We start from the raw sequence: 57,671 nt of genomic DNA, 5'->3' as shown, positions 1-57,671 counted from the left end.
GACGAGGTGCGGGCCCAGGCCGACTACGAGCTGGGCGTCATCACCTCCATGGGCTTCCCCGGCTACTTCCTGGTGGTGGCGGACTTCATCAACTGGGCCAAGAACAACGGGATCCGGGTAGGTCCCGGCCGTGGTTCCGGTGCCGGCTCGATGGTGGCCTACGCCATGCGCATCACCGACCTGGACCCGCTGCGCCACGGCCTGATCTTCGAGCGGTTCCTGAACCCTGACCGCGTCTCCATGCCTGACTTCGACGTCGACTTCGATGACCGGCGCCGCCCGGAAGTCATCGACTACGTGACCCGCAAGTATGGTGACGAGCGCGTTGCCATGATCGTCACCTACGGCACGATCAAAACAAAGCAGGCGCTGAAAGACTCCTCGCGCGTGCTGGGGTATCCGTTCAGCATGGGGGAGCAGCTGACCAAGGCGCTGCCCCCGGCCGTGATGGCCAAGGACATCCCACTGGCGGATATCCAGAACCCGGAGGCCAAACGCTACGGCGAAGCCGGCGACTTCCGGCAGCTGATCAGCACGGACCCGGAAGCCGCCAAGGTGTTCGAGACAGCGCTGGGCATTGAGGGGCTGAAGCGCCAGTGGGGCGTGCACGCCGCCGGCGTGATCATGTCCTCGGACCCGATCATCGACGTCATCCCCATCATGCGCCGGATCCAGGACGGCCAGGTGATCACGCAGTTCGATTACCCCACCTGTGAAGGCCTTGGCCTGATCAAGATGGACTTCCTGGGGCTGCGGAACCTCACAATCATTTCCGATGCCCTGGAAAACATCAAAATGAACCGCGGCATCGACCTGGACCTGGAGTCCCTGGAACTCGACGACGCCCCCTCCTACGAGCTGCTGGCCCGCGGTGACACGCTGGGAGTGTTCCAGCTCGACGGCGGACCGATGCGCTCCCTGCTCAAGTTGATGAAGCCTGACAACTTCGAAGACATCTCGGCTGTCCTCGCCCTGTACCGGCCGGGCCCCATGGGGGCGAACGCCCACACCGACTACGCACTGCGCAAGAACGGCATCCAGGAAGTCATCCCCATCCATCCCGAACTGGAGGAACCCCTCAAGGAAATCCTCGGCGGGACCTACGGCCTGATCGTGTACCAGGAGCAGGTGATGGCGGTGGCCCAGAAGCTGGCCGGCTACTCGCTGGGCCAGGCAGACATCCTCCGCCGCGCCATGGGTAAAAAGAAGAAATCCGAGCTGGACAAGCAGTTCGCGGGCTTCTCCCAGGGCATGCAGGACAACGGCTACTCCATGCAGGCCGTGAAGACCCTGTGGGACATCCTGCTGCCGTTCTCGGACTACGCGTTTAATAAGGCACACTCTGCCGCATACGGCGTCATCTCCTACTGGACCGCGTACCTCAAGGCCCATTACGCGCCGGAGTACATGGCCGCGCTGCTCACCTCGGTGGGTGACGATAAGGACAAGTCAGCCATCTACCTGAACGAGTGCCGTCGCATGGGCATCACCGTGCTGCCGCCGGACGTTAATGAGTCCGCGCTGAACTTCACTCCTGTGGGCAATGACATCCGCTTCGGCATGGGCGCCATCCGCAACGTGGGCGTCAACGTGGTGGAAGCCATGGTGGCAGCCCGCGAAAGCGAGGGTGCGTTTACGTCCTTCAAGGATTACCTGATGAAGGTGCCGGCAGTGGTTTGCAACAAGCGCACCATTGAGTCGCTCATCAAGTCCGGCGCATTCGACTCACTGGGCCATCACCGCCGTGCCCTGGCGATGATCCATGAGGAGGCCATCGATTCGGTTATCACGCTCAAGCGGAACGAGGCGATTGGCCAGTTCGACCTTTTCGCCGGCTTTGAGGAGGCCGAGTCCGAGTCGTCGCTGAGCATCGATATCCCTGACCTTCCGGAGTGGGAGAAGAAGGACAAACTCTCCTTCGAACGGGACATGCTGGGGCTGTATGTCTCGGACCACCCGCTGCAGGGCCTTGAAGGGGTGCTGAGCCAGCACGCCGAAATGACCATCACGTCCGTCCTCGGCGAGGATGGGCCGCAGGACGGCGCCATCATCACCATCGCCGGCATGATTACGTCGCTCAGCCGGCGGATCGCGAAGGCCAGCGGCAACGCCTACGCCAGGGCAGAGGTGGAGGACCTGGGCGGTTCGATGGAAGTGATGTTCTTTGGCCAGGTTTATGGACCCATTGCCTCGGTGCTTGCCGAAGACCTGATCGTGGTGGTCAAGGGGCGCCTGCAGAAGCGTGACGACGGCGCGATCACCCTCAACTGCATGGAACTGTCCGTTCCGGACCTGAGCGAAGGGCTGAACGGACCACTCGTGATCACCATGCCCACCCACAAGGCCACTGAGGCTGTGGTCACGGAGCTGGGCGATGTGCTCCGGACGCACCGCGGGAACTCGGAAGTCCGCCTGCATCTGCAGGGCGACACCAGGACCGAGATTATGGGACTGCCGGTACACCTCCGCGTGAACCCGAGCCCGTCGCTCTTTGGCGACCTGAAGGTACTGCTGGGCCCCGCCTGCCTGGACGCCTGAGGGCTCCGGGCCTGAGGGGCTCCGGGGAGGGCCAGCAAACAGCAGCCGACGGCGGGAGTGAATCCCGCCGTCGGCTGCTGTTTGGAGGTGAATTGTCAGATCTCGTAATCGAGCGGCACGGGCTGGCTGTAGCCGCCTCCGTGGTAGAGCAGCGGCGAGCCGTCCCCGCCCACCTGGCCGTCAACCACCTGGACCACCACAACCGCATTGTTCTCGAACGAGAGGCGCATCTGCACCTCGCCGATCAACCACCCAGCCACATCCTTGAGCACCGGCACCCCGTGCGGCCCGACATCCCAGTGGTCGCCTTCAAAGCGGTTGCCGGCCCCGGCAAACCGGTCAGCGAGTTGCTGGTTTTCCAGGCCGAGCATATGGACCCCGAGGTAGGTGGTGTTGGCCACGGCCGGCCATGACCTGGAACTGCGCGCCATGTTGAAGGTGAAACGCGGGGGCTGCGCTGACAGCGACGCGACGGACGTGGCGGTGAATCCAAACGGCTTGTCCTGGTAGTTGACCGTGATGATGGCAACGCCCGCGGCATGGCGCCGGAACATCTCCCTGAACGTCCGCTCGAACGGTACGTCATTTACGGTCACTGGTACTCCTGTGGTGGATGGCTGCGTTCTCCTTCAAGGGTATGGTCCCGTTGGCCAGGCAGGGAATCTCTTGAAGCCCCACGTCCGGCCGTTAAGCCGCTGGAACAACTGTTAAGGTTTGTTGCATGACGAAAACAACCCGCCGGGTACGTCCGCGGTTGCCCTGGGCCCTGCTCGCGGTCCCGGCAGCGTTGGGCGTGCCCGCTGGAATCCTCTGGTGGATCCTGGCGCCCGGCGGCCTCAACCTCATCACCAGGGACCCGGCCCTCGGCGCCGGCACCAACCCCCAGGTGTGGCTGCCAAGGGACCTCACGCTGGCCGGGCTGCTGGTGTTCGCGGGGTGCCTCCTGGCGGTGTTCCTGGCGGACAAAAAGCGCCGGGACCCGCAGGCAGACCTGTTGATGGGGTTGGCCGGCGCCTTATGCGGCGCAGTCCTCGCCTGGCAGGCAGGGTTGCTGTCCGCGCAGCTGTGGGGGCCTGACGTGGACGCCTCGGCCAACGCCAGCATTGCCTTTTCGTTGCGCGCCCTGCCCGTGCTGCTGCTGTGGCCCGCTGCCACTGCCGTATCCGTCTTCGTGCTGGAGCTGATGCACCTCCTGGGCAGGAAGGACGACGGCGGCGCGGACAGTTCGCGGTCCGTTGCAGTTGGGCCCGTAAAATAGTGCGGTGACCATTTCTTCGGAGTTTCCCGCCGCCCCCGCCGCTTCCGCCGTTAGCTTCCGGACCGTTGACCTTCGGGGCCGGAACCTGACCCTCGCTGGACTTCGCGCTGCGGTGCCGCGCGCCCAGGGCCAGACTGTGGCCGACGCGGAGGAAAAGGTCCTCGACATCATCGCGGCCGTCCGGGAACGGGGATTCGATGCCTTGGGCGAACTGGCCCTGCGCTTCGACGGGGTGGCGCAAAACCACCCGCTCGTCCCGCAGGAGGCCCTCTCGGCGGCGCTTCAAAAGCTGGATCCGGCCGTCCGGCGGGCGCTGGAGGAATCGATCAGCAGGGCACGCCGGTTCGCCGACGGCCAGCGTCCGCGCAACGTGGAGGTCCAACTCGGGGACGGCGCGGTGGTCAGCCAGAACTGGGTGCCGGTGGCGCGGGTGGGACTCTACGTCCCCGGCGGCCTGGCCGTGTACCCGTCTTCGGTGATCATGAACGTGGTTCCGGCCCTCGCAGCCGGAGTGGAGTCCATTGCCCTGGCATCCCCTCCGCAGAAGGAGTTTGGCGGGCTGCCGCATCCCACCATTCTGGCGGCCGCTGCACTGCTCGGCATCACTGAGGTGTACGCCATCGGCGGCGCCCAGGCCATCGCCGCATTCGCCTACGGGGTGCAGGCGACGGAGGCCGGTCCGGCTTTGGAACCGGTGGATGTGGTGACGGGGCCGGGCAACATTTTCGTGGCCACGGCCAAACGCCTGGTCAAGGGTGTGGTGGGGATCGATTCCGAGGCGGGCACCACCGAAATCGCCATCCTGGCGGACTCCACGGCCCAACCTGCCCTGGTTGCCGCCGACCTGATCAGCCAGGCCGAGCACGATCCCAAGGCAGCCTCGGTGCTGATTACGGATTCCGAGGACCTCGCGGCTGCCGTACGCAGGGAACTCGGCCGGCAGGCCGTGGCGACGAAGCACTCCGGCCGGGTCCGCGAAGCACTGTCGGGCCCGCAGTCCGGAGTGGTCCTGGTGGACGACCTGGAACAGGGTATCGCTGCCTGCGACGCGTACGCAGCAGAACACCTGGAAATCATGACCCGGGACGCAGCCGGCGTGGCCGCCAGGATCCGCAATGCCGGCGCCATCTTTGTTGGGGACTACAGCCCCGTCAGCCTGGGGGATTACTGTGCCGGCTCCAACCACGTACTGCCCACCAGCGGCACAGCTGCGTTCTCGTCCGGCTTGAATGTCACCACCTTCCTGCGTGCCATCCAGGTAGTGAACTACAGCCGTGACGCCCTGGCGGAAGTAAGCGGCCACATCGTCAGCCTGGCCGGCGCAGAAGACCTGCCCGCCCACGGCGAGGCGGTGACGGCCCGGTTCCCAAGGGGCCAGGACCTGCCGGGCTCCGCTATCTAGTAGGACGCACCACAACATGTAGTAGTTACAGGCTTGTGATTAGGCTGCGCCGGGACGTAAACTAAGAGGCAATATCGGGCTGCCTGTGCTTTGGCTCAGGGGCCATCAAGAAGCAAGCCACCAAGCGAAGATTATCCAGCGAAAGAAGGGACGCCATGTATTGTCCGTTCTGCCGCAACCCCGATTCCCGCGTGGTGGACAGCCGCATGGCGGACGACGGCTCGGCCATCCGCCGGCGCCGCCAGTGCCCCGAATGCGGGCGCAGGTTCACCACGGTGGAGACCACCAGTTTGTCCGTCATCAAGCGTTCCGGCGTGGGGGAGCCCTTCAGCCGCAGCAAGGTCATCAACGGCGTCCGCAAGGCCTGCCAGGGACGCCCCGTCAGCGAGGACGACCTTGCGCTGCTCGCCCAGGAAGTCGAGGAGCAGATCCGCTCATCCGGCGCCGCCGAAATCGACGCCCACGAGGTGGGACTCGTTATCCTCGGTCCGCTGCAGAAGCTGGACAAGGTGGCCTACCTCCGCTTTGCGAGCGTCTACCAGGCCTTCGAATCCCTTGAGGATTTCGAATCGGCTATAGCCCTGCTCCGCCAGGAAGCCGAAGAGGACGCAAAGGGTACTCCTGCCAAGGGCGCCAGAAGCTCCGAAAAGAGCGCACTGTAAGCTCCGGTGGTGGCAGTGGAGGGGAAGCCGCAGCCACCACCGGCACCACACTTGGCGCCCGCCAGGGGCCAGGCCGGCTACCTTCCCCCTGAAACGGGCAGCACGGCGCCGGTGATATAGCCCGCCTCCGCCGACATTAGCCACAGTACGGCGGCCGCCACCTCTTCGGGTTCAGCGCCCCTGCCGAGCGGAATGGTCGGGTTGAGCCGCTCAACGCGGTCCGGCATCCCGGCCGCGGCGTGCAGGCCGGTGTTGGTGCTCCCGGGCGCAACTGCGTTCACCCGGATGCCCTGCTTTGCCACTTCAGCCGCCAGGCCCGTGGTGAGCACATCCACCGCCCCCTTGGAAGCCGCGTAGTGCGCCCAGGTTCCGGGGGAACCTGCCTTTGTTGCCGTGGAGGAGATATTGATGATGGAACCGCCTGCGCCGCCCGCCCGATTGTCCAGGCGCCGCACCGCTTCCTGGCAGACGTAGATCAGCCCGGTGACGTTGACATCCATGACCCGCCGGATGTTCTCAGCGGGCATGTCCACGAGGTTCCCGATTAGGTTGCCGGTGATGCCCGCGTTGTTTACTACTGCAGTCAGCGGCCCAAGCCGCACGGCGGCGTCGAACAGGGAGCGGACTGCGGTGGGATCGCTGACGTCGGCCTCGGCACCTACTGCCGTGCCGCCGCCGTCCGTAATGTCCTTTACCACCGCCGCGGCACCGTCAGCATCGGCGGAGTAGTTCACCACCACGGCGTAACCGGTGCGGGCAGCCAAGCGGGCGGTGGCGGCACCGATGCCCCGGCTGGCACCGGTGACCACCATGACGCCGCGGGTGGCGGGGCCCGAAACGACGCTCACCGCTATTTTGCGAGCTTGTGCTTCAAAGCGATTTCGATGGCGGCGCCTACGATGCCGGCCTCGTTCCGCAGGACCGCAGGCACGATCGGCGTGCGGAGCTTGAGCTTCGGGAGGTACTCGTCTGCGCGCTTGGATATGCCTCCGCCCACGATGAACAGTTCGGGGGAGAACAGGAACTCGACATGGGAGAAGTAGCGCTGCAGCAGGACGCTGTATTCGTCCCAGGTGAGGCCGTCCCTTTCCCGGGCCACGGCGGAGGCCTTGGTTTCCGCGTCGTGGCCGTCGATTTCCAGGTGGCCCAGCTCGGCGTTCGGTACGAGTTTGCCGTCGAAGATAAAGGCCGAGCCGATTCCCGTGCCGAGGGTGATCACCAGAACCGTGCCGGCGACCCCTGCCCCGGCGCCATAGCGGGCCTCCGCGAGGCCGGCGGCGTCGGCGTCGTTGATGACCTCGACCGGACGGCCCAGGCGCGCCGTCAGGAGGCCGTCGATGTCGGTGTTGAGCCAGCTCTTGTCCACGTTCGCGGCGGAGTGGACCACGCCGTGCTGGATGATGCCAGGGAAGGTGACGCCAACGGGCGAGCCGGCAGCAGGCGCTTCAGGGCGTGCCGAGAGCTCGGAAACCACCAGTGCCACGGCCTCGGCAACCGACTCCGGGGTGGCCGGTTGAGGGGTGGGAACGCGGAACCGGTCACCCAGCAGTTTGCCCTTCTTCAGGTCGACGATGCCGCCCTTGATTCCCGTGCCTCCGATGTCGATGCCGATCAGCGGGGCGTTCTTGTGCGACTTCTCGTCCTTCTTGGCCAATGGGTTTTCCGTTCGTGGCAGGGGCGGGCAGGGAGGGGCGGCGCGAAGCCGGTCCCGGTAGTTGCGTGGTCAACAGCGCTGGCTGACCGGTTATAAGGTGTTGGGAAGCTTGGGACTGCTGCGGGTCAGGGGAGGGTCAGGATCTCCGCCCCGGACTCGGTGACCAGCAGCGTGTGCTCAAACTGGGCGGTGCGCTTGCGGTCCCGGGTCACCACGGTCCAGTCATCGGCCCACATGTCCCACTCCACGGTGCCCAGCGTCAGCATCGGTTCAATGGTGAACACCATGCCGGGCTCAATCACTGTGCTGTAGGCGGGGGCGGCGTCGTAGTGGGGGATGATAAGCCCGGTGTGGAAGGCCTCGCCGACACCGTGGCCGGTGAAGTCCCGGACCACCCCGTAGCCGAAGCGTTTGGCGTAGGACTCGATGGCGCGGCCGATCACGTTGATCTCGCGTCCCGGGGCAACGGCCTTGATTGCACGGTTCAGGGATTCCTGGGTCCGTTCCACGAGCAGGCGGGACTCCTCGTCAACATCCCCTACCAGGAAGGTGTAGTTGGTGTCGCCGTGGACGCCGTCGACGTAGGCCGTGATGTCGATGTTGAGGATGTCGCCGTCGTTGACCACGGTAGTGTCCGGGATCCCGTGGCAGATGACCTCGTTCAGTGACGAGCACAAGGACTTGGGGAATCCCCGGTATCCGAGGGTGGAGGGGTATGCGTGGTGGTCAAGGAGGAACTCGTGGCCCACCTTGTCCAGCTGGTCGGTAGTGACACCGGGCTCGATGTGCTTGCCCACTTCAACGATGGCTTGCGCGGCGATTTTTGCGGCCACGCGGATCTTCTCGACGGTTTCCGCGGATTTGACCTCGGAACCGGTGAACTTCGCGGGTGCCGGCCTGCCCACATACTCGGGGCGGGGGATGGACGCCGGGACGGGACGCTGCGGGCTGACGGTTCCCGGGGTAAGGGTGCCGATGGGTGCAGTCGAGGCAAGGGAAGGCATAGATTGATCATATAAGGCACCACAGAACGCCTAACAACCGGGAGCCGCGTCTGTCCCGCGTAAGGGTTTAAGTTACGCGCGTCACGCAGGTTCCTGCCTGCCGGAACGGGGAACAACGATGACTGAGTACTGGTACAACATCAAAACCCACGAGGTGGAGGAGGACCGGCTCTCGGACTGGAGCCAGCTGATCGGCCCCTACAAGACGAGGGCAGAAGCGGAGCACGCCCTGGAGAAGGTCCGCGCCCGCAATGAAGCCTGGGAAAAGGGCGACGACGACTGACGGGCACGCAGGGCAGGCCGGCCTGGCGCCGGCCTGCTTCCGGGGAACCTGCGCCTAGAAAGTGTGCTCAGGCCCTGGGAACTGGCCGGACCTGACATCCTCACCGTACGCCGCAGCCGCATCCAGGAGAGTGGTCCGCAGGTCCGCGTACTGCTTGACGAACTTGGCCATCCTGCCGCCCCGGAGTCCGGCCATGTCCTGCCAGACCAGCACCTGGCCGGTGGTCTCCTTGCCGGCGCCGATGCCAACGGTGGGAACGGTGACGGCCTTATCCACTGCCGCCGCCGTCTCCGCGGGGACCATCTCCATCAGCACGCTGAAGGCGCCGGCATCCGCCAACGCCACGGCGTCGTCAATCAGGCGTTGAGCGTCGCTGCCGCGGCCCTGGACACGGTAACCGCCCAGCGCGTGCTCACTCTGCGGCGTAAAGCCGATGTGGGCCATCACCGGAATCCCTGCCTGCACCATGGCCCGGACCGTCGGCGCATAGTATTTGCCGCCTTCGATTTTGACGGCATGCGCCAGGCCTTCCTTCAGGAACCGCACGCCCGCGGCGACGGCCTGCTCGGGGGAAACCTCGTAGCTGCCGAACGGCAGGTCGGCCACAACGAGGGCCCGCTTGGCGGAACGTGCCACTGCGCGGCACAGGGGGAGCAGTTCATCCACGGTTACCGGCAGGCTGGTTTCATTGCCGAAGACATTGTTGGACGCTGAGTCACCCACGAGGAGCACCTCGATGCCCGCAGCGTCGAAGATTTCTGCCGTGTACTGCTCGTAGGCAGTCAGCATCGCGAACCTGGTTCCGTCGTTCTTGGCCTGCTGAAGATGGTGGACGCGCACCTTGGCAGGCTTCCGCTCTGAGGGCGGCGGCGCGCCCTGGCCAGGCCCGCTGCCGTAGGGGGCGGGGACGTCGGCGGACGTGCTTGAGTCAGGACTGTTGCTTGAGGCCATGGCATGAGCGTAATGCGGCACCGGCGGTCCTAGCTACAGGCGGTGTCTCCAGCATGGGTGATTCGCGTCATAAGGGAGGCGTCGGCCGCGGCCCGGGCAGGGGCTGCTGTTGGCGGGATTTCGCTGGCCGCCGTGTTAACGCTGTGTTACGCGGCCTGCAGGCTCCAGCATCGGCGTCAATTGCTTAGTACAGTGTTTGTGAACTGCTGCCGGCATTCTGCGGACCGGGGCATGGACGTTGACCGGAGAAGAGGCCATCATGGACCGCCAGCAAGAGTTTGTCCTGCGCACAATCGAAGAGCGCGACGTACGTTTCGTGCGCCTGTGGTTCACCGACGTCGTGGGTTCACTCAAGTCCGTGGCGCTGGCGCCGGCGGAAGTGGAGGGTGCATTCGAAGAGGGCCTCGGTTTCGACGGTTCAGCTATTGAAGGGCTGGCGCGTGTGTTCGAGTCCGACATGCTCGCGCAGCCGGACCCGTCCACCTTCCAGATCCTCCCGTGGCGCGGCGAAACGGAGCAGACGTCCCGCATGTTCTGTGACATCCTGACGCCTGACGGTGAGCCTTCCACCGCAGACCCGCGCAACGTCCTCAAGCGCACGCTCGCCAAGGCCGCGGACATGGGGTTCACCTGCTACACCCACCCTGAGATCGAGTTCTACCTCCTCAAGTCGCAGGAGCCAGGCCCGGACGGCGCACCGGTGCCGGTTGACGAGGGTGGCTACTTTGACCACGTCCCGGGCGGAGTGGCCCAGGATTTCCGCCGCACGGCGGTGACGATGCTGGAATCCGTAGGCATTTCGGTGGAGTTCAGCCACCATGAAGCGGGCCCGGGGCAGAACGAGATCGATTTGCGCTACGCGGATGCCCTCCAGACGGCGGACAACATCATGACGTTCCGGACAATCATCAAGGAAGTGGCGCTCCAGCAGGGGACCTACGCCACCTTTATGCCCAAGCCCTTCACCGCGCACCCCGGCTCCGGCATGCACACCCACTTTTCCCTGTTCGAGGGGGACACCAACGCTTTCTATGAGGCCGGCGCCGAATTCCAGCTGTCCAAGACAGCGCGCCAGTTCATTGCCGGCATCCTCAAGCACGCCCCCGAGTTCACTGCGGTGACAAACCAGTTCGTGAACTCCTACAAGCGGCTGTGGGGCGGCGGGGAGGCCCCGAGCTACCTGAGCTGGGGACATAACAACCGCTCGGCCCTGGTCCGCGTCCCGTTGTACAAGCCGGGCAAGGGCCAGTCGGCGCGGATCGAGTACCGCGGCATCGATTCCGCAGCAAACCCCTACCTTGCCTACGCCGTCCTGCTGGGCGCCGGGCTGAAGGGCATCGAGGAAGGCTACGACCTGCCGGCTGCCGCCGAGGACGATGTCTGGTCACTGAGTTCGGCGGAGCGCCGCGCGATGGGGCACGATCCCCTTCCGGCCAGCCTGCATGAGGCCATCCGCTCGATGGAGGACTCTGAACTGATGCCGCAGATCCTGGGCGAGCAGGTTTACGAACACTTCCTGCGGAACAAGCGTGCCGAGTGGCAGGACTACCGGCTCCAGGTGACGCCGTACGAGCTGCAGCGCAACCTGGGAATTCTCTAGGCACCGGTTGTGAGCCTCGCACGGCGCCTGATTTCGGCCGGCTTCAGTGACCTGGAGAAGGGCGAGCGGTTTCTGGCTGCCCGCGAGCTTGAAGGACTGGACGAAGAGCGGCTCTTTGCGGGGCTGCAGATGGCAGCCAGTCCGGACACAGCCCTTCAGTCCCTGGTGCGGCTGATCGAAAAGCATCCCGCCCTTCGGGAGTTGGCGGGCGCCGACCCCGAAACGAGTGAACCGCTGTACCGGGTGCTGGGGGCTTCGGAGGCGCTGGGGGAGTTCCTCATCCGCCACCCCGAACACCTTGACGCCTTTAATGTGCGTCCCAGCCCCGAGCCCCTGCAGGCGGATGCTTCGGCGCTGCGCGCTGTCCTCCTCCAATCGGTGGGTGCCGATCCGCGGGCAGCCCGGCCCGTCGCCGGCGTCACCGGAACGGAGGCGTACGCCGCCCTGCGGACGGCCTACCGCCGGGGGGTGGTGGATCTTGCCGTCAAGGACCTGTGCGCGGCGGATCCACTGGATTTCCTGCCCCTGGCCGGCGGGGAGCTCGCAGACCTCGCCGGGGCAGCCATCGAGGCGGCCCTCGCTGTTTCGCGCGCCGAGGCAGCGGGCCAGTTCAGCGCCTCGGACGTGGCCGACGTCGGCCTTGCCGTCATCGGGATGGGCAAGTGCGGAGCGCGGGAGCTTAACTACATTTCCGACGTCGACGTCATTTACGTGGTCGAGACGGGCGGCCTGGAGGAGGCACAGGGCAGTACGATTGGCACTGCCCTGGCCAGCGGGATATCCCGTGCGATTTCATCAGTCGCCAGGGAACCCGGGCTGTGGGAAGTGGATGCCAACCTCCGGCCGGAAGGGAAATCCGGTCCGCTGGTGCGCACCCTTGCCTCCCACGAGACCTACTACGCTCGGTGGGCGGAGAGCTGGGAGTTCCAGGCCCTGCTGAAAGCGCGCACCATCGCCGGTGATGTTGCCCTTGGCCGGCAGTACGAGGACGCCATCGCGCCGCTGATCTGGAGTTCGGCCAGCCGGGACGGGTTTGTTGAATCGGTGCAGGCCATGCGGCGCCGGGTTACGGAACACATCCCGCAGGCAGAGGAACAGCGCCAGATCAAGCTGGGCCGCGGAGGACTCCGCGACGTTGAGTTTACGGTGCAGCTGCTCCAGCTGGTCCACGGCAAATCCGACGAAACTCTGCGCCGGCGGGATACGACCTCCGCGATCGCCGCCCTGTCAGCAGGCGGCTACATCGGACGGGCTGACGCCGCGGCGTTCGACAATGCGTACCGGTACCTGCGCCTGCTGGAGCACCGCATCCAGCTCTTCCAGCTCCGCAGGACGCACCTGATGCCGGTCGGCGAGCCGGCCCTCCGGGCGCTGGCCAAAGCGGTTCTGGGGCCGTTTTCCAACGAGCGTCCGCATCCGGACGCTCTGCTGACCGCCTGGCAGAAAACAAAGCGCTCGGTGCGTGAGCTGCATGAGCGAATCTTCTACCGGCCCCTGCTCAACACCGCAGCTAAACTCAGCAGCGAGGACGCCAGGCTGACGCCCGAAGCCGCCCAGGGCCGTCTCGCTGCCCTCGGCTACCGGGACCCGAAGGGCGCCATGCGCCACATCGAAGCCCTCACCGCCGGGGTGAGCCGCAGGGCGGCCCTGCAACGGCAACTACTGCCCATCCTGCTTGACTGGCTGGCCGAAGGCGTGGATCCCGACGCCGGCCTCCTCGCCTTCCGCCGGGTAAGCGAAGCCCTGGGCACCACCCACTGGTACCTGGGAATGCTCCGGGACTCCAACGCTGCCGCCGAGCGCCTGTGCCACATGCTGTCCAATTCGCGCCTGATCGCCGATCTGCTGGAAGTGTCCCCTGAATCGGTGGCGTGGCTCGGCCAGGATAAGGACCTCGTCCCGGTGACGTTCGAGGCGCAGTGGCAGGAGATAACCTCCAAGATGTCCCGCCATGCTGATCCGGAAAGTGCCATGCGGCTGATCCGGCTGATCAGGCGGCGCGAGACGCTGAGGATCGCCATTGCGGACTCCTCCGGACTGCTGGACCAGGACCGTGTGGGGGCCGCCCTGGCAGACACCGACAGGGCCGCGGTGCTGGGCGCACTCCGCGTGGCCGAAGGAATCGTCTCCGCCAAGGGGCCACTGAAAACCGCTGTCCTGGTGGTGGCCATGGGCCGTCAGGGCGGCCGCGAAATCGGCTACGGGTCCGACGCCGATGTGATGTACGTCCACAGGGCACTGCCTGGGTTTTCGCAGGAGGAGGCACAGGAGCAGGCATCGCGGATAGTGGCGAAGGTTTCCAGCCTCCTGACCCAGCCGCTGAAGCCGGCCATTATGGCCGAACGGGTGCTGCAGGTTGACGCTGACCTGCGGCCGGAAGGCAAGAGCGGCGCGATGGTCCGCTCCCTGGACTCCTTCGCCGAGTACTATCGGCGCTGGTCGCTCATCTGGGAGGCGCAGGCGTTGCTGCGTGCACGGCCGATGGCGGGCGATGACGCCCTGGCCGCGGACTTCCTCGACCTCATCGATCCCATCAGGTATCCGGAATCCATATCGGAGCAGGATGTCCGCGAAATCCGGCGCGTCAAGGCAAGGGTTGAATCAGAACGCCTGCCCCGCGGGGCTGATCCAGCCAGGCACCTCAAGCTGGGCCGGGGCGGGCTCAGTGACGTCGAGTGGCTGGTCCAGCTTTTGCAGCTTCAGCATGCGGGCAAACTCGAGGAGCTGCGGACCACGTCCACCATCGGGGCGCTCGAAGCCGCAACCCGGGCCGGGCTGCTGGACAGGGACGACGCGGACTTGCTGGCGGCTGCCTGGCGTCTTGCCAGCCGGATCAGGTCTGCAAACGTCATCTGGAGCGGCAAGGCCTCGGACCTGCTGCCGTCCTCACGGCGTGACCTGGAAGCCGTGGCGCGGTGGTGCGGTTACGAACCCGGCCAGGCGGCGGTTTTGGAAGAGGATTACCTGCGCGTCAGCCGCCGGGCCAGGGCAGTCTTTGAGCGGGTTTTCTACGGCCACTGACCGGGCTGCTGCGCCATTGCTCGTCGGGAGTGGCTGACACTTGTCCGGGGCCGGTGCTAATTTGAGCCCATGGCTACCCAAATCTTTTTCAACCTGCCCGTCAGAGACCTGAATCGTTCCGTGGAGTTCTTCGCTGCCCTCGGCTTCTCCTTCAACCCGGACTATACGGATGAGAATGCCACGTGCATGATCATCAACGAGAATGCATATGTCATGCTCCTGGTGGATACCTTCTTCAAGACGTTCACGTCCAAGGACGTTGCTAACAGCAAGGACTCCGCGGAAGCGATCATCGCCTACTCCGTGGACAGCCGGGAAGCAGTGGATGGGGCCGTCAAGACCGCGTTGGCTTCCGGCGGGTCTCCGTCCGAAGACCCCCAGGACTACGGATTTATGTACAGCCACAGCTTCCAGGACCCGGACGGCCACCTCTGGGAAGTGATGTGGATGGATCCCGCCGGTCCGTCGGCCGATTCCGTGGGGGCTGATTCCATGGCCACTGACGGGTCCGCCGGCCCGCAGCCCTGAGCGGCATGGACCACACGGTCTGGCTGATTTCGCTTCAGGACCTCGACGACGACGCACGTGCCATCCAGCTGGGCGCAGTGGCGGAGCTGGAACTCAGGCCTGGCCAGGAGCAGTTCGTCGGTGATCCGCTGCGAATGGTCCTGGCGGGGCTCGCTGAGGAATCCCGGCGTCCCTATGTGATTGAATTCCTCGGGCGGGCCGTCGGCGTGCTCACTTTGCAGGCCGGCGCAGCCCGGCTGGCGGGCTGGCCACATGACGATTCAGCCTGGCTGCTGCGGGGGTTCCTGATCGACCGGCGGGAACAGGGCAAAGGCTTTGGTCCGCTGGGTGCTGCCGCCGCCGTGGCGGCCGCGGAAAAACTCAGCATCAGGCGCGGGTCCGGTGAGACCGGCGTCGTCCTTTCCGTCAACGAAGCGAATCCCGCGGGACTATCCGCCTACCGCCGCGCCGGCTTTGAGGACCGGGGGCAGTATACGGGGGGCTCCGCGGGACCCCAGCGGATCATGTTCCGCGGTTTTGACCGGCCCGCCGCACCGTAACGGGGCATGCCGGCGTTGCGCTCGGTCCCGTATTGCCCGAGTATGAGGATTGACGGTGTTCTTCAAACCTTGTTGGGGGGAAGGCTTGCAAAGTCTTCGTCTCGGGGAGCACTCGTCAGGGGATCCGGTTCCCGGTCTCAGCACGTCTGGAGCCGGATCCCCACCTTATACGCCTACTTTTGGGAAGCCATGAAGCGGATCAGGATTGCTCTGCCGGCCTTTGTCCTAATGCTCGCCGCGTGTTCAGCGCCGGTGCCCGCGCAAAACGGTCCGACGGCGGGACCGGCGGGCACAAGCGCGGCTTCACCCTCAACTACGGCAGCACGGGCAGCAATGCCCGCAGGACTGTACGGGCTCACTACAGCGTCGGGTGCCCGGATAACTTTCACGTTGCCGACACCTGCGGCAGACCCTGCCCTCGCGGCGATCGAGGCCTACAGAGGCAAGGTCGGAGCAGCGCCAATTTCCTACCTGGTAGCGGACGTGGACAACCGCGAGGGTACGGAACCAGTCAATATGTACCTGGTGAGCGCATTCAATAGAGAAGGACGTCAGTTCACGTTCTCCACTGTTGCCGATGCCATCCAGGGCTGGGCACCCACCTACAGCTACGACTTCAAGTGGTCTATGGGCGGCAAAGCCCTGGACGAGGCGGCAGGTGCCGGGTTGAAGCGCGAGGCCGATGACTTGTACAACGAGGAAATAAGCAATGTGGACACAGCGGAGCGCACCACTGTCATCCTTGCGTCTTTAGACGCCGAACTCCCGACGGAGTTCGCCAGGGTCGCCGTACAGCTGTTAGGCGCGGCTGACGAAGAAGAAGCACGCCCAGCCCGTTGACGCCGCCCAAGCCGGGCAGGCAGCCGCAGCCCTGGCAGATCCGGACAGCAGGAAGGCCGGCCTCAGAGATTGAGGCCGGCCTTGCTGTAAGAGATTTCCGCGGCGTGCTGGCGGATCATGCCCGCTTCAGCCGCGTGGTCCGGCTAGACGCCGTAGTAGAGCTCGAACTCGTAGGGGTTCGGGCGCAGCGACAGCGGACGGATCTCGTTTTCGTACTTGTACTCAATCCAGGTGTCGATCAGGTCCTGGGTGAAGACGCCGCCGGCCTGCAGGAACTCGTTGTCCTCGCGAAGGGCCTCCAGGGCTTCCTCGAGTGTGCCCGGAGCCTTGGGGATGTCCTTGGCTTCCTCGGCGGGGAGCTCGTAGAGGTCCTTGTCGATCGGTGCCGGCGGTTCGATGCGGTTGCGGATGCCGTCGATCCCGGCCATCAGCTGGGCAGCGAATGCCAGGTACGGGTTGGAGGAGGGGTCCGGCGCGCGGAACTCGATGCGCTTGGCCTTGGGGTTGGTGCCCGTGATGGGGATACGGATACCGGCGGAGCGGTTGCCCTGCGAGTAAACCATGTTGACGGGAGCTTCGAAGCCCTTGACCAGGCGGCGGTAGGAGTTCACCGTCGGGTTGGTGAACGCCAGGACGGCGGAGGCGTGCTTGAGCAGGCCGCCGATGTACCAGCGTGCGGTGTCGGACAGGCCGGCGTAGCCCTTCTCGTCGTAGAACAGCGGCTCGCCGCCGTTCCACAGCGACTGGTGGCAGTGCATGCCGGAGCCGTTGTCGCCGAAGACCGGCTTGGGCATAAACGTCACGGACTTGCCCCAGGCGTCTGCGGTGTTCTTGATGACGTACTTGAACTTCTGCAGGTCATCGGCAGCGTGGGTCAGCGTGGTGAACTTGTAGTTGATCTCAGCCTGGCCGGCGGAGCCAACTTCGTGGTGGCTGCGCTCGACCTCGAGGCCGGCTTCGTCCAGGGCGACGCACATGGCATCGCGCAGGTCAGCCTGCTTGTCCGTGGGGGAGACCGGGAAGTAGCCGCCCTTGACGGGGGTCTTGTAACCGAGGTTTCCGCCCTCTTCTTCGCGGCCGGTGTTCCAGTGGGCTTCTTCGGAATCGATCTTGTAGAAGCTGCCCTGCGGGGAGGACTGGTACTGGACGTTGTCGAACACGAAGAACTCTGCTTCGGGAGCGAAGAAAGCGGTGTCAGCGATGCCGGTGGAGGCCAGGTAGGCTTCGGCCTTCTCAGCCACGCCGCGGGGGTCACGGTGGTACGGATCGCCGGTGCGGGGGTTGACGATGGAGAAGTTCAGCGCGAGGGTCTTTTCCATGCGGAACGTGTCCAGGAACGCGGTGGTGACGTCCGGGATCAGCTGCATATCGGATTCGGCGATGCCCTGGAAACCGCGGATGGAGGATCCGTCGAAGAGCTGGCCGTTGATGAAGAAGTCGGCGTCAACGCTCTTGGCCGGGACATTGAAGTGCTGCTGGACACCCGGAAGGTCGGTGAAACGGATATCGACGAATTTAATGTCTTCGTCTTTGATGAACTTGAGGACCTCGTCCGCAGTCTTGAACATCTATGCTCCTAACGCATATGTAACTATCTGGCGTGAAAGCCATCTGATCCAGCGCAATCCAAAGCAGGGAAACGCCGCAGTGTTTCCCTGCTGAAAGTACCGCTGCAAATGTCTGCCGGTGGATTTGCTTGAAACTGCTAACAGCCTATGGACGCGGCATTTCCCGTCCGTGTCCGCATTGTTTCGGGCAGGTTACAGAATGCCCTGATATGGAAAGGCTATCCGCCGTCCACACTGTGGTCTAACCGCTTCCACAGTGTGGGCGAAGGAACCCGGTAAACTTGGACGGTGGTAGATCGCAAAGACATTGGCTCCTGGCTCACCGGCCCTGACACCTCGGGCATCTCCAAGTATCCGGGTGAGCGGCTTGGGTTGCCGGAGTCCGGGTCCGGTTCCATTGCCCGGGCAGGGCGCAGGATCATCGCGATCATGATCGACTGGGGCATTGCGTTGCTCATCAGCAACTTCGCCTTCGGGGGCGACGCATGGGCCACCCTGGCGATTTTCGCCGTCGAACAAATCCTCCTGGTGGGCACGCTTGGCTACAGCATCGGGCACCGCGCCGCCGGCATCCACGTGGTGAAAGCCGGCGGCGGAGCGCCGGGGCCGCTGGCCGCGGTGGTGAGGTCGGTGCTGCTTTGCCTTGTGGTTCCCGCCGTCATCTTTGATCCGGACCACCGCGGCCTCCACGACAAGGCGATGGACACGCTGCTCCTGCGCCGGTAGGTGCCCCCGGGTTCAGACGCGGCTGGCTTCCTTCGCTGCCGGAGCCTCGGCTGCGGCAGCCGCGAGGTACCCCCGCTTGCCGGCCCAGCGCTCAAACCAGAGGGTGGCAAACGGGAAGACGGCGGAAAGGCCTGCGAAGAGGGCCACCACGAACGGCCAGCGCTGCAGCCGCCAGAGTGCCAGCGCGGCGATCCCGTAGCCCACAAACAATGCGCCGTGGACGGGCCCGGCCACCTGCACGCCAATTTCCGTGGTGCCGGCGATCCACTTGAAGTACATGCCCACCAGAAGCGCCGCCCAGCTGAACGCTTCGGCGATCGCGAGGATCCGGAAGGCGCGGAGCACGGCATTCCTCACGGGAGACTCCACCTGGTCCTGTTTCGCCTGGTCCTGTTTGGCCTTGTCCTGTTCCACTTTGTCCTGTCCTGTAGTCGGTTGCGCCGTTGGCCGGCCATAAAAAAGCCCCGGTCCCGGCTCATGGCCGGACACCGGGGCGTGCGCTCTAGCGTCCGCGGTTGGGGCGGGCTTTGTAGGGGTCGATGCCCTTGGGGATGAGGAGACGGTTGCCCAGTGAAGCGATGCGCTTGGACACGGCATTCACCTCAAGCTTGGTCAGTTCCTTCTTCAGCTTGCCCATCTTCTTCGCTACCTGGCTGATGGGAACCTGGCCCTCGCCGCGGCCGCTCTCGATGACATGCACAGTGACATTGGGAAGGATCCGCGCCAGGCGCTTGCGTTCCGCGTCCAGCAGGGGCTTTACACGGTGCGTGGGACCCTCGCTGACCAGCACGACGCCGGGACGGCCGATGGCGCGGAACACGGCGTCCTGCGTGCGCGGGTTGACGGCGACGGGCTGTTCCTCGGTGATCCAGCCGCGCCGAAGCGTTCCCAGAGCGGCGCCTGAGGCGCCAGGCTGGTTTTCGATCTGGGCGAAAGCCGCTCGTTCCGCGCGCCGCGAGAGGATCAGCGTGGCTCCCAGCAGGCCCAGCGGGATACCGATGATCAGGCCCGTGATCCAGTTTTCAAGCCAGAAGCCCACCAGGAAGCTGACAGCCACAACGCCGAGGAAAACCAGCAGCATAAGCCACGGAACCATGGGGTCGTGGCGGCGGGTCATGGTGAAGACCTCGCCGATCTGCTTGAGCCGGCTGGGCTTCTTGACCTTTGCTTCTTTCGGCTTGCGGGAGAAGAGGCCACGCTTGACTGCGCTGGAGCCAGACGGAGTGGAGTTGCTGGAATCAGAGGATTTCGCCATAGTGACTTAATTCTACGTGACCAAAGCCCAAGGGCCGGCACCGAAGACTTCCGGTGCCGGCCCTTGGGGGATGAAGAGTTTCCGGGGTCAGGAGTGGGCTGCGAGGAGGGAGCTGGCTTCCTGGCGGGTGGTGCCGGAGGACTCGATGTGGGCCAGTTCTGCCGGGATCTCCCAGCCCTTCTTGCGCATCGCGGTGGCCCAGAGCCTGCCGGCGCGGTAGGAAGAACGGACCAGCGGGCCACTCATGACGCCGAGGAACCCGATCTCGGTGGCCTCGTCCTGCAGGTCCACGAATTCCTGCGGCTTGACCCACCGGTCCACCGGCAGATGCCGCTCGGACGGGCGCAGGTACTGGGTGATGGTGATCAGGTCACAGCCTGCCTCGTGCAGGTCCCGCAGCGCTTCGGAGATCTCCTCGCGGGTCTCGCCCATCCCCAGGATCAGGTTGGACTTGGTCACCATGCCCAGGTTCCGGCCCTGCGTGATCACATCCAGGGAACGCTCATAGCGGAACGCCGGCCGGATCCGCTTGAAAATCCTGGGCACGGTCTCGACATTGTGCGCGAACACCTCGGGCTTGGAGTCGCAGATCGCATTGATGTGTTCAGGTTTGCCGGAAAAGTCGGGGATCAGCAGCTCCACCCCGGTGCCCGGGTTCAGTTCGTGGATCTTGCGGACCGTCTCGGCGTACAGCCACACGCCCTCGTCCTCGAGATCGTCGCGGGCCACGCCGGTGACGGTGGCGTAACGCAGCTGCATCGCCTGCACGGACCTGGCCACCTTGGTTGGTTCGAACCGGTCCACCGGGGAGGGTTTGCCGGTGTCGATCTGGCAGAAATCACACCGCCGGGTGCACTCGGACCCGCCGATCAGGAACGTGGCTTCCTTGTCCTCCCAGCACTCAAAGATGTTGGGGCAGCCGGCCTCCTCACACACCGTGTGCAGGCCTTCCTTCTTCACCAGGTTCTTGAGCTGGACGAACTCCGGCCCCATCTGGACCTTGGCCTTGATCCAGTCCGGCTTCCGCTCCACCGGGACAGCAGAGTTGCGCTGTTCAACGCGCAAAAGCTTCCGGCCTTCAGGTGCCAATGTCACAGTAGAGCTCCTTCGGGGGTAGCGATCAGGGCGTCTTCATTCTTGCGCAGTTCTTCGGTGATTCTGGAAACGAGGTCAGCCGGGGAGACGTCATAACCGGTTTCCTGGGCGATGGTTGTTACACCGGCATCGGTTATTCCACAGGCAATGATCTGCGTGTACGGGGCAAGATCGTTGTTGCAGTTGATGGCGAACCCGTGCATGGTGACGCCCTCATGGACGCGGATGCCGATGGCGGCAATCTTCCTGTCCGGGCCCTTCGCGTCTGCTGCGATCCAGACCCCTGCCCGGCCCTTGATCCGCACGGCCTGGATGCCGTAGTCCGCAAGGACATTGATGATGACCGACTCGAGGCGTTCGACGTAGTCGCGAATCCCGGCCCGGTTCTTCAGCTTGATAATGGGATACCCCACCAGTTGGCCAGGGCCATGCCACGTGAGCTTGCCGCCGCGGTCCACCGGGACCACCGGCGTGCCGTCGAAGGGCCGTTCGTGATCCTCCGTCCGTTTACCGGCCGTATAGACCGGGGCGTGTTCGAGGAGGAGTACAGTGCTCGGGGCCTTTCCGGCGACGACGTTGTCGTGGAGTTCGCTCTGGATGGCCCAACCGCGGGTGTAGTCGACAAAGTCCGGAGCAAGACCCAGCTGTGAAAACTCAAGAGTCATGGCATCCAGCTTAGACCTTGGGCGCCCACGCACCCGGTTTAGTGCTTAAGCTCACCGTGCACTCCCGGGCCTTGGCGGCAGCGGGCCTGGCGCCCCTGTGGATAACTTCTGCGCGCCGCGCCGGATTCGACTAGACATAGGTCATGGAAGATTTGCAGGGGATAACGGCTTCCGGTTATGCCGTAGGGCGGTTGCTTGGCCGCGGCGGCAGTTCCTCTGTCTGGCTGGTCCGGGAGGAACGGAGCGGCCGGGAGTTCGCCCTGAAGTACTTCCGTCCGCCCGCCCGCAGGTCGTCCCGAGGAACCGCGATGACTGAAGAAGGTATCCGGCGCGAGATCCGCATCCTGTCCATCCTCGATCATACCCACCTCATCAAGGCCCACCACACTGTGGCGTTGGCCGGCGTGGAAGGCCCCGCCGCACTGGTCATGGACTACGCGCCAGGTGGCTCCCTCGCCGGCCTGATCGCTGCCAGGGGAAAACTCAGCGTGGGGGAAACAGTGACGGTGCTGACGCCCATCGCCCAGGCCCTGGCGTATTTGCATGGCAAAGGGTTCACCCATGCCGACGTCTCGCCGGGCAACGTCCTGTTCACCGCCCAGGGCAAACCGATGCTGTCCGACGTCGGCATCGCCCGGATGCTGGGGGATCCTGGCTCTGCAGCCGGTGCAGGCACACCCGGATTTCTGGATCCGGCGCCGGTGGACGCAGTTCGGGCAGGCCTTCAGCCCGAACGTGACGTCTATTCGGTGGCGGCGCTCGGCTGGTTCTGCCTCACCGGCCTGCCTCCGCAGCGGACGGCGGACCGGCCACCCTTGTCCCTCCTGCTTCCGGAGGTCCCCCGGGAACTCGCCGCCGCCCTGGAGTCCGGGCTGAACGAGGACCGGCGGCTCCGGCCCACTGCTGCCTCCCTCGCCACAGCCGTCTACCGGAGCGCATCACCGCTGCCGCTGGACCTGGCGCCTGCAGTCCACCCCACAGTCCTGCCGGAACTGGTAACACGCCTGCAGGCACCAACTCCACACAGGCTCGGTGAGCGGGTCCGCCGGCTGCGGCGCCGGCTGACGACGTCGCCATGGTCAGGCCCGTTCGTTGCCCCGGGAAAGCTGCCCTTCAGCGAGTCGAAGGGAGTCATGCCTCCGGCCCACCCTGGGAATCAGCGGAAAGGACGGCACGCCTCCCCGCCGGGTGGCCAGCCGATACGGCGGACCGCTGTTGCCGGAGCCACCGCTGCGGCGGTTGCTGCAGCCTGGTGGCTGTCCGGTGTTGGGGTCACCGCCGCCGGGCCTGATTCCCCGGCGGAGACGGCTGCCGGGGCAAACGCAACCAGGGTCCCCGAACTCCTACCTGCGGAAATACGCCAGCACGCCGGTCCCGTCGAGGCAGCCAGGCAGCAGGCGGCATCATCGGATCCCGCCGTGGCGGTCCACGGCCTCGCGGTGCTGAGGTCGCTGGCCCTCAGCACCGGACAGCTGGAACTCCTCGATGAGGTGAACCAGCATGGCTCGGCTGCGGCGGCAGCAGATAGTGAAATCAGCGGGCGGCTGCGCCAATCCGGCCGCATCCTGTCCGGATTCTCCACCACCCTGTCGCAGGTGCAGGCGGAGGAGGGCCGAAACGAAGCCGGCGCCGTGGTTGAGGTCACCTCAGCCGCGTCCGCCTATGAGGAAAAGGATGCCCAGGGCGTTGTGACTGCAAGGGGAGAGGCCGATGCCGGGCAACGGCTTCGCCTGGTACTGGTCCTTGTCGACGGCAGATGGCGGGTCAGCGACATCCTTCCCGGAACTTGATGCCGGCGCCGAAGCGTAGGCAGGCAGGCGCCTACTCCTTGCCGGCTACCCACTGCGCGGCCTGGGCAAGGGTTGGATGCTGCCAGGTGAAACCGGCAGAGGACAGCAGGGCGGGTTCCATGCGCTGGCTGGCGAGGAGTAGTTCGTCCGCCAGATCACGCATCACCAGACGCAGCACCGGGGCGGGTACCCGCAGCGCGGCAGGGCGGTGCAGGGCCTTGGCAAGCGCAGCCACCAGGGCGTTCACGTCTGCATCCTCGGGGGCGGCAAGGTTCACCGGTCCGGACAGCGGGGACTCCAGCAGGAAGAGGAAAGCTGCCGAAACATCGGGCAGGGTTATCCACGGCCAGTATTGGCGGCCGTTGCCGAGCGGCCCGCCAACCCCCAGCCGGATCAGGGGGAGCAGCCTGCCCAGTGCACCGCCGGAACGGCTGAGGACCACCGCCGTCCGCGGCACCACCACCCGCACACCCGGGGGAGCGGTGGCGGCTGCCGCTTCCCACTCGCCACAGATGCGGGCGAGGGTGCCGGCTCCCTGCGGCGCGTTTTCCCGAAGCACCGTGTTGCCGGCGTCGCCGTAGTACCCGGAGCCGGACTGGCTGATGAAGACAGGGGGCGGGGAATCGAGTTGGCGCATGGCCTGGGTGAGCGTCCGCGTGGAGTCCACCCGGGAGCTGAAAAGTTCGTCAATGCGCCGGCGGGTCCACGGCCTGTCCCCGATGCCGGCGCCCGAGAGATTGACGACGGCGTCGGCTCCGGCCAGTGCCATTGGGTCAAGTTCTCCGGCGGCCGGGTTCCACCGGACTTCCGTTGCCGATGCCGGCTCGCGCCGGACCAGGGACACGAGGTCGTGGCCTGCATCGCGGAAGGTGGCCGACATGTGGCTACCGATCAGACCGGAGGCGCCGGCGATAACTATGCGCATGGGGTCCATCACACCACGGCGGACGCAGCGGAAGCACCTCCAACAGGGGTAACCGGGGGTTGACTATGATCAAACGATGACCTCTTCGAGCTACTTCCGTTACCCGCACCTGCACGGCGATCTGGTCACTTTTGTGGCCGAGGATGACGTGTGGATTGCGCCCCTGGATGGAGGGCGCGCCTGGCGTGTCTCCTCGCTCCAGCTGCCCGCCCGCAATCCCCGTTTCACCCCGGACGGACAGAGGCTGGTATGGACAGTGGTGCAGGGAACAGCACCGGAGGTGGTGTCCGCGGCAGTGGACGGCGGCGACTACCGGCAGCTCACCTACTTCGGCCACAGCACCACCCGGGTAAAGGGCTTTACTGCCAAAGGATCCGTCGTTGTCACCAGCGCCTTCCGCCAGGCCGAAAGCCGCCACACGCACGCCTACAGTGTCCCGCTTGAGGGCGGCTGGGCCGAGGAACTGCCCTTCGGGCCGGTGGAGTCGGTCGCCTTTGGCCCCGAAGTGGGCGATGAGCGCCCGGTGGTGGTGGGCAGCGTGCTGTCACGTGAACCCGCGTGGTGGAAGCGCTACCGCGGAGGCACCGCCGGAAAGCTGTGGCTGGACAACGACGGCAACGGTGAATTCGAACGCCTGCTGCCAGACCTTGACGGCAACCTCGCTGATCCCATGTGGGTGGACGGCCGCATCGCATTCCTGTCCGACCACGAGGGTTACGGCAACCTGTACTCGGTCCTTCCGAATGGAAAGGACCTGCGCAGGCACACGGACCACGAGGATTTCTACGTCCGGCATGCCGCCTCCGACGGAAAGCGCATCATCTTCGAGTCCGCGGGTGAGCTCTGGGTTCTTGCTGATCCTGGTTCCGACCCAGTGCGGCTGGACATCACGCTGGGCTCTGCTTCCCAGTCGCGGCGCCCGGCGCTGCTGAACACCAGCAAACATCTTGCCGCGGCAGTCCCGGATGGCGCCGGGGCGGCCAGTGCGGTCGAAGCGCACGGCACCATCCACTGGCTGCGGCACAAGGACGGGCCTTCCCGCATCATCGAAGCAACACCGGGCGTCCGTGCCCGCCTTCCCAGGCCTCTCGGCGACGGGCGGCTGGCCTACGTGGCGGACCACGACGGCGTCGAAGCGCTGTACATCAAGGACGTTGCCGCGCCGGTGCCCGGCAGAACAACGGAGGGGAGCGCCCAGGGGACATCCACCCCCGCCGCAGACCCAAGCAGCGTTACTGCTTCGGGGCACGGAAAGGACGAAGCCGCCGTAGCTTTGCCGCAGCCTGTTCCGGCCGCCGGGGCTGCGGTCCTGGCAGGCGCCGGTCCGGCTCCCACGGTCAGGGATGACCAGCAGGCAGACGTTGCCCCCGAGGACGCCCCCTCAGCTGCCGGGGCTTCTGCTCCCGCAGCAGCAACCCGCATCGCTTTCCCCCGCCCCACCCGCACCAGCTCCCTCGAAGCCAGCCCGGACGGCGGGTGGCTCGCACTGGGTACGTCCTTCGGCGAGGTGTACGCGGCCAACACGCGCACCGGGGAACTGACACTGGTGGCCAGCATCGGCGAAGGCACAGTGTCAGACCTGGCCTGGTCCGCGGACTCCCAATGGCTGGTCTGGTCCGAACCCGTGACCTCCTTCGGTTCCCGCAGCCGGCTCCGGCTGGCCAGGGTAACGGATCCCGGCTCCGGCCTGGTGGACGTTACCGACGGCCGCTTCTGCGACACCTCACCGGCCTTCACCCCGGACGGAAAGTTCCTGGCGTTCCTCTCCAACCGCAGCTTCGATCCCGTCTACGACGGGCACTCCTTTGACCTTTCCTTCCCCAGCCCCATCAAGCCGTACCTTGTAGCGCTGGCCGCTGACACGCCGTCACCGTTCGGTCCGTCCGTGGATCCGGATGCGGGGGAGGACCGGGCAGGCGATTCAGCCGGGGAACCGAATCAGGAAGCTGCGGCAGAAGTGCCGGAGGTCAGGGTGGACCCGGAAGGACTCGCCCACCGCGTCATCGGCGTCCCGGTACCCCAGGGCAACTACACGTCCCTGAAGGCAGCCGACGGCGCACTGCTGTGGCTCGACTGGGCCCTCGCCGGAGTCACCGGTGACGGCAAGGCGAGCCAGGACGACAAGGATGCCCGCCCCAGCCTTGCCCGCTTCGATCTCGCCCGCCGGAAACAGTCCACGCTGGTGGAGTCGCTGGACAGCTTCCGGCTCTCCGGCGACCGCACCAAAGTGGTGCTGATTTCCGACAAGCAGGTCAGCGTTGTACCGGCGGACAAGAAGGCTGACGAGGAATCAGGCGAGCTGGTCAAGGTGGACCTTGGCCGGATCCGGGTGATGATGGACCCGCTCAGCGTGTGGGGCCAGGCCTTCGACGAGGCATGGCGCCTGCAGCGTGACTTCTTCTGGACTGAAGACATGGCAGGGCAGGACTGGGAGTCCATCCACAAGCGCTACCGTCCCCTCGTTGACCGGCTGGGTTCCCACGACGACCTGGTGGACCTGCTGTGGGAACTGCACGGTGAACTCGGCACCTCCCACGCCTACGTCCGGCCCGCACCCGTCACGGAAAACGGAAGCCATGGCCAGGGCCGCCTCGGGGCCGACCTTGCCCTGACAGCGGCTGGCTGGGAAATCACCCACATCCTGGCCGGCGAGTCATCTGACCCCCTCGCAACGTCGCCCCTGACCCGGCCGGGCGTCGGTGCCAAGGCCGGAGATATCCTGCTGGGCATCGATGGCGTCCCGTTGTCCGCGACCGTGACCCCGGCGATGCAGCTGGTGGGGGCGGCCGGCCGGCCGGTGGAGCTGACAGTCCTCAACGGTGCAGCGCACGGCGACAGCGCCGGCAGGCAGCGGCGGGTCGCCGTCGTACCCGTCAAGGACGAGGAGCGCCTGCGGTACCAGGAATGGGTTGCCTCGAACCGGCGAACCGTCCGGGAGGCCTCGGGAGGCACCTTCGGCTACCTTCATATCCCGGACATGATGGCGAACGGCTGGGCCCAGCTCCACCGCGACCTCGACACCGAAACGGCGCTGGACGGCCTCATCGTGGACGTGCGGCGCAACCGTGGCGGGCACACCTCCCAGCTTGTGGCTGAACTGATCGGCCGCAAAGTCACCGGCTGGAGCATGCCGCGGGCGGAGAAGCCACGGACCTACCCGCACCACGCGCCACGTGGGCCGGTCATCATCCTTGCTGATGAGTTTGCCGGGTCCGACGGCGACATCATCACCCAGGTGTCAAAGCTGCGGGGCATAGGTCCCGTGATCGGAACGCGCACCTGGGGCGGCGTGGTGGGCATCGACAACAGGTTTGCCCTGGCAGACGGCACGGGTGTCACCCAGCCGCGGTACGCCACCTGGTTCGGCGGCGGTGTGGGCTGGAGCGTCGAGAACTACGGCGTGGACCCGGACATTGAGGTCACCTACCCGCCGCACGCCTACGCAGCTGGACGCGATCCGCAGCTGGAATACGGCATCGGGGCGCTCAAGGAGATGGTGCAGGAGCTTCCCACCGACCGCCCGCCGGCTCGCGAAGGCTACCGCCGGCTGCGCCCTGCGCCGCTCCCGCCGCGCGGCCAGCGCAAGTAGCCCCACAAGCACGGAAAAGCCCTGCCTGGCCGGAAACGGCCAGGCAGGGCTTTTGGCGCGCCCCGAAGCGGATCAGGCTTCGAGCGTGGCGTCCAGGGTGATGTCGATGCTTGCAAGGGCACCGGAAACGGGGCAGCCGACCTTGGCCTCGGCAGCGATCTTCTGGAACTCGTCTTCGGAAATTCCCGGGATACGGGCGGACATGGTCAGGTGGCTGCCGGTGATGCCGGTGCCCGGCACGAACGTGACGTCGGCTTTAGTGTTGACTTCCTCCGGCGCGTGGCCGGCCTGGGCCAGGGCGTGGCTGAAGGCCATGGAGAAGCAGGCCGAGTGGGCTGCCGCGATGAGTTCTTCCGGGCTGGTCTTGCCGCCGGAAGCCTCGGTGCGGGCCTTCCACGTGACGTCGTACGTACCCAGGCCGGAGCTGTCCAGCGTGGTGTTTCCGGAACCTGACATCAGGTCGCCGTTCCATACTGTGTGCGCGGTGCGTGTTGCTGCCATAACCACTCCTCAAGTCGATTCGAACCGGGGCAGGCTGGTGCCTGGACCCGCCGTTTCCCATCCTAGGGATTCGGCACTCCGGGTGCACGGGTTGTCCGCTGTCAGAGGATTGTGACAGTGGCGTTGCAACGCCGACGGCGACGCCCCCGAACAAAGGGAGCGTCGCCGTCGTAGGTGCAGATAAGAGCGGTTACCGCCAGATGGTGGCGATAGCGATGTTGAGCAGCGCCAGTCCACCCACGCCGTGCGCGAGGCCGGGGCTGACGGCCTCGCCCTTCTTGTACTTTCGGCGTCCGATGAAGGCCAGGACGCCGACAACCACGGCGATGACGAGCTTGATGCCCAGCTTTGCGTAGTTGGCGTCCATGTCCAGGGCCGGAATGAGGCCCATCAGGATGACTCCGGTGAGCAATTGCGTCATGGCGCCGTCGAACTGGCGGGGGTGGACCGTGGGCTTTTTCATCTGCCCGATCCAGATTCCGACAATCATGGCCGCGCCGACGATGTGCAGGAAAACCACAATGTTATAGACGATGTTCATGGGACCAGTGTAGCCAGAGGTTCTACAGCTTGTAGTAGTTTCGGGATCATCCGGTGGCCCGTCCCCTCCATGGTTCTAAACGCATGGGTTGTTAAACGCCGACGGCGGTGCAGGCCCTCGCGCTGGTCTCCCACCGCTGCCGGTACCGCCGTCGAACGTTTTAGTGCTTTACAGCCCCAGGTCTGCCTCGAAGGCGCCTTCCTCGAGGCGCGCCTTCAGCGTCTGGAGGAATCGGCCCGCGTCGGCGCCGTCCACCAGGCGGTGGTCGTACGTCAGGGACAGGTACATCATGGAGCGGATGGCGATCGAATCGTCACCATTCTCGTCGGCAACAACCACGGCGCGCTTCACGATGGCGCCGGTGCCCAGGATGCCCACCTGCGGCTGGTTGATGATCGGGGTGTCGAACAGGGCCCCGACCGAACCGATGTTGGTGATGCTGAACGTGCCGCCGGACAGCTCGTCCGGGCCGATCTTTCCGTCACGCGTGCGGCCTGCAACGTCGGCGATCTTGCCGGCCAGCCCGGCCAGGTTCAGGTTGCCGGCATCGTTGATGACCGGGACCAGCAGGCCCTTGTCCGTGTCCACGGCGATCGCCAGGTGCTCGGCGTTGTGGTAGGTGATTTCCTGCTTGTCCTCGTCGTAGGCAGCGTTGAGCTTGGGGTGCTGCTTGAGCGCCTCGGCGACGGCCTTGGCGATGAACGGGAGGAAGGTCAGCTTGACGCCGTTCTGGGCCTGGAACGAGTTCTTGGCGCGGGCACGGAGCTTGGCGACCTTGGTCATGTCCACTTCGTGGACCTGGGTCAGCTGGGTGGAGATCTCGAGGGATTCGCGCATGCGGCGCGCGATGACCTGGCGGATGCGCGGTGCCTTCTGCGTGGTGCCCCGCAGTGAGGAAACAGCGGCGTTGGACGCTGCCGGTGCTGATGCGGCGGGCGCTGCTGCAGGGGCTGCGGCGGGTGCGGCCTTGGCTTCAGCGGCTGCCATGACGTCCTGCTTGCGGATGCGTCCGCCCACGCCGGTGCCCGAGAGTGAAGCGATGTCCACGCCGTGCTGGTTTGCAAGCTTGCGGACCAGGGGCGTGACGTATCCGGATTCGGATCCACCGTTGGAGGCTGCGGCCTGCGCAGTGGCAGGCGCTGCGGCAGGTGCCGCCGCGGGGGCGGGTGCAGCCTGCGGTGCCGGCGCTGCCTTGGGGGCTTCCTGGGCCGGTGCAGCCTGCGGGGCTGGTGCGGGTGCTTCAGCCTTGGGGGCTTCCTGGACCGGTGCTTCGGTGGACGGTGCTTCGGCAGGGGCAGCGGCTGCGCCTGAACCGATAACAGCCAGGACGGAGCCGACCTCTGCCGTTTCGTCTTCGTTCACGCGGATTTCCTGAAGGGTACCGGCTACCGGGGACGGGATTTCGGTATCAACCTTGTCGGTGGAAACTTCCAGGAGCGGCTCGTCGACCTCTACGGAGTCGCCCACGGCCTTCAGCCAGCGGGTGACGGTGCCTTCGGTGACGCTTTCGCCCAGCGCCGGGAGGGTGACTTCGTGCCCTTCGCCGCCGGCTGCGGGTGCCTCCTGGGCTGCTGCCGGTGCTTCCTGGGCGGGTGCTTCCTGTGCAGGAGCCTGCTCGGCCGGGGCGGCTGCGGGAGCCTCTTCTGCCGGTGCTGCTGCGGGTGCTTCTTCGGCGGGCGCGCCGCCACCGGAGCCGTCGCCAATGCGTACCAGGGGAGCGCCGACCTCGGCGGTCTCGTCCTCGGCAACCAGGATTTCCTCAATCACGCCAGCTACAGGAGAGGGGATTTCAGTGTCTACTTTGTCGGTGGAGACCTCGAGCAGCGGCTCGTCCACCTCTACCCGGTCACCTACCTGCTTGAGCCAGCGGGTGACGGTTCCTTCGGTGACGCTCTCACCGAGGGCGGGCAAGTTAACGGATTCAGACATGTCGTCCCCGTTCTCCTTATTGATCTTTAGTGCGGATGATTGCTGCCTTGTTGGAAGCCTAGTGCACCCGGCATTCCGTGCCGGGTGCACCAGGCCCTGTGGTGCGTGGGGAAACTAGCCGTGAAGCGGCTTGCCCGCGAGTGCCAGGTGGGCTTCGCCCATGGCCTCGTTCTGGGTGGGGTGTGCGTGCACCAGCTGGGCCACATCCTCGGGGTAGGCTTCCCAGTTCACGATCAGCTGGGCTTCGCCGACCTGCTCGCCCATCCGGGCGCCGATCATGTGGACGCCCACCACGGGGCCGTCCTTCTGGCGGACCAGCTTGACCAGTCCTGAGGTGCCCAGGATGGAGCTCTTGCCGTTGCCGGCCAGGTTGTATTCCTGGGTCTGCACCTGGTCCTCGCCGAACTTCTCCTTGGCAGCCTTTTCGGTGTAGCCAACGGTAGCGATTTCGGGATCCGAGTAGGTGACCTTGGGGATGTTGATGTCCTCAACGATCACCGGCTTCAGGCCGGCGATTTCCTCGGCCACGAAGATGCCCTGCTGGTAGCCGCGGTGGGCCAGCTGGACACCGGGGACGATGTCGCCGACGGCGTAGATGTTGCCGACGCCGGTGTGGAGGCGCTCATTGGTGATGACGAAGCCGCGGTCGATGGTGATGCCCGCTTCCTCGTAGCCGAGGTTGGCGGTGACGGGGCCACGGCCGACGGCGACGAGCAGCAGGTCCGCTTCGAAGGTCTTGCCATCCACCAGGGTGACCTTGACGCCGTCGTTGTTCTGCTCCACGCCCTGGAAGAACACACCAGTGGAGAACTTGATGCCGCGCTTCTTGAAGGCGCGCTCGAAGTTCTTGACGATAGTGGCGTCCTCGTTGGGAACCAATGAGGGCAGGCCCTCCACGATGGTGACGTCCACGCCGAAGGACTTCCAGACGGAAGCGAACTCGACGCCGATGACGCCGCCGCCCAGGATGATGGCGCTCTTGGGGATGGAGTCCATGGTCAGGGCCTGGTCGGAGGTGATGACCTTGCCGCCGATTTCCAGGCCGGGAAGGGTGCGGGAGTAGGACCCGGTGGCCAGGATGATGTTCTTGCCCTTGTACGCGGTGCCGTTCACCACGACGGTGTCGGTGCCCTGGAGCTTGCCCTCACCTTCGATGACGGTGATGCCCTTGGACTTGATGAGGCCCTGGAGGCCCTTGTACTTGCCGGCGATGATGCCGTCCTTGTACGCGTTGACGGCAGTGATGTCGATGCCGTCGAGGGTGACGTTCACGCCGTACTTGGCGGAGTCACGGGCGTGGTCGGCGAGCTCTGCAGAGTGCAGCAGCGCCTTGGTGGGGATGCAGCCGTTGTGGAGGCATGTGCCGCCCAGCTTTGCCTTCTCCACGAGGCCGACGGTAAGGCCAAGCTGTACGGCCCGCAGTGCGGCGGCGTATCCGCCGCTGCCTCCGCCGAGTACCAGGATGTCGAATTCTTGCGCAGTTGCCTGATCGGCCACTTAAACGCTCCCTCGCGTGAACGATGACGCGTTCTCCGCGCATCATCTGGTCTTGGAACTTGCACTGCCGTGATTATGTCAGCGTGCCTGTTCTCTTGCATTTGTGACTACCGTGGTTCACCTTAGCGAACCACTTATCCATGCTCCACCTTGGCGCCGCGTTTGTGGAGCGCTTGTGTCCAGTGTCACGCGGCCCTGCGGCACAGGGAACATTCCCGTGCCGCAGGGCACCCGTGGCGGCCGGACTGGCCGGTGGCGTCAGGCCGCGGCGGCGAGGATGTCCTCTACATAGGCCACCAGGGTGCGGACGGTGCAGCCCGTTCCCTGCTTGTGGGTGTAGCCGTACGGGCTGCCGTTGTTGAAGGAAGGCCCGGCGATGTCGATGTGGGCCCAGGGGATCTGTTCCCCGTCCTTGCCCTTACCCACGAACTCGCGCAGGAAAACAGCGGCCGTCATCATGCCGCCGTGGCGTTCACCGATGTTGGCGAGGTCCGCAACCTGTGAGTCGATGCTGGGGCGCAGTTCCTCGGGCAGCGGCATGGGCCATACCAGTTCGCCTGCGCGGTCGGCTGCGGCCTTGAGCGGGCCGGTCACGCTGTCGGAACCCATGACCCCGGCCGTGCGGTTGCCGAGCGCGATCAGCTGCGCGCCCGTCAGGGTGGCGACGTCGATGATGGCATCCGGGTACTCACGGCTCGCGGCCACGATGCCGTCTGCCATGACGAGCCGGCCTTCGGCGTCGGTGTTCAGGACCTCAACGGTCTTTCCGCCGTACATGGTGAGGACGTCCGCGGGACGTGAGGCCGCGCCGGAGGGCATGTTCTCGGCAATGCAGAGCCAGGCGGTCGCCTTGACCGGAAGGCCAAGTCCGGCGAGGGCGAGGACAGTGTTAAGGACGACGGCGGCGCCCGCCATGTCGCTCTTCATGTCGCCCATGCCGAGGGCCGGCTTGATCGAGATGCCGCCGGTGTCGAACGTGATGCCCTTGCCGACAAGGGCGATCTTTGAGGTTGCCTTCGCGGGGGAGTATTCCACCTTGACCAGGCGGGGCTGGCGGGCGGAGCCCTTGCCCACGCCCATGATGCCGCCAAAGCCTTCCTTTTCGAGCCGCTTTTCATCCCAGACGGTGACCTTCACGGGCAGGCCCTTGGCCAGGTCCTTCGCCGCCTCCGCGAACGTTTCGGGGTAGAGGTGGCTGGGCGGCTGGTTGACCAGGGAACGGGTGGAGTTGACGGCTTTGCCGATCAGCCCGGCACGCCTCAGGGCAGCATCAGTCTCCTTGTGGCCGGCGAACTCCGTGAAGATGACGGCGTTCCCGACCGGATCCTTCAGCCCGTCCTTCGAGGAGCGGAATTCGGTGAAGGAGTAGGCGCCGAGGGCGGCACCCTCGGCGACTGCCGCGACGTCGGCAACTGACGCCGTCGGAAGGGCAAGGACAACGGTTGCGAGGCCGGCAAGCTGGCGGACAGCGGAACCGGCCGCCCTGCGCAGGGCCTCTCCCGTGAGTGGCTCCGCAGCGGAGACCTTGCCGGTGCCGGCGAGGACCAGGATTCCGGCGCCCGTCTCCGGAAGGCCCGGGAGGCGGACGATCTGGTCTGCGGCGCCGGTGACGCCCAGGGACTTGAGGGATTGCGCCAAGGCTTCTGCACTCTTTGCGGTCAGCGGGTTGTCCAGGAGGACGGGCCCCTCAGTGCCCTTTCCCACGCCGATGACCACTGCGTCACTGGGGCTCTTCTTCAGGTCCCTTGAGAGGGTACTAAGGTTGATTTCAGTATTCTTGACCACAGGGATCAGTCCTCAATTCTCGAGAGATGTTCGGGCAGGGATGCATGTTCGGCGCTCTGCCATGGTTGCCCGGATGCTATCGTTCGGGACGCAGTCCGGGTGTCTGCAAGCCCGTCTGGCAGGCCAGTTCCGATCGTAGCCCGTCCCCGCCCGTGCCGGTGTATTTCCTGAGAGGTGCGCCACACCAGCGGCAGGAATGTGCGGCAGCCCTGCGGCGTTGTAGAAGATGTCCACCCGCACCTATGAAAGGAACATGCCGTGCTTGAACGGATCTCCGGCTCCCTGCTGGACCCTGACGCGCTCTATGCGAGCAACATTGAGCTGTTCCACAGCCCCGAACTCCGCGGGCTGGATTTGGTGATGGGCTTCACCGGGTTCGCCGATGCCGGTCACGTAGTGAAGCAAATCAACGCTGAACTGCTGGACACGCTCGACGCCGTGCCGGTTGCAGTCTTCGATGCCGACCAGCTCATCGACTACCGGTCGCGCAGGCCTCACGTGACGTTCGTCGAGGACCACCTGCAGGATTACCAGGAGCCGACGCTCGCCCTCTACCGGCTGGTCGACGGCCTGGGCAATCCCTTTCTGCTGCTGGCGGGGTTCGAACCCGATCTGCAGTGGGAACGGTTCGCGCGGGCGGTGGTGGGCATCGTGGAGAAGCTGGACGTCAACCTGGTCACCTGGATCCACTCCATTCCCATGCCGGTGCCCCACACGCGTCCTGTGGGCGTGACGGTGCACGGCAACAGGCCCGAACTGATCGAGGGCATCTCGGTATGGAAGCCAACGGTGGAGGTCCCCGCAGCGGTAGGCCACATCCTGGAACTCCGCCTGGTGGAAGCCGGCCGCAGCGTCGCCGGCTACGTCATCCACGTGCCGCACTACCTCGCGGAGGCGGAATACCCCACCGCCGCCGTCGCAGGACTTGAATACCTGGGTGCGGCCACGTCGCTAATGCTTCCCTCGGACAGGCTCCGCGAAGCCGGCCGCGAAGTCAGCCGCCAGATCGCCGAGCAGATTGATGCCTCTGAGGATGTCCAGCAGGTGGTGTCGCGCCTCGAATCCCGGTACGACGAAAAGGCCGAAGGCACGGTCCGCCGCTCGCTCCTTGCGGACGAAAATGACGAGCTTCCAAATGCGGATGTCCTCGGCGCTGCCGTCGAGGCCTACCTCGCCCGCGAAAACCCCGGCCAGTAGCGGAACCCGCTGCTGCCGGGGTGGCCACGGCTGTCCGGGCATAATGAAGGGGTGACTGCACCCCGCGCCTGGCTGATCTGGACCGTTGGTATTTTCGGGTACCTTGTGGCCGTTTCCCAGCGCACGTCCTTTGGTGTGGTGGGTCTGGAGGCCACCGAGCGCTTCCACGCCAGCGCGTCCGCCATCTCGTTCTTTACCGTCCTCCAGCTGCTGGTCTACGCAGGACTCCAGATCCCCGTGGGCCTACTGGTGGACCGCTTCGGCTCACGCGCCATGATCGCCGGCGGTGCCGTCCTGATGGGCCTTGGCCAGCTCCAGCTGGCGTTCGCCGACAGTATCCCCGGGGGTGTAGCCGGACGGGTCCTGGTGGGCGCCGGGGACGCGATGACTTTTATCTCGGTGATCCGCCTGATTCCGCTCTGGTTTGCGCCCGCCCGGGTGCCGCTCGTGACCCAGTTGACGGGTATGTCCGGCCAGCTGGGTCAGCTGTTCAGTGTCATTCCCTTCGCCTTCGTGCTTCACGCGTCGGGCTGGACCCCCGCGTTCCTGATGCTGGCAGGGATGTCCGGACTCGCCGTCGTCCTGGTGCTGCTGCTCCTGCAGGACGTGCCGCCCGGCACCCCGCGGCCGCAGGCACAGCAAGGCCTGAAGGCCACAGGAGCCTCGCTGGCCCGTGCGTGGCGCCAGCCGGGGACCAGGCTGGGACTGTGGAGCCACTTCACCATCCAGTTCAGCGGTACTGTCTTCGCGATGACCTGGGGTTACCCGTTCCTCCTTTCCGGGCAGGGCCTCGACGCCGGAACGGTCGCCGCCCTGATGGCGCTCTACGTGGCAACCGCCATGGCAGTGGGACCGTTCATCGGCCGGTTCGTTTCCCGTCACCCGCTGCGGCGTTCAACCATGGTCCTGCTGATCGCCGCTGCCACCGCCGGAGCCTGGGCAGCCGTGCTGCTGACTCCGGGGCGTTCACCGTTGTGGCTGCTGGCCGGCCTGGTGGTGGTGCTAGCCATCGGGGGGCCCGGCTCGATGATCGGCTTCGACTTCGCCCGGACCTTCAACCCCGCGCACCGCATTGGCACCGCGACGGGCATCGTCAACGTGGGCGGCTTCATCGCCGCACTGATCGCGATTTTCCTGATCGGCCTGGTGCTGGACGTACTGTACGCAAGCGGGTTCTCCAACGGAGTCCTGTACGGGCTGGACCCGTTCCGGATCGCACTCAGTGTCCAGTTCCTGCTGCTCGGCTTTGGGGCCGCAGCAATGCTGGTCTGCCGCCGGAAGGTACGGCGGCAGATGGCTGCCCAGGGCGTCGTGGTCCCGCCGCTGCGCAGCGCGCTCGCCCGCCAGCGGCGCGAACACCTGGCCCGGCGCAGCGCGCTCGCCCGCCAGCGGCGCGAACACCTGGCCCGGCGCAGCCGGGCGGCCGCTTCAGACGACTGACTGGTCCTCCACAGGGCTGGCTGCAAGGCGGCGGTTTCCACATAGCTGCCGCCCTTACTGTCGAGTGACCCCTTGGCCGGCGAATGCTGGAGCCATGACATCTCCAGAACGGCTCACAGTCCGCGGCCCGGAAGACATCCTGGGTTTCATTCCCCACTCGCTGGGATACTGGCCGGCACGGAGCCTCGTGGCCATCACATTGCAGGGCAAAAGGGTTGGGGCCACCTTGCGGCTGGATCTTCCCGGGCCGGACGTCCTTGCCAATCCGGCAAAATTCCTGCGGGCCGTCCGGCGCTATCTCGAGGCGGACAAGGAGGCTGACGGCACATTGCTGGCGATCTTCACCAGCAATGGCGGTGCGACGTCGCCGTCGCGGTACGACGGTTTGCTGGCAGGCCTGGACTCCATGCTGGAAAGGGCTGGGATGCCAGTCCGGGAAGCCTGGTACGTCGGGGATGATTTCTGGCGGGAGGTTTGGTGCCTGGATGTTTTATGCTGCCCGCTGCCTGGGCGTCCCATCCAGCAAATCCGCGACAGCCTGATCAACACCGAGATGGTGTTCCGGGGAAGCAGCATTGGACCGGCACCGGAACAGCGGCAGCCGGCCGGCCCTGTTCCTGCCCTCCATCGCGCCGCTGTGCTGGAAGCGGAGGCCGTGTGGCGGGCGCAGCTGGATCTTCGGCGGCAGAGCCGGCCGCAGTTTGCCGCAGTGCTGGGGCAGTGGGAGGCGGTGCTGGCCCGCCCGGCCGGGGACCTGCAACGCCCGTCGGTACACCGTGACGCTTTTCTGAGGGCCACGCTCCTGGTGCCCGCCTGGCGCGACGCCGTCCTCGTCATGGCGGCGGCGGGGAAAACAGCGGCGGTAGCCGGGGCTGAAGAGTTCGGGATTTTCAGCCAGGACGCACAGCTCGGGCCGATGGCACCAGGGGTAGAACAGACCGGGCCGGAAGAAATGCCATCCGCAGTGGATGGCACCGATTTGCCGTCCTTCGCACTGCCGGACCAGTGCGGGGAAGGCTTCCTGATGTCCGGCGGCCAGGAGGGTATTCCCGGCTACGGAAACGTCCTGATGGGACAGGAGCCGGCCGTACCCCAATGGCACAGCCTTGACGCCCTGGACCTTGTCCTGGAGCACCTCGCCATGATGGGTGGGCCCCCGGCCGCGGCTGCATTGACGGGGAGGGGCTGGATCGCGTGGTGCCGCGGCCGCGGCTCGTACTCTGCCGCGTACCTGGGGGAGGCGCTCGACATCGAGCCCGGGTACCGGCTCGCAGAGCTGCTGCTTGAATTGGTCCGCCGGGGTACGTTGTGCGGCTGGGCGGCGCGGAAGGAGGCTGCCTGGCAGAAATTCGGACCGGAAGCCGCCTGAAGGCGAAGACGGCAGGAAATGGCGGGTTAGGCCCTATTCCGGGAAATCGTGAGACAATGGAGGCCGAGACCCGGTTGGGTCCGTGTATCGAGTGCTTGTAATGACCGCTTTGCGGGAACATTATGGCCGCTCCGGCAGTTCTATTTATAGACTCTGCCGGCCGTGGTGGCGCTTGGTTTCCACCACGGACTTGACAGGGTCATAGTGGTGTTGCCCGTATGGTGATTCCACAGACCACCGCTAGAAAGGTTTTCTGTGACCCCGTCTTCCACGAAGAAGGACCCCGCCGCCCAGGACGAACTGTCCGCCGAGGAGAAGCAGGCTGCAACAAACGCCAAGCGGGCCGCCACGCGGGCAGCCAACAAGGCTTCTGCCGGTGAAGCTGGTGCGGACGGCAAGCGTGAGCCCAAGAAGCGCGGGCCCAAACCCGGCGCGAAGGCTGCTGCGGAGGCGGCCGGTGACACGGACGTCGAAGAAGTCGAGGAAGACCTCGATGAGATCATCCTCGAAGGCCCTGATGTTGTTGAGGAGGACGCCGAGGCCGATCCCGTCAAGGGAGCTGCCGGCTCCGGCAAGGGCTTCGTCTACTCCGACGCCGATGACGACGACGCACCCGTCCAGCAGGTCATGTCCGCCGGAGCTACCGCCGACCCTGTTAAGGACTACCTGAAGCAGATCGGTAAGGTCGCACTGCTCAACGCCGAGCAGGAAGTAGACCTTGCGCTCCGGATCGAAGCCGGCTTGTTTGCAGAAGAGAAGATCGCTGCTGACGACGGCTCGATGGATCCGAAGTACAAGCGCGAGCTTGAATTCATCATCCATGACGGCAAGCGCGCCAAGAACCACCTGCTGGAAGCCAACCTCCGCCTCGTTGTCTCGCTGGCCAAGCGTTACACCGGGCGCGGCATGCTGTTCCTGGACCTGATCCAGGAGGGCAACCTCGGCCTGATCCGTGCAGTGGAGAAGTTCGACTACACCAAGGGCTTCAAGTTCTCCACGTACGCCACCTGGTGGATCCGCCAGGCGATCACGCGTGCCATGGCCGACCAGGCTCGCACGATCCGTATTCCGGTGCACATGGTTGAAGTCATCAACAAGCTGGCCCGTGTCCAGCGCCAGATGCTGCAGGACCTCGGCCGTGAACCTACGCCCGAAGAGCTGGCGCTCGAACTGGACATGACCCCCGAAAAGGTCGTCGAAGTCCAGAAGTACGGCCGCGAGCCCATCTCGCTCCACACGCCCCTGGGCGAAGACGGCGATTCCGAGTTCGGTGACCTGATCGAGGACTCCGAGGCTGTTGTCCCGGCGGACGCCGTGAGCTTCACGCTCCTGCAGGAGCAGCTTCATTCCGTGCTGGATACGCTCTCGGAGCGCGAGGCCGGAGTGGTGGCCATGCGGTTCGGCCTCACTGACGGACAGCCGAAGACTTTAGACGAAATCGGCAAGGTCTACGGAGTCACGCGCGAGCGTATCCGCCAGATCGAATCCAAGACCATGTCCAAGCTCCGCCATCCCTCGCGGTCGCAGGTGCTGCGGGACTACCTGGACTAGAAGCAGCACTCATCACAAGCGGCCCGCCGGCTGCCGTACCCGTAACGGGCGCGGTACCCGGCGGGCTGCTTTGCTTAACTCACGTTAAAAAGATTGGGACCCCACCTTCCGGCGGGGTCCCAACAGCTTCAGCCAAGCTAGTCGATTTCTACGGCGGCCTTCTCGTGAAGCTTCCCCGTCTCATCGTGCCAGTCGGAGCTCAAAGGCTTGAGCGTTGCCTCAACTGCACGGGCGTGGTGGCCGCAGAAAAGAAGCTCACCACCGGAGGACTCCAATACAACCCGGACATATGCCTGGGCTCCGCAACGATCGCACCTGTCCAGTGCGTTGAGTGTGCGGTCTGCCACTGCTGTTGTCATGTCGGCCTCCTTAGTAGATCAGTACGTCTATATAACCAGCATTCGTAACAAAACCATCGCAAGGATGGGACAAGTTCGCTGTGCGCGTAGCCGCAAGAATGGATCAAGATCGCACCACGGCCCCGCGGGAAGTGCCACGTGGCATGGCGCACACGCCCCGGCAGGTGTGGCAGTCGGTACTGCCGGGCCGGGCCGACTACCCTTGGAAGAGCGATCCCAGCCCGCTGTTCCGTCCCTGAAGGAGTTCATCACCAGTGGCACCAAGTTCTGATTACACTGCCCGGCACCTGTCTGTACTGGAGGGCCTCGAAGCCGTCCGCAAGCGCCCGGGCATGTACATCGGCTCCACTGACTCCCGCGGCCTGATGCACTGCCTTTGGGAAATCATCGACAACTCGGTGGACGAGGCGCTGGCCGGATTCGGCCACGACATCAAGATCATTCTGCACGCGGACAACTCCGTGGAGATCCACGACGACGGCCGCGGCATCCCCATCGACAAGGAACCGAAAACAGGGCTCACCGGCGTCGAGGTGGTCTTTACCAAGCTCCATGCGGGCGGGAAGTTCGGCGGCGGTTCGTACACTGCTTCCGGTGGCCTGCACGGTGTGGGTGCCTCCGTGGTCAACGCACTGTCCTCCCGCCTCGATGTTGAGGTGGACCGGGGCGGAAAAACGTACAAAATGTCCTTCCGCCGGGGCGAGCCCGGGCGCTTCAAGGACGCAGGGTCCAAAATTGATCCGGCCGCGCCGTTCACTGCGTTCGTGGATGACTCGGTGCTGGACGTGGTGGGCAAGGCCAAGCGGGGCGTCACAGGAACCAGGATCCGCTACTGGGCAGACCGGCAGATTTTTACCCCGGACGCAAAGTTTTCCTACGACGAACTCGCCGCGAGGGCCCGGCAGACGTCCTTCCTGGTGCCCGGCCTCAAACTGACGGTCCGCGACGAGCGAAAAGTCCCGGGGACGCCGGGCGAGTCCGGACCCCACGAGGAGGTCTTCCACCACGATGGCGGCATCTCCGAATTCGTTGAGTTCCTTGCCGCCGATCCCGCCGTCACCGATGTGTGGCGGCTGCACGGCTCCGGAAAGTTCAAGGAGACGGTTCCCGTGCTGGACGAACGGGGGCACAGTCAGCTCGCCGAGGTAGAGCGCGACTGTGAGGTCGACGTGGCGCTGCGGTGGGGGATCGGCTACGACAGCACGGTCCGGAGCTTCGTTAACATCATCTCCACGCCCAAGGGCGGAACCCACCAGTCCGGCTTTGAGCAGGCCCTCGTCAAGACCTTCCGCAAAGCAGTGGAAAACAATGCCCGCAAACTCAAGGCTGGCAACGACAAAATCGAAAAGGACGACATCTTCGCCGGCCTCACCGCCGTCCTGACGGTCCGCCTTGCTGAGCCGCAGTTCGAAGGGCAGACCAAGGAGATCCTGGGCACCTCCGCAGTGCGGGCGATCGTGGCCAAGGTCGTGGAGCGCGAGGTCAACGCCAAGCTCACCTCCGCCAACAGGAACGACAAGGCACAGTCCGCCCTGCTCCTGGAAAAAATTGTGAACGAGATGAAATCCCGCATCTCGGCACGCGTGCACAAGGAAACGCAGCGGCGCAAGAACGCGCTGGAAACCTCGTCCATGCCCACCAAGCTCGCTGACTGCCGGACGGACGACGTCGAACGTTCCGAACTTTTCATTGTGGAAGGCGACTCGGCGCTGGGAACCGCCAAGCTGGCGCGGTCCTCGGACTTCCAGGCCCTGCTGCCCATCCGCGGCAAGATCCTTAACGTCCAGAAAGCCTCGGTGGGGGACATGCTCTCCAACGCCGAATGCGCGGCCCTCATCCAGGTGGTGGGGGCAGGGTCCGGACGCAGCTTCGACATCGCCGCCGCCCGCTACGGCAAGGTCATCCTGATGACGGACGCCGACGTGGACGGCGCGCACATCCGCACGCTGCTCCTTACCCTTTTCTTCCGCTACATGCGCCCAATGATCGACGAGGGCCGGGTCTTTGCCGCCGTCCCGCCGCTGCACCGGGTAGAAGTGATCAACGCCGGCCAGAAGGCCAACGAAATGATCTACACCTACTCCGAAGCCGAGCTGCACGTGCTGCTCGCGAGGCTGGCGAAGGAAGGCAAGCGCTACAAGGAACCCATCCAGCGCTATAAGGGCCTGGGCGAGATGGACGCTGAACAGCTGGCCGAGACCACCATGGACCCGAGGCACCGTACCCTCCGCAAGGTGGGTATCGAGAACGCCAAGCAGGCGGAGGAGATCTTTGACCTGCTGATGGGCTCGGATGTTTCGCCGCGCAAGGATTTCATCATCGCCGGCGCCGCAAGCCTGGACCGGGAGCGCATCGACGCCTGACGGCACGTGGGGCCGCAGCCGCAGGCCCGTGCAGGAGGCTGTTTCACGCAGTACGACGGCGGGCGTCAGCCCAGCAGGCCTGGCACCACCAGCAGGGCCGTCGGCAGGGCCAACAGGAGGACACAGCCGGCCAGCACCAGGCTGCGGATGGTGGAGGGCAGCTCCGGCTGCGGGGAGAGCAGCCGGCTGACCCGTGACGCGGTGGTGCGGGCCGAGTCCGAGCCGGATGTTCCGCCCGCGGAATCCAACCCGGCCAGGGCCAGGCCCGGTGCGCCGGAACGAATTTCCTCGCCACCGGCAGCCGCTGCCGAACCGCTGGCCACGATGGCGATGGCCTTGATAAGCGTGGCCTTGCTTTCGGTCTTGAGCGCGACGTCGTCGGCCAGCATTTCGATCAGGGAGTTGACTGACTCCTGGGCGAGGCGGGTGGTAGGCAGCCAGGGCAGTGCCTGGCGCCAGGCGGCGAAAGCCCACAGCAGCAGGTGGTGCCGCTGGCTCAGGTGCGCGTTTTCGTGGATCAGCACCGCGCGGAGTTCAGCCGGCTCAAGGGCTGCCATCAGGCCATCGGACAACACGGTCACGGAGCGCGCGCCGCCGGGGAGGCAGTAAGCCACAGGCGAATCGTGGTTGATGACCAGCGTCCCGGTTCCTTCGGCGGAGGGAGAAGCAAGGAGCGCGAGAAGCTCGCGATGCCGCCGCCGCTGGCGTTCGATCTTGTAATACGTCAGCAACAGGGTGAACACGAGGTGGGCCGTCAGAAGGGCCGCGGCGGACAGCGCGAAGATATGCCAAAAGCCCAGGGCGGTGGTGGGGGCGTTGAAAAGCACCATCCCCGCCAGCGCCCGAAGTCCGGCGATGAGGTTATCGCCGATGGGTTCCAGACCGTACACCAGCATGGCGCCGATCATGGACAGCCCGCCGGCCAGTGCTATGGCCTGCCACAGCAGCATGGCCGTAAAGGGGGAGCGCGCGGGCCAGTTCGCCCTCGATAGGAGGATAGGTACCGGCCACGCCAGGACTATCGCAAGGACCGCCAGCAGGTACGAGGCCCAGAACATGGTCCGTTAGAGGTGGCCAAGCAGTTTGCGCAGAGTCTCGGCTTCACCTTCGGAAACGGATCCGATGAAACGTGCCAGCACGGCCTCGCGGTCCGGAGCCGACCCCAGTACCTCGTGCATCAGCTCGGCGGTGTGGTCCTCACGGCTTGACACTGCCTGGTAGCGGTGCGGACGGGTGCCCCGCTCGCGTTCCACCAGGCCTTTTTTCTCCAGCCGGGACAACACGGTGAGCACCGTGGTGACGGCGAGTTCCTTGCCCTCGTGCCCGGCCGCACCATCCTGGCCGACCGATGTCTGCGCGAGCCGGTCCCGCAAAGTGTTCGCGGTGGCTGCTTCATGGCCCGCCCAGAGCAGGTCCATCACTGCCCGTTCCAGTTCACCAAGACTAGCCATTGCACTTTTCCTTTGTTTCCCCGCACCGCAACCGGAGGGCTGCGGTGACTTCATGCGTGTTTTCCAACTACAGGATCCAATTTACCCCGATTCCCCGCCACTTTCTACATTGGGTAGAACAGGAGGTCCCTACCTGCGATGAAGAGTCTGCCGGAGGGTGGCGCAGCGCGTTTTACTCTGCAGCCGGCACTGTTCTACACTTTGTAGAAGTTGGAGTTTCTACAGAACGTAGAAAACCTGCATCGGCTGACAGTAGGGACCGCCTTGGACGCTTTGGACGCTCTGGAAATTGCACGCTGGCAATTCGGCATCACCACCGTTTACCACTTCATGATGGTCCCGCTGACCATCGGCCTGGGGCTGGTCGTGGCTGTGATCCAGACTGCCTGGCACCGCACCGGAAAACCTGAATACCTCCGGATGACCAAGTTCTGGGGAAAGCTCTTCCTCATCAACTTCATCATGGGCGTGGCCACCGGCATCGTCCAGGAATTCCAGTTCGGAATGGCCTGGAGCGAATACAGCCGCTTTGTGGGTGACGTCTTCGGTGCGCCCCTGGCACTCGAGGCGCTCCTGGCGTTCTTTGTCGAATCCACCTTCCTGGGCCTGTGGATCTTCGGCTGGAAGCAGCTGAAGCCGGCCGTCCACCTTGCGTGCCTCTGGATCGCGGTGGTGGGCTCGGTGTTCTCCGCGTACTTCATCATCGTGGCAAACAGCTGGATGCAGCACCCCGTAGGTGTGGAGATGATCGACGGCCGGCCCGTGATGACGGACGCCTGGGCAGTCTTCACCAACAACACCGCGCTCGTTGCAGTTCCCCACACGCTGTTCGGCGCCCTCGCTGTGGCCGGCGGCTTCCTGCTGGGCATCGCCTGGTACCACCTGTGGCGGAGGCGGCGCGATGGCGTCGACACCGTGGGTCCTGACGGCAAGGTGGTCCCCGGTGAGGCAGGGGACATCCCCGGCCGTGACAAGAATGACCACAAAGTCTGGATCCGGTCCCTTCGGATCGGCGCAGTGGTGGCCATGATCTCCTTCGCCGGGACCGCCCTCACCGGAGACCTCCAGGGCAAGCTGATGTTCGAGCAGCAGCCCATGAAAATGGCGGCGGCAGAAGCCGCCTGCCACGACGGCACCGGCTTCTCCGTCCTGAGCATCGGCAACCTCGGTTCCCAGAACTGCGATGACATCGTGGCCCTGATCGAGGTCCCCGGCATCCTTTCCTACCTGGCCAAGGGCGACTTCACCACCGAAGTCCAGGGCGTCAACAGCCTCCTGCCCCAGTACAAGGAGGCCTACGGAACGCACCTGCCGGACAACCCCATCTACGGCGAACGTGCCGGCCAGGAAATCGACTACCTTCCGGTCATGGAGGTCACCTACTGGGGCTTCCGCATGATGATCGGGTTCGGCGGGCTCGCCGCCCTCGCGGCCCTGGTGGCCCTTTGGCTCACCCGCAACGGAACAGTCCCGGAATCCCGGTGGCTGATGCGCCTCGCCGTCTTCGGAATCCTCGCCCCCTTCGGAGCCAACGCAGCGGGCTGGATCTTCACCGAGATGGGCCGCCAGCCGTTTGTGGTGGCGCCCAACCCCGATCCCAACGGCATCGACCAGGTCTTTATGTTCACCGCGGCCGCTGTCTCACCCGGTGTCACCGCCGGGGAACTGCTGGCGTCACTCATCACGCTCACGGCCATCTACGCGTTGCTGCTGGTGGTGGAAGTGAAACTGCTGGTCAAGTACATCCGGGGCGGCGTGGTGTCGGCCATGCCGGAGCTGGTCCACGCACCCGTCGACGAAAACGAGGACGCCACCCCCGGCCCGGGCGGGCAGGGCGGCGGCAAATCCGCCGACGACGTCCTGGCCTTCGCCTACTAGTCCCCGCCAATAGACCGCGCCAAGAAGAGCAGAGGAAACGAAAAATGGAACTGCTGCCAACCATCTGGTTCATCGCCATCGCGGTGCTGTGGACCGGCTACCTCTTCCTTGAGGGCTTTGACCTGGGCGTGGGGATGCTGATGAAACTGTTCGCCCGGGACAACACCGAACGCCGCGTGCTGCTCAACACTGTCGGCCCGGTCTGGGACGGCAACGAGGTCTGGTTCCTGACCGCCGGCGGTGCAACCTTTGCCGCGTTCCCGCTCTGGTACGCCTCCCTGTTCTCCGCCCTGTACCTTCCGCTGCTGGTGGTACTGGTTGCCCTGATCTTCCGGGCTGTGGCCTTCGAGTACCGCGGCAAGGTGGACACGGATCAGTGGCGGGCCAGGTGGGACTGGGCCATCGCGCTGGGATCCTTCTTCGCGGCCTTCGGCGTGGGTGCAGCCCTGGCCCTGACCACCACCGGCCTTCCCCTGAACGCCAACGGGGACCGCGAAGGCGGGCCGCTCGCCTGGTTCAACGGCTACGCGGTTTTGGGCGGACTCGCCGTCGTCGGGTTCTCGCTGGTACACGCCCTCGCCTTCCTGGCACTGAAGACCGACGGCGACGTGCGGCACCGTGCGCGGAAGTGGTTTGTCCGGCTGCTTCCCGCCCTGCTCCTGCCCATTGCGGGCTGGGCATTGAGCATCCAGTTCCTCGACGGCAAGGCCTGGACCTGGGCGCTGGTGGTGCTGGCGGTTGTTGCGGCGGCTGCAGCCTGGGCGATGGCCCGCAAGGGGGCGGAAGGCAAGGCCTTCGTGGCTCTGGGAGCCTTCCTGGCGCTGGGTTCGGCGTCCATCTTTGGCGCTGTGTTCCCTGTGGTGCTGCCATCCACGCTGAACGGGGCTTTTGACCTGACCATTTCCAACGCTTCCTCCTCCGACTACACTCTGGGCCTTATGAGTGTTGTGGCAGCGTTTGGCCTGCCCCTGGTCATCGCGTACCAGGCCTGGACCTACTGGGTGTTCCGGAGGCGGGTCAGTGCCGCGCACATTCCGGAAGCCCATAGCTTCCTGCCGGCCATCGCCGCCAAGGCCTTCACCACCAAGGGCTGACATGCGTCCAACTTTCCCGGCCGGCCCCGCCACCCGTTCAGCCATCTACTGGCTGGGACTCCTCGCCGCCCTCAAGGCGTTGTCGCTGGTCCTCATCGGGCAGGCTGTCGCCTCGGCCCTCGCCGGCCTCGCGGCGGGAAACCCGGCCTGGGCGGACCAGATGGCAGTTGGCATGGCGGGGGTGGTGCTGAGGTCCCTCACCGTGTGGGGGCAGGCAGTGGCATCCCGCCGCGCCGCCCTGGGCATCAAGGAGGAGCTGCGTTCCGGTTTGCTGGAAAGGGCGCTGCGCAATGGTGTCCGCGGAACAGGACCGGCCGACGGCGGACTGGCAGTGCTTGCCACCCGCGGACTGGACGCGCTGGACAGCTACTACACCCAGTTCCTGCCCGCACTCGTGAACTGCGCGGCCATCCCGCTCCTGGTGGGGGCCCGCATCCTCTTCGCCGACTGGGTGAGTGCAGTAGTCATCGTCCTGACCGTTCCGCTGGTGCCGCTGTTTATGGTGCTGATCGGCCGATACACGGAGGACAACGTCCGCGAGGCACAGGCGTCCCTTGCCAGGCTCTCCACCCACATGCTCGAACTCGCCAAGGGACTGCCGGTCCTGGTGGGCCTGGGCCGCGCCACCGCCCAGCGCAGGGCACTCGAGGAAATCTCCGAGGAATACCGGGGGCGCACCATGGGAACACTCCGGACCGCATTCCTCTCCGCGCTTGCCCTGGAGCTCATCGCCACCATCTCCGTGGCCGTGGTGGCTGTTTTCATTGGCGTTCGACTCGTCCACGGCGATATGCCGCTGGAGGCCGGCCTGCTGGCCCTGATCCTCGCACCGGACTGCTACCTGCCGCTGCGAGAACTGGGCACGGCCCACCATGCCAGCGACGATGGCCGGGTGGCGCTCGCCGAAACAACTGCAGTGACTCATGCGCCGGAGCCGCAGCCGATTCGGACAGCCCCGGCCGGAAGGCCTGGCGCGCCCATTACCGTCAGCGGTCTTACCGTGAAGTATGAAGGACGGTCCCTGCCCGCCGTCGGACCGCTTAGTTTCAGCGCACCGCAGAGCAGGATCACCGCGCTCGATGGACCCAGCGGCGCGGGCAAAAGCACGGTGCTGGGCATACTGGCCGGAACCGTCGGCCACGGAGCTGGCACCACGGTCAGCGGCACCATCACGGGCCTGGACCGCACCAGGATTGCCTGGGTACCGCAGCATCCGGTCATGGTGGCGGAGACGGTACTCGACGAGATTGTGCTCTACCTGTCGGGCGGTTCCGGCATCCAGACAGTTGAACAGAGGCGCCAGGGAGCTGAAGCCGCAGCCCGCGCGTGCCTGGTCCGGGCTGCAGCCGGACACCTTGCTGCGAAACATCCTGCGGAACTGAGCCCGGGGGAGCTCCGCCGCGTGGCCCTGGCGCGCGGCCTGGCGCGGATCGAGGCCGGCGCCACCGTCCTGCTGCTGGATGAGCCCACGGCGCACCTGGATGACGTATCTGCGGCATTGGTGGAAGACACCATCAGGAAGCTCCGGGGACAGGTGACTGTCATCCTGGTGGCGCACGAGGACCGCACCCGTGCCCTCGCGGAACACCTGGTGCCGGTGGGAGGGCACGGCGCCGCGGTCGCGGCTGCCGGGCAGCCCGCGGATGGTGAGGAATCGCTCCCGCATAGTGTGAGCGGGAACACGCCGGCACCTCCTGTGCCCGATTTACCTGCGGGGGTGCAGCCGGGCTCTGCAGAAGCTTCGGCTGCAAGCGGCGGAGAGCACGGCGCAGACAAACACGGTGCCGCCCGGTTGCTGGCCGCACTCCTGGCGCCCGTGCGGGGCAAGTTCGCCGCCGCGGCCCTGGTGGGCACCCTGGCAGCGGTGTTCGCCGTCGCCCTGTCCGGGTTGTCCGGCTGGCTCATTATCCGTGCCAGCGAGCAGCCACCCATCCTGTACCTGCTGACCGCGATCGTTGGGGTACGGTTCTTCGGAATCGGCCGCGCTGTGCTCCGGTACTGTGAGCGGCTCCTCCTGCACGATGCCGTGTTTGCTGCCCTCACGCAGTTGCGGGGCCGGCTGTGGGAGTCCCTGAGCCGGCGGGCGCTGCCGCTCCGCCGTCTGTTGCAGGGCGGCAACGTCCTCGGAACGGTGATTGACGACGTCGATACCGTTCGCGACCTCCTGCCGCGCGTTGTCCTGCCGCCGGTCACGGCGCTCGCGGTTTCAGGCCTGGCCCTGGTCACCACGTTCATGCTGGTTCCTGCAGCGCTTCCTGCGGTGATCGCCGCCAGCGTGGCGGGCCTCCTGCTCGCTCCGGCAGCCGCACTCTGGGGCGACCGCAAGTCCGCCACCGCCGAGCAGCTTCTCCGCTCCGGGGTCCTGCGCCGAGTTTCGGCAGCCCTTGACGCCCGTGCCGAACTCCACGCCAACGGCGCAGCTCCCCGCGTCCTCAACGAACTGCGGGCCGAGGACCGCGAGGCCACCAAGGCTTCCCAGCGTTCGGCTTGGGCAGACGGGCTGGGACAGGCCATCACCACCGCAGCGTGCGGTGCCGCCGCCCTGGGTGCTGCCCTGCTGGCGGGCCCGGCGGTCCTCGCCAGCCAGCTCGCGCCGGCGACGGCCGCCGTTGTGGTCCTGCTGCTCTTGGCTCTGGTGGAGCCGTTCGCAGCAATGACGACGGCGGTGCGCCAGTTCCCTGCGCTGCGGACAGTGATGCAGCGCGTGGCTGCGTCCGGGGCACTGGAGACGGAAACCCGGAACCCTGGCGTGCGGGATGATCCCCAGGAAGCCAATGACGACGGCCTGCAGACTGTTCCTGCCCGCCCGGGCGGCCGTCCCGGCGTCGAACTGGCAGGCCTCTCAGCCGCCTGGCCCGGCGGTGCTCCCGTATTCTCCGGCCTGGACGCCGTGGCGGAACCGGGGAGGTGGCTGGCCGTCACCGGCCCATCGGGGTCGGGGAAGTCCACGCTGCTGTCGGTGCTGCTCGGCTTCCTGCCGGTTGCCGCCGGACGGGTGGGCGTGACCGGGCGGGCTGCCTGGTGCCCCCAGGAGGCCCACCTGTTTGATTCCACCATCAGGGGGAATCTGCTGCTGGGCCGGCCCGGCTCAGGTAACGGAACCGCCGGAAGCGGGAAAGAAACCGACAGCGACATGACAGCTGCGCTGGCGTCGGTGGGCCTGGCCGGCCTGCTGGGGCGGCTGCCGGCGGGCCTGGACACACGAATCGGTCCGGGCGGGGCGTTCCTCAGCGGTGGGGAACGGCAGCGCCTGGCCGTGGCCCGTACGCTGATGACCGGAGCGGAGGTAATCCTGCTGGATGAGCCAACGGCCCACCTGGACGCCGAGTCGGCCCGGGCAATGCTGGCGGACCTGCGGCAGGGACTGCGTCACCGGACCGTCGTCCTGGTGACGCACAACCCGGCCGACATCCGGGCCGAGGATGAACGCCTGGTGCTTGCACCCGGTCCCGGAAAAACAAGCGAAGGGCACATCCGTCCTGAGCGCCAGGGTGACCACCTTGTGGCGTCGTTGCCGGGGGATCAGCCGTCCACGTCGTGAAGGTGATGGACCACGTCGTGCAGGAAGTACTGGGAAAGCGTCAGGACGGTGAATTCCGAGCCGTTGCTGCGCAGCCCCTTGCGTCCCCACTCCGATTCACGGACGGCCGCGAATGATTCCGCCGCCTGCTGTCCTTCAGCCGCAAGCTCGGCACTGACTACCGCGGGGTCGGCGCTGGCGTAGTCCTTGTCGATGGCCGTCTGGTCCTGGTCCCAGTTGTCGAACCGTGCGTCGTCCGAATCGAGCATGAGGTTCAGCCGCTGGTCGAAAAGGCTGAACACGTCGCGGACGTGGCAGGCGTACTCCAAAGCGGACCAGGTGTGGTCGTCGGGACGCTCAGCCACGTCAGGCCGCCGCAGCACGGCGCGCCAGCGCGGGAGCAGGCTCCCGATACTGCCGGGGACGGTGGACGGCGTGGCGGTGGAGGCATCGAACGAGCACTCCGGGCAAGGACGGGTGAGGACCCAGGTCCAGTCCTTTTCATCAGGCACGATAGGCATGAGAGCAGTCTAAGCGGGATCGGGCCAGGCCATGGCGGGGCCTACCACCTCGACCGGCTGGGACAGCGGGATCCCCGAACCGTCACGCCGGCCGTGCTCCTGAGGCAGGGACCGGGCCACGCCGGCCGCCGAGGAAGCCTTCGCGGGGCCGTGGCCGGCCCATGCCAGCAGCAGCGTATCCTCGCCCTTCAGGAAGCGGTGTGCCCGCACTCCGGCCGTCGCACGTCCCTTCGCGGGGTACTCGGAGAACGCCGTCACTTTGGCGGTTCCCGGTGCCGTGCCGGGCAGCGCCCCCGTGGTGCCGGCGATGGTCACCACGACGGCGGACTCGTCCTTGGGCTGGACGGCGCCGAAGAAGAGAACGCGGTCATCCGCAGCGAGCTTGATTCCCGCCATTCCGCCGGCCGTGCGCCCCTGCGGCCGCACCACGCCGGCGCCGAACTTGAGGAGCTGGGCCTGGCTCGTCAGGAAGACGAGTTCGGCATCCTCCGCTCCCGCCGGCGCGACACCCACCACATGGTCCTTGTCCTTCAGCGCAATGACTTCCCAGTCCTCGCGGTTCAGCGGATAATCCGGCTGCACCCGCTTTACCACTCCCTGGGCCGTGCCGATGGCCAGCACTTCGTCGAGCGGGGCGAACGCCACCAGGGTTTCCCCCTTCAGCAGGGTGATGAAGTCCTTGGCCGGAACGCCGCCGGCGAGGTTCGGCAGCCCGGATACCGGCGGCAGGACGGGCATGTCCATCACCTGCAGGCGGAGCATGCGCCCCTGTGAGGTGACGGCGGCGATCTCGCCCCTGGCGGACGTCTTGACGACGGAGGTGTACACGTCGTGCTTGGTCCTGGGCCCCGCCTCTGCCAGAGGTTCCCGGTTGCTGGTGCGGGCTATCTGGCCCGAGGCGGTCAGGATGGCCCAGCAGGGGTCGTCGGCGATTTCCAGCGCCAGCGGGACTGCCTTGCCCTTCTTCCCGTTGGTCAGGGCCAGGTCGGCCGCGACAGTGGGGGACACGGCCTCGGATTCGAGCAGCACGGTCCGCCGCGGGGTGCCGTGCTCTTCGGCGATGGCGCCAAGTTCGTCCGACACCAGGGTCCGGAGGCGTTCCTCGGAGCCGAGGATGGCCTCGAGTTCAGCGATCTCACGGCGCAGCTCGTCCTGTTCCTTCTCCAGCTCAATCCGCGAGTACTTGGTCAGCTGCCGGAGCCGCAGCTCCAGGATGTAGTTCGCCTGGATTTCCGTGAGGTCGTAGATGGACATCAGCCGGGCCCGGGCGGCGGCGGCCTCATCCGAGGACCGGATGATCTGGATGACCTCGTCGATGTCCACGATGGCGATGAGGAGGCCTTCCACCAGGTGCAGGCGGTCCTTCTTCTTCCCCAGCCGGAAGACGGTCCGGCGGCGCACCACGTCGATCCGGTGGTTCACGTACACGGTCAGCAGCTGCACCAGGCCGAGCGTCTGCGGCTGGCCGTCGACCAGGGTGACGTTGTTGATGCCGAAGGAGTCCTCCATCGGCGAATAGCGGTAGAGCTGCTGGAGCACCGCGTTGGGGTTGAAGCCGTTCTTGAGTTCGATCACCAGGCGCAGGCCGTGCTTGCGGTCCGTCAGGTCAACGATGTCGCTGATGCCGGTCAGCTTTTTGGAGTTGACGGCGTCCTTGATCTTCTCGATAACCTTTTCGGGGCCCACCATGTAGGGGAGCTCGGTGACCACAAGGCCGGTCCGGCGCGCGGAAAGCTGTTCCACCTCCACCTTGGCCCGCGTCTTGAAGGACCCGCGGCCGGTGGCGTAGGCATCACGGATACCGTCCAGTCCCACAATCCGCCCGCCGCTGGGCAGGTCCGGCCCGGGAACGAAGCGCATGATGTCGTCCAGCGTGGCGTCCGGGTTGGCGATCAGGTGCCGCGCGGCGGAGATGACCTCCACAAGGTTGTGCGGGGCCATGTTGGTGGCCATGCCGACGGCGATGCCCGTGGCGCCGTTGACCAGCAGGTTGGGGAACGCGGCAGGCAGGACGTCCGGCTGGGTGAGCTGGTTGTCATAGTTGGGGACAAAGTCCACCACGTCCTCATCGAGGTGGTTGGTGAGGGTGAGGGCAGCAGCCGCAAGCCGGGCCTCGGTGTACCGCGGGGCGGCAGGGCCGTCGTCGAGCGATCCGAAGTTCCCGTGCCCGTCAATGAGCGGCAGCCGCAGCGAGAAGTCCTGGGCCATGCGCACCATGGCGTCATAGATGGCCGTATCGCCGTGCGGGTGCAGCTTGCCCATGACCTCGCCCACCACGCGGGCGCTTTTGACGTGTCCCCGGTCCGGGCGCAGGCCCATGTCGCTCATCATGTAGAGGATGCGGCGCTGCACCGGCTTGAGGCCGTCCCGGGCGTCCGGAAGCGCCCGCGAATAGATCACCGAGTAGGCATACTCCAGGAAGGAGCCTTCCATTTCGGAGGTGACATCGATATCCACGATGTTCTCCGTGTAGGGGGAGCTGTCATCCACAGCGGGGGCGGAACTTTGGCGGCGGGCCATGGGGGTTGGTAAATCCTTCTTCGGTACTGTGCAGCTGACGGGGGTGTGCTGCGGAAGTTTTTGGCTAGGCTAAGCCTATGGTGGATCAGCCCGGGGACGGCGAATATCCGGAACATTGGGAAGCCGATGTCGTGCTGCGGGACGGCGGGACAGCCCACTTAAGGCCGATTCATCCCTCCGATGCCGACGCTGTCCAGGCCTTCCACGTGGGGCAGTCGCAGGATTCAATCTACATGCGGTTCTTCGCCTTCAAGGCCAGGCTGTCCAGCAAAGAGCTCAAGCGCTTCACCGAGGTTGACTACAAGGACCGGGTAGCTTTCGTCATCACCATCCGCGGCGAAATCGTGGGAATTGGACGCTACGACCGGCTTGACGACCCCACCGAGGCGGAGGTGGCGTTCAACATTGCCGACTCCCACCAGGGACGCGGAATCGGCTCCATCCTGCTGGAACACCTGGCCGCCGCTGCACACGAAAACGGGATCCGGCGCTTCAGCGCCGAGGTACTGCCGGAAAACCGCAAGATGCTGACGGTATTTTCCGAGGCCGGCTACGACGTCCGGCGGCATTTTGACGACGGCGTCGTCAGCCTTGAGTTCAACATCGACCCCACGGAGAAGTCGCGTGCCGTAATGGAATCCCGGGAGCACCGCGCGGAGGCGAGGAGCGTGCGGGACCTGCTGACGCCGTCGTCCATTGCCGTGATCGGTGCCAGCCGCAAGTGGGGGACCGTCGGCTACCAGCTCCTGGAGCACATCATCGAGGGCGGTTTCAGCGGCCCCGTCTACGCCATCAACCCGGAAGCGCTGGAACTCGCCGGCATGATGTCCTTCGGCAAACTCTCCGAAGTCCCGGATCCCGTCCAGCTGGCCGTCGTCGCCGTCCCGTATGAAGAAGTCCCCGCCGTGGTGGCGGACTGCGCCGCCGCCGGCGTCAGGGGGCTGGTGGTTGCCTCTGCAGGCTTCGCGGACGACGGCGAACGCGGCCTGCTGCGCCAGCGGGACCTGGTGCGGCAGGCCCGGGCAAGCGGCATGCGGGTGATTGGGCCGGCGTCGCTGGGAATCGTGAACACCAACCCTGACGTGTCATTGAATGCTTCCATGGCGCCCACCTTGCCGCTCCGGGGCGGGCTGGGCCTGTTCAGCCAGTCGGCGGCCATCGGCGTCTCGCTGTACGCCGCTTCCAGCCGGCGGCGGCTGGGCCTGTCCACGTTCCTGTCCGCCGGCAACCGGGCCGACGTGTCCGGCAACGACATGATGCAGTACTGGGAGGACGACCCCGATACGACCGCTGTCGGCCTCTACCTCGAGTCCATCGGCAACCCGCGCAAGTTCTCCCGCCTGGCCCGGCGTCTCGCGCGCACCCGGCCCGTCATCGTGGCCAAGTCCGATGCCATGGGGCTGCGCCTGCCGCCCGGGCACGCCGTAAGGACAACCCAGGCTCCCTCCGGCGCCCTGGACGCGATGCTGCGCCAGTCCGGCGTCATCCGGGTGGAAACCATTGAGCAACTGGTGGACGTTGCCCAAGTGGTTTCGGCGCAGCCGCTCCCCGCCGGTCCGGGACTGGCCATCTTCAGCAACTCCCAGGCGCTGGGCAAAGTGGTGGCGGACAGCGCGGCTTCCCAAGGCCTCGTCGCCGCAGAACTGGTCACCGGCGTGGACCTCGACGCCGGACAGTCGATTGCCCTGCCCGCCCTGCGGGCCAGCCTGCTCAAGACACTCGAGTCCGACGCCGTCCACTCGGCTGTGGCGGCGCTGCTCCCTGCCCGCGGGCTAACCGTGGACAGCATGGCCGAGGTACTGGCCGAATGCTCGGCAACAGCCGGAAAGCCGGTGGTGGCTGCCTTTACCGGCATCCTTGACCCTTCCATATCGGTGGAGGGAATGCTGGGGTCCCCGGAACGCGCCGTCCCCTGCTTTTCCAATCCGGGGGCTGCTGTGGCTGCGCTCGCCGCCGTGGCCCGCTACTCGGAATGGGTGTCCCGGGACCAGGGGCATTTCGTGGAACCCGAAGGGTGCAATCCCGAGCTTGCCCGGGCGGAAATCGAAGCCCTGCTCCGGGATGTCAAAGGAGAGCAGCTGAAGAAGCTGGACCCGGCAGCCGCGGCCTCACTGCTGGGGCATTACGGAATCAGGGTGCTGCCTTCGGTGGGCTTTGATAACGCCGACCAGGCCGTTGAGGCTGCGGATGCCCTGGGCTGGCCCGTGGTGCTGAAGACTACCGATCCCGCGCTTCGGCACCGGCTTGACCTCGGCGGGGTGCGCCTGGACATCCAGGATGCGGAATCGCTGCGCCGGAACGTGCTGCAGATGCGGCGCGTGCTCTCCAACTACGGGGACCCCGCGCTGGAAGTACAAAGCATGGCGCCGGTGGGGCAGGCCTGCACGTTCCGGGCCATCGAAGATCCGCTGCTGGGCCCGGTGATCTCGTTCGGGCTCGCCGGGGACGCCGTGAACCTGCTGGACGACTGGGCGCACCGCGTCCCGCCGCTCTCCGCCGCCGACGTCGACGACTTCATCCGCGCCCCACGGGCGGCCCAAAAGCTGTTTGGCTACCAGGGCCTGCCGGCCGTGGACGTCAAGGCACTTGAGGACCTTGCCGGCCGCCTCGCCTGGCTCAAGGACAACCACCCCGAAATCGCCCTGGTGGAACTCAACCCCGTCCTGTGCGGCACCTCGGGAGCCACCACCCTCGCTGCTGACGTCCGCATCGGCAATGCCGCCCAGCGGACGGACAGCGCGCGGCGGGCCATGCTGGGCTGACGCGGTTAGCAAGTGACCGGCCGATCTGTGAAAATGGGGGAATGAGCTCACAGCCTCCCGCGTCGGCGCCCGAAACGCCCGGCAATGAAACCCAGGCAGTCCGCCAGCACAGCTCACACAGCCACAGCGCCCAGGGCCAGAGCCTGGAAGGCGCGCTGCAGAAGGCGGGCTTCTACCCCCGCCTCGTGGCCGATGTCGTCGATGACGCCTTGGACGGCCGCGACTGTGTTGCCCACCTTGTGCACCTGGAAACCCACTTCGACCGGGCTGAAGTCCGGCGGCACATCACGGTATTGGTGCTGACCTCGGACATGCTGGTGATCACCCATGTGGACGACCAGCAGCTGGACGAGGCCGGCGAGCAGATCGTCGCCCAAATCTCCACTGAATCCGTTCCCGTGGCCCAGATCCGGTCTGTCGTGCTGAGCTACATGTACGCCCAGCCGCAGAACTACAAACCCTCCGACCCCGTGCGCGAGGTAACGCTGTCCATCGCATGGTCCGGTGGCCAGCGGCTGGACATGGGTCCTGCCAGCTGCGGCGATCCGCAGTGCGAAGCCGACCACGGCTACAGCGGGACCATTGCGCAGGAGGACATCGTCCTGCGCATCAGCGCCGAGGCGGACGGCCTGCAGGCAGTTCAGGACGCCAAGCTCTTCGCCCGTGCACTTCGTGCCGTGAACACCGGTTCCCCGGCCCCGCAGCCCCACGTGCAGTCGATGCCGCCGCGGCCGCGCCCAGGAGTATTCGGCAACCGCCTCAGCCGCGGGCACCAGCAGCGCTGATGCCCGAAGACCGCCACCCGAACCCTAACGTTTCCGCCCGGCCCCAGGTTGTCCTGCCGCCAGCGCCTGCCTACGGCCAGCGCTCCATCGCCGACGTGCTCACCAGCGCCGCGGCAAGCCTGGGGGTGGACGGGTTTGAGAATACCCTTGGCCTGCCTGCCGCCTCCCGCGTGTGCGTGGTGCTGGCGGACGGCCTGGGCCGGAACCTGCTGAAGCAGAAATCGGCCCACACACCTTTCCTGCGTTCAGTCATCCAGGCCGGGCAGGGCGCTGTTCCCGTCTGGCTCGATTCCGCGTTCCCTTCCACCACCGCAGCCGCCCTGGCCAGTTTCGGCACCGGTCTCCCGCCGGGCCAGCACGGCATGGTGGGTTATGACGTGCTGGACCCGGAACAGGACAAGGTAGTCAACCTGCTCGGGAACTGGGATGCCGGCGTTGACCCCGCTACGTGGCAGCCCTTTCCCACCGTGCTGGAACGCGCGGAGGGACACGTGGACGTCACCACCGTCAGCCTGCCGCAATTTGGGGGCTCGCCCATGACCCGCGCCGCCTTGCGGGGCGGCAAATTTATCTCGGCCACCACGGCGCACGCCCGGACAGAAGCCGCGACCGAGGCCATGTCCGCCGCCAATCCCGCGCTGATGTACTTCTACCTGAACGAGCTGGACAAGGCCGGGCACCGCTACGGCTGCCAGTCCGAGCAATGGGAGCACCA

The 57,671-nt window shown here is 65.9% G+C and carries 45 protein-coding genes (2 of these 45 only partly in view); 24 read left to right on the top strand and 21 right to left on the bottom strand.

Features of this window, described 5'->3' with window-relative positions; all coding sequences use genetic code 11:
• Window positions 1-2,538, top strand: partial view of a DNA polymerase III subunit alpha gene (gene dnaE / locus AC5RV1_RS06515; protein ID WP_493948772.1) — the 3' portion only. It extends 1,020 nt beyond the left edge of the window; 2,538 of the gene's 3,558 nt are visible here — the last part of the coding sequence; the start codon falls outside the window, past its left edge; the stop codon is at window positions 2,536-2,538.
• Between the two features lie 95 nt (window positions 2,539-2,633).
• Here dnaE and AC5RV1_RS06510 read toward each other — a convergent pair whose 3' ends face one another.
• Window positions 2,634-3,134, bottom strand: coding sequence for a flavin reductase family protein (locus AC5RV1_RS06510; RefSeq protein WP_163163064.1), 501 nt, complete (start codon window positions 3,132-3,134; stop codon window positions 2,634-2,636).
• Window positions 3,135-3,259: 125 nt separating this feature from the next.
• Here AC5RV1_RS06510 and AC5RV1_RS06505 point away from each other — a divergent pair, with 125 nt between their 5' ends.
• The 3 genes from AC5RV1_RS06505 (at window position 3,260) to nrdR (ending at window position 5,860) form a co-directional block, all read left to right on the top strand.
• Entirely contained in the window at window positions 3,260-3,796 is a 537-nt protein-coding gene (locus AC5RV1_RS06505; RefSeq protein ID WP_493993938.1) for a hypothetical protein, read from the top strand.
• Between the two features lie 4 nt (window positions 3,797-3,800).
• On the top strand, window positions 3,801-5,198 hold the full coding sequence (hisD, locus tag AC5RV1_RS06500; protein ID WP_493993937.1) for a histidinol dehydrogenase: 1,398 nt from the start codon (window positions 3,801-3,803) through the stop codon (window positions 5,196-5,198).
• A 155-nt stretch (window positions 5,199-5,353) separates the two neighbouring features.
• A complete protein-coding gene (gene nrdR / locus AC5RV1_RS06495) occupies window positions 5,354-5,860 on the top strand; it encodes a transcriptional regulator NrdR (protein ID WP_256247453.1) in 507 nt (168 codons plus the stop codon).
• A 77-nt stretch (window positions 5,861-5,937) separates the two neighbouring features.
• On the opposite strand, the gene AC5RV1_RS06490 is transcribed toward nrdR, so the two are convergent.
• The 3 genes from AC5RV1_RS06490 to map form a co-directional block, all read right to left on the bottom strand.
• On the bottom strand, window positions 5,938-6,708 hold the full coding sequence (locus tag AC5RV1_RS06490; RefSeq protein WP_493993936.1) for an SDR family oxidoreductase: 771 nt from the start codon (window positions 6,706-6,708) through the stop codon (window positions 5,938-5,940).
• A 2-nt stretch (window positions 6,709-6,710) separates the two neighbouring features.
• Entirely contained in the window at window positions 6,711-7,514 is an 804-nt protein-coding gene (gene ppgK / locus AC5RV1_RS06485; protein WP_493948767.1) for a polyphosphate--glucose phosphotransferase, read from the bottom strand.
• Window positions 7,515-7,639: 125 nt separating this feature from the next.
• Entirely contained in the window at window positions 7,640-8,518 is an 879-nt protein-coding gene (gene map / locus AC5RV1_RS06480) for a type I methionyl aminopeptidase (protein ID WP_493993935.1), read from the bottom strand.
• Window positions 8,519-8,636: 118 nt separating this feature from the next.
• On the opposite strand from map, the gene AC5RV1_RS06475 reads away from it, so the two are divergent.
• Window positions 8,637-8,801 carry an SPOR domain-containing protein gene (locus tag AC5RV1_RS06475; protein WP_493948765.1) on the top strand — a complete coding sequence of 55 codons (165 nt, stop codon included), beginning with the start codon at window positions 8,637-8,639 and terminating at the stop codon, window positions 8,799-8,801.
• 54 nt (window positions 8,802-8,855) lie between these two features.
• Here AC5RV1_RS06475 and panB read toward each other — a convergent pair whose 3' ends face one another.
• The gene (gene panB, locus AC5RV1_RS06470) at window positions 8,856-9,752 is read right to left on the bottom strand and encodes a 3-methyl-2-oxobutanoate hydroxymethyltransferase (protein WP_493948764.1); all 897 of its coding nucleotides are present in this window, start codon (window positions 9,750-9,752) and stop codon (window positions 8,856-8,858) included.
• A gap of 259 nt (window positions 9,753-10,011) precedes the next feature.
• Between panB and glnA (AC5RV1_RS06465) the strand changes: the two genes are divergently transcribed.
• From glnA (AC5RV1_RS06465) to AC5RV1_RS06445, 5 genes are all read left to right on the top strand, one after another.
• Window positions 10,012-11,352 carry a type I glutamate--ammonia ligase gene (glnA, locus tag AC5RV1_RS06465; RefSeq protein ID WP_163163079.1) on the top strand — a complete coding sequence of 447 codons (1,341 nt, stop codon included), beginning with the start codon at window positions 10,012-10,014 and terminating at the stop codon, window positions 11,350-11,352.
• Window positions 11,353-11,361: 9 nt separating this feature from the next.
• Entirely contained in the window at window positions 11,362-14,373 is a 3,012-nt protein-coding gene (locus AC5RV1_RS06460; RefSeq protein WP_493993934.1) for a bifunctional [glutamine synthetase] adenylyltransferase/[glutamine synthetase]-adenylyl-L-tyrosine phosphorylase, read from the top strand.
• Between the two features lie 69 nt (window positions 14,374-14,442).
• Window positions 14,443-14,901 (top strand): VOC family protein, encoded by a 459-nt coding sequence (locus AC5RV1_RS06455; protein WP_493993933.1) that lies wholly within the window; start codon window positions 14,443-14,445, stop codon window positions 14,899-14,901.
• Window positions 14,902-14,906: 5 nt separating this feature from the next.
• Window positions 14,907-15,440 (top strand): GNAT family N-acetyltransferase, encoded by a 534-nt coding sequence (locus tag AC5RV1_RS06450; protein ID WP_493993932.1) that lies wholly within the window; start codon window positions 14,907-14,909, stop codon window positions 15,438-15,440.
• Between the two features lie 390 nt (window positions 15,441-15,830).
• Window positions 15,831-16,280: a hypothetical protein gene (locus tag AC5RV1_RS06445; protein ID WP_493993931.1), complete on the top strand. Its 450-nt coding sequence runs from the start codon at window positions 15,831-15,833 to the stop codon at window positions 16,278-16,280.
• A 143-nt stretch (window positions 16,281-16,423) separates the two neighbouring features.
• Here AC5RV1_RS06445 and glnA (AC5RV1_RS06440) read toward each other — a convergent pair whose 3' ends face one another.
• The gene (gene glnA / locus AC5RV1_RS06440) at window positions 16,424-17,848 is read right to left on the bottom strand and encodes a type I glutamate--ammonia ligase (RefSeq protein WP_139028876.1); all 1,425 of its coding nucleotides are present in this window, start codon (window positions 17,846-17,848) and stop codon (window positions 16,424-16,426) included.
• Window positions 17,849-18,136: 288 nt separating this feature from the next.
• Between glnA (AC5RV1_RS06440) and AC5RV1_RS06435 the strand changes: the two genes are divergently transcribed.
• The gene (locus tag AC5RV1_RS06435; RefSeq protein WP_256247460.1) at window positions 18,137-18,574 is read left to right on the top strand and encodes an RDD family protein; all 438 of its coding nucleotides are present in this window, start codon (window positions 18,137-18,139) and stop codon (window positions 18,572-18,574) included.
• Window positions 18,575-18,586: 12 nt separating this feature from the next.
• Here the strand turns inward: AC5RV1_RS06435 and AC5RV1_RS06430 are convergent, their stop codons facing one another.
• The 4 genes from AC5RV1_RS06430 to lipB form a co-directional block, all read right to left on the bottom strand.
• Window positions 18,587-18,931 carry a DUF3817 domain-containing protein gene (locus AC5RV1_RS06430; protein ID WP_493993952.1) on the bottom strand — a complete coding sequence of 115 codons (345 nt, stop codon included), beginning with the start codon at window positions 18,929-18,931 and terminating at the stop codon, window positions 18,587-18,589.
• A gap of 145 nt (window positions 18,932-19,076) precedes the next feature.
• On the bottom strand, window positions 19,077-19,829 hold the full coding sequence (locus AC5RV1_RS06425) for a DUF4191 domain-containing protein (RefSeq protein ID WP_493993930.1): 753 nt from the start codon (window positions 19,827-19,829) through the stop codon (window positions 19,077-19,079).
• 87 nt (window positions 19,830-19,916) lie between these two features.
• Window positions 19,917-20,924, bottom strand: coding sequence for a lipoyl synthase (gene lipA / locus AC5RV1_RS06420; protein ID WP_493993929.1), 1,008 nt, complete (start codon window positions 20,922-20,924; stop codon window positions 19,917-19,919).
• On the bottom strand, window positions 20,921-21,589 hold the full coding sequence (gene lipB, locus AC5RV1_RS06415) for a lipoyl(octanoyl) transferase LipB (RefSeq protein WP_493948757.1): 669 nt from the start codon (window positions 21,587-21,589) through the stop codon (window positions 20,921-20,923). Before lipB ends, lipA begins: the two co-directional genes overlap by 4 nt.
• Before the next feature lie 143 nt (window positions 21,590-21,732).
• Between lipB and AC5RV1_RS06410 the strand changes: the two genes are divergently transcribed.
• Complete coding sequence (locus AC5RV1_RS06410) at window positions 21,733-23,379, top strand: serine/threonine-protein kinase (RefSeq protein ID WP_493993928.1); 1,647 nt, start codon at window positions 21,733-21,735, stop codon at window positions 23,377-23,379.
• A 31-nt stretch (window positions 23,380-23,410) separates the two neighbouring features.
• Here AC5RV1_RS06410 and AC5RV1_RS06405 read toward each other — a convergent pair whose 3' ends face one another.
• Complete coding sequence (locus AC5RV1_RS06405; RefSeq protein WP_493993927.1) at window positions 23,411-24,304, bottom strand: TIGR01777 family oxidoreductase; 894 nt, start codon at window positions 24,302-24,304, stop codon at window positions 23,411-23,413.
• Between the two features lie 76 nt (window positions 24,305-24,380).
• On the opposite strand from AC5RV1_RS06405, the gene AC5RV1_RS06400 reads away from it, so the two are divergent.
• Window positions 24,381-27,893, top strand: a complete 3,513-nt coding sequence (locus tag AC5RV1_RS06400; protein WP_493993926.1) for a S41 family peptidase — start codon at window positions 24,381-24,383, stop codon at window positions 27,891-27,893.
• Between the two features lie 72 nt (window positions 27,894-27,965).
• On the opposite strand, the gene AC5RV1_RS06395 is transcribed toward AC5RV1_RS06400, so the two are convergent.
• The 5 genes from AC5RV1_RS06395 to AC5RV1_RS06375 form a co-directional block, all read right to left on the bottom strand.
• Window positions 27,966-28,394, bottom strand: a complete 429-nt coding sequence (locus AC5RV1_RS06395) for an OsmC family protein (protein WP_493948753.1) — start codon at window positions 28,392-28,394, stop codon at window positions 27,966-27,968.
• A 190-nt stretch (window positions 28,395-28,584) separates the two neighbouring features.
• Entirely contained in the window at window positions 28,585-28,935 is a 351-nt protein-coding gene (locus tag AC5RV1_RS06390; protein ID WP_493993925.1) for a hypothetical protein, read from the bottom strand.
• A gap of 168 nt (window positions 28,936-29,103) precedes the next feature.
• Entirely contained in the window at window positions 29,104-30,864 is a 1,761-nt protein-coding gene (gene sucB, locus AC5RV1_RS06385; protein WP_493993924.1) for a 2-oxoglutarate dehydrogenase, E2 component, dihydrolipoamide succinyltransferase, read from the bottom strand.
• Between the two features lie 114 nt (window positions 30,865-30,978).
• Window positions 30,979-32,361, bottom strand: coding sequence for a dihydrolipoyl dehydrogenase (gene lpdA, locus AC5RV1_RS06380; protein WP_163163109.1), 1,383 nt, complete (start codon window positions 32,359-32,361; stop codon window positions 30,979-30,981).
• 258 nt (window positions 32,362-32,619) lie between these two features.
• Complete coding sequence (locus AC5RV1_RS06375) at window positions 32,620-34,146, bottom strand: leucyl aminopeptidase (RefSeq protein ID WP_493993923.1); 1,527 nt, start codon at window positions 34,144-34,146, stop codon at window positions 32,620-32,622.
• A gap of 258 nt (window positions 34,147-34,404) precedes the next feature.
• Here AC5RV1_RS06375 and AC5RV1_RS06370 point away from each other — a divergent pair, with 258 nt between their 5' ends.
• From AC5RV1_RS06370 to AC5RV1_RS06355, 4 genes are all read left to right on the top strand, one after another.
• A complete protein-coding gene (locus AC5RV1_RS06370) occupies window positions 34,405-35,343 on the top strand; it encodes a proteasome assembly chaperone family protein (RefSeq protein ID WP_493993922.1) in 939 nt (312 codons plus the stop codon).
• A gap of 51 nt (window positions 35,344-35,394) precedes the next feature.
• Window positions 35,395-36,783: an MFS transporter gene (locus tag AC5RV1_RS06365; RefSeq protein WP_493993921.1), complete on the top strand. Its 1,389-nt coding sequence runs from the start codon at window positions 35,395-35,397 to the stop codon at window positions 36,781-36,783.
• Between the two features lie 94 nt (window positions 36,784-36,877).
• Window positions 36,878-38,152, top strand: a complete 1,275-nt coding sequence (locus tag AC5RV1_RS06360; protein ID WP_493993920.1) for a DUF4192 domain-containing protein — start codon at window positions 36,878-36,880, stop codon at window positions 38,150-38,152.
• Between the two features lie 255 nt (window positions 38,153-38,407).
• On the top strand, window positions 38,408-39,703 hold the full coding sequence (locus AC5RV1_RS06355; protein ID WP_493993919.1) for an RNA polymerase sigma factor: 1,296 nt from the start codon (window positions 38,408-38,410) through the stop codon (window positions 39,701-39,703).
• Window positions 39,704-39,840: 137 nt separating this feature from the next.
• Here AC5RV1_RS06355 and AC5RV1_RS06350 read toward each other — a convergent pair whose 3' ends face one another.
• Complete coding sequence (locus AC5RV1_RS06350) at window positions 39,841-40,062, bottom strand: DUF7455 domain-containing protein (RefSeq protein ID WP_013600696.1); 222 nt, start codon at window positions 40,060-40,062, stop codon at window positions 39,841-39,843.
• A gap of 254 nt (window positions 40,063-40,316) precedes the next feature.
• On the opposite strand from AC5RV1_RS06350, the gene AC5RV1_RS06345 reads away from it, so the two are divergent.
• Window positions 40,317-42,425 carry a DNA gyrase/topoisomerase IV subunit B gene (locus AC5RV1_RS06345; RefSeq protein ID WP_493948745.1) on the top strand — a complete coding sequence of 703 codons (2,109 nt, stop codon included), beginning with the start codon at window positions 40,317-40,319 and terminating at the stop codon, window positions 42,423-42,425.
• Window positions 42,426-42,490: 65 nt separating this feature from the next.
• Here the strand turns inward: AC5RV1_RS06345 and AC5RV1_RS06340 are convergent, their stop codons facing one another.
• Window positions 42,491-43,483 (bottom strand): M56 family metallopeptidase, encoded by a 993-nt coding sequence (locus AC5RV1_RS06340; protein WP_493993918.1) that lies wholly within the window; start codon window positions 43,481-43,483, stop codon window positions 42,491-42,493.
• 6 nt (window positions 43,484-43,489) lie between these two features.
• On the bottom strand, window positions 43,490-43,876 hold the full coding sequence (locus AC5RV1_RS06335; protein ID WP_163163124.1) for a BlaI/MecI/CopY family transcriptional regulator: 387 nt from the start codon (window positions 43,874-43,876) through the stop codon (window positions 43,490-43,492).
• 273 nt (window positions 43,877-44,149) lie between these two features.
• On the opposite strand from AC5RV1_RS06335, the gene AC5RV1_RS06330 reads away from it, so the two are divergent.
• From AC5RV1_RS06330 to cydD, 3 genes are read left to right on the top strand one after another with little or no spacing between them, the layout of a single operon-like run.
• Window positions 44,150-45,754 (top strand): cytochrome ubiquinol oxidase subunit I, encoded by a 1,605-nt coding sequence (locus AC5RV1_RS06330; RefSeq protein WP_493993951.1) that lies wholly within the window; start codon window positions 44,150-44,152, stop codon window positions 45,752-45,754.
• 44 nt (window positions 45,755-45,798) lie between these two features.
• Window positions 45,799-46,848, top strand: coding sequence for a cytochrome d ubiquinol oxidase subunit II (gene cydB, locus AC5RV1_RS06325; RefSeq protein WP_493993917.1), 1,050 nt, complete (start codon window positions 45,799-45,801; stop codon window positions 46,846-46,848).
• 1 nt (window position 46,849) lies between these two features.
• Window positions 46,850-50,389, top strand: coding sequence for a thiol reductant ABC exporter subunit CydD (cydD, locus tag AC5RV1_RS06320; RefSeq protein ID WP_493993916.1), 3,540 nt, complete (start codon window positions 46,850-46,852; stop codon window positions 50,387-50,389).
• On the opposite strand, the gene AC5RV1_RS06315 is transcribed toward cydD, so the two are convergent.
• Window positions 50,371-50,889, bottom strand: coding sequence for a DinB family protein (locus AC5RV1_RS06315; protein ID WP_493993915.1), 519 nt, complete (start codon window positions 50,887-50,889; stop codon window positions 50,371-50,373). The two genes, cydD and AC5RV1_RS06315, sit on opposite strands and share 19 nt — an antisense overlap.
• A gap of 9 nt (window positions 50,890-50,898) precedes the next feature.
• Window positions 50,899-53,409 carry a DNA gyrase/topoisomerase IV subunit A gene (locus AC5RV1_RS06310; protein WP_493993914.1) on the bottom strand — a complete coding sequence of 837 codons (2,511 nt, stop codon included), beginning with the start codon at window positions 53,407-53,409 and terminating at the stop codon, window positions 50,899-50,901.
• Between the two features lie 77 nt (window positions 53,410-53,486).
• Here AC5RV1_RS06310 and AC5RV1_RS06305 point away from each other — a divergent pair, with 77 nt between their 5' ends.
• The 3 genes in view from AC5RV1_RS06305 to AC5RV1_RS06295 are tightly spaced (at most 41 nt apart) and all read left to right on the top strand, a layout consistent with a single transcriptional unit that may run on beyond the window.
• A complete protein-coding gene (locus AC5RV1_RS06305; RefSeq protein WP_493993913.1) occupies window positions 53,487-56,171 on the top strand; it encodes a bifunctional acetate--CoA ligase family protein/GNAT family N-acetyltransferase in 2,685 nt (894 codons plus the stop codon).
• Between the two features lie 41 nt (window positions 56,172-56,212).
• Window positions 56,213-56,956, top strand: coding sequence for a DUF5998 family protein (locus tag AC5RV1_RS06300; RefSeq protein WP_493948738.1), 744 nt, complete (start codon window positions 56,213-56,215; stop codon window positions 56,954-56,956).
• On the top strand, window positions 56,956-57,671 hold the 5' portion of the coding sequence (locus AC5RV1_RS06295) for an alkaline phosphatase family protein (RefSeq protein ID WP_493948737.1). The gene runs 508 nt beyond the window's last position; the window shows 716 of its 1,224 coding nt (coding positions 1-716); it begins with the start codon at window positions 56,956-56,958; its stop codon lies off the right edge, out of view. The genes AC5RV1_RS06300 and AC5RV1_RS06295 overlap by 1 nt, the downstream gene beginning before the upstream one ends.

This window comes from Arthrobacter sp. Hb9-2 (assembly GCF_059091165.1).
The sequence above is the reverse complement of the archived record's forward strand: the minus strand, read 5'-3'. Positions and strand labels throughout refer to the sequence as shown.

Bases quoted from the DNA above. Each gene is read 5' to 3' on its own strand.
- AC5RV1_RS06505 (WP_493993938.1), top strand. From the start codon at position 3,260: ATGACGAAAACAACCCGCCGGGTACGTCCGCGGTTGCCCTGGGCCCTG.
- nrdR (WP_256247453.1), top strand. From the start codon at position 5,354: ATGTATTGTCCGTTCTGCCGCAACCCCGATTCCCGCGTGGTGGACAGC.
- map (WP_493993935.1), bottom strand. From the start codon at position 8,518: ATGCCTTCCCTTGCCTCGACTGCACCCATCGGCACCCTTACCCCGGGA.
- AC5RV1_RS06475 (WP_493948765.1), top strand. From the start codon at position 8,637: ATGACTGAGTACTGGTACAACATCAAAACCCACGAGGTGGAGGAGGAC.
- panB (WP_493948764.1), bottom strand. From the start codon at position 9,752: ATGGCCTCAAGCAACAGTCCTGACTCAAGCACGTCCGCCGACGTCCCC.
- glnA (WP_163163079.1), top strand. From the start codon at position 10,012: ATGGACCGCCAGCAAGAGTTTGTCCTGCGCACAATCGAAGAGCGCGAC.
- AC5RV1_RS06455 (WP_493993933.1), top strand. From the start codon at position 14,443: ATGGCTACCCAAATCTTTTTCAACCTGCCCGTCAGAGACCTGAATCGT.
- AC5RV1_RS06450 (WP_493993932.1), top strand. From the start codon at position 14,907: ATGGACCACACGGTCTGGCTGATTTCGCTTCAGGACCTCGACGACGAC.
- glnA (WP_139028876.1), bottom strand. From the start codon at position 17,848: ATGTTCAAGACTGCGGACGAGGTCCTCAAGTTCATCAAAGACGAAGAC.
- AC5RV1_RS06425 (WP_493993930.1), bottom strand. From the start codon at position 19,829: ATGGCGAAATCCTCTGATTCCAGCAACTCCACTCCGTCTGGCTCCAGC.
- lipB (WP_493948757.1), bottom strand. From the start codon at position 21,589: ATGACTCTTGAGTTTTCACAGCTGGGTCTTGCTCCGGACTTTGTCGAC.
- AC5RV1_RS06410 (WP_493993928.1), top strand. From the start codon at position 21,733: ATGGAAGATTTGCAGGGGATAACGGCTTCCGGTTATGCCGTAGGGCGG.
- AC5RV1_RS06405 (WP_493993927.1), bottom strand. From the start codon at position 24,304: ATGCGCATAGTTATCGCCGGCGCCTCCGGTCTGATCGGTAGCCACATG.
- AC5RV1_RS06400 (WP_493993926.1), top strand. From the start codon at position 24,381: ATGACCTCTTCGAGCTACTTCCGTTACCCGCACCTGCACGGCGATCTG.
- AC5RV1_RS06395 (WP_493948753.1), bottom strand. From the start codon at position 28,394: ATGGCAGCAACACGCACCGCGCACACAGTATGGAACGGCGACCTGATG.
- AC5RV1_RS06390 (WP_493993925.1), bottom strand. From the start codon at position 28,935: ATGAACATCGTCTATAACATTGTGGTTTTCCTGCACATCGTCGGCGCG.
- sucB (WP_493993924.1), bottom strand. From the start codon at position 30,864: ATGTCTGAATCCGTTAACTTGCCCGCCCTCGGTGAGAGCGTCACCGAA.
- AC5RV1_RS06360 (WP_493993920.1), top strand. From the start codon at position 36,878: ATGACATCTCCAGAACGGCTCACAGTCCGCGGCCCGGAAGACATCCTG.
- AC5RV1_RS06350 (WP_013600696.1), bottom strand. From the start codon at position 40,062: ATGACAACAGCAGTGGCAGACCGCACACTCAACGCACTGGACAGGTGC.
- AC5RV1_RS06340 (WP_493993918.1), bottom strand. From the start codon at position 43,483: ATGTTCTGGGCCTCGTACCTGCTGGCGGTCCTTGCGATAGTCCTGGCG.
- AC5RV1_RS06335 (WP_163163124.1), bottom strand. From the start codon at position 43,876: ATGGCTAGTCTTGGTGAACTGGAACGGGCAGTGATGGACCTGCTCTGG.
- cydB (WP_493993917.1), top strand. From the start codon at position 45,799: ATGGAACTGCTGCCAACCATCTGGTTCATCGCCATCGCGGTGCTGTGG.
- cydD (WP_493993916.1), top strand. From the start codon at position 46,850: ATGCGTCCAACTTTCCCGGCCGGCCCCGCCACCCGTTCAGCCATCTAC.
- AC5RV1_RS06315 (WP_493993915.1), bottom strand. From the start codon at position 50,889: ATGCCTATCGTGCCTGATGAAAAGGACTGGACCTGGGTCCTCACCCGT.
- AC5RV1_RS06310 (WP_493993914.1), bottom strand. From the start codon at position 53,409: ATGGCCCGCCGCCAAAGTTCCGCCCCCGCTGTGGATGACAGCTCCCCC.
- AC5RV1_RS06305 (WP_493993913.1), top strand. From the start codon at position 53,487: ATGGTGGATCAGCCCGGGGACGGCGAATATCCGGAACATTGGGAAGCC.
- AC5RV1_RS06300 (WP_493948738.1), top strand. From the start codon at position 56,213: ATGAGCTCACAGCCTCCCGCGTCGGCGCCCGAAACGCCCGGCAATGAA.